Source organism: Acinetobacter brisouii (assembly GCF_008993995.1).
Classification (GTDB): Bacteria; Pseudomonadota; Gammaproteobacteria; order Pseudomonadales; family Moraxellaceae; genus Acinetobacter; species Acinetobacter brisouii_A.
The window spans coordinates 1-40,803 of record NZ_BKNN01000021.1; the positions used below are offsets into that span (position 1 = coordinate 1).

The 40,803-nt window shown below is 41.1% G+C and carries 24 protein-coding genes, 1 tRNA gene and 1 pseudogene; 8 read left to right on the forward strand and 18 right to left on the reverse strand.

Features of this window, described 5'->3' with window-relative positions:
* Positions 1–108, forward strand: a pseudogene (locus GBN19_RS07225) (IS5/IS1182 family transposase); the annotation flags it as partial.
* Positions 109–732: 624 nt separating this feature from the next.
* Here GBN19_RS07225 and GBN19_RS07230 read toward each other — a convergent pair.
* Positions 733–3,363, reverse strand: coding sequence for a PepSY domain-containing protein (locus tag GBN19_RS07230; protein ID WP_151777655.1), 2,631 nt, complete (start codon positions 3,361–3,363; stop codon positions 733–735).
* A 370-nt stretch (positions 3,364–3,733) separates the two neighbouring features.
* Here GBN19_RS07230 and GBN19_RS07235 point away from each other — a divergent pair, with 370 nt between their 5' ends.
* Together GBN19_RS07235 and GBN19_RS07240 are read left to right on the forward strand one after the other, a co-directional pair.
* Positions 3,734–5,041, forward strand: coding sequence for an SIP domain-containing protein (locus GBN19_RS07235; RefSeq protein WP_151777656.1), 1,308 nt, complete (start codon positions 3,734–3,736; stop codon positions 5,039–5,041).
* 81 nt (positions 5,042–5,122) lie between these two features.
* Positions 5,123–6,322: a multidrug effflux MFS transporter gene (locus tag GBN19_RS07240; protein ID WP_151777657.1), complete on the forward strand. Its 1,200-nt coding sequence runs from the start codon at positions 5,123–5,125 to the stop codon at positions 6,320–6,322.
* Between the two features lie 55 nt (positions 6,323–6,377).
* On the opposite strand, the gene GBN19_RS07245 is transcribed toward GBN19_RS07240, so the two are convergent.
* The 11 genes from GBN19_RS07245 to efp form a co-directional block, all read right to left on the reverse strand.
* The gene (locus GBN19_RS07245; RefSeq protein WP_151709089.1) at positions 6,378–7,781 is read right to left on the reverse strand and encodes an efflux transporter outer membrane subunit; all 1,404 of its coding nucleotides are present in this window, start codon (positions 7,779–7,781) and stop codon (positions 6,378–6,380) included.
* Position 7,782: 1 nt separating this feature from the next.
* Positions 7,783–10,899: an efflux RND transporter permease subunit gene (locus GBN19_RS07250; protein ID WP_151777658.1), complete on the reverse strand. Its 3,117-nt coding sequence runs from the start codon at positions 10,897–10,899 to the stop codon at positions 7,783–7,785.
* Positions 10,896–14,051, reverse strand: a complete 3,156-nt coding sequence (locus GBN19_RS07255) for an efflux RND transporter permease subunit (protein WP_151777659.1) — start codon at positions 14,049–14,051, stop codon at positions 10,896–10,898. The genes GBN19_RS07250 and GBN19_RS07255 overlap by 4 nt, the downstream gene beginning before the upstream one ends.
* 3 nt (positions 14,052–14,054) lie before the next feature.
* Positions 14,055–15,239: an efflux RND transporter periplasmic adaptor subunit gene (locus GBN19_RS07260; RefSeq protein ID WP_151777660.1), complete on the reverse strand. Its 1,185-nt coding sequence runs from the start codon at positions 15,237–15,239 to the stop codon at positions 14,055–14,057.
* An 821-nt stretch (positions 15,240–16,060) separates the two neighbouring features.
* Positions 16,061–16,137 (reverse strand) — tRNA-Val (locus GBN19_RS07265).
* 28 nt (positions 16,138–16,165) lie between these two features.
* Positions 16,166–18,175 carry a transglutaminase family protein gene (locus tag GBN19_RS07270; RefSeq protein WP_151777661.1) on the reverse strand — a complete coding sequence of 670 codons (2,010 nt, stop codon included), beginning with the start codon at positions 18,173–18,175 and terminating at the stop codon, positions 16,166–16,168.
* Between the two features lie 2 nt (positions 18,176–18,177).
* Complete coding sequence (locus GBN19_RS07275) at positions 18,178–19,086, reverse strand: DUF58 domain-containing protein (RefSeq protein ID WP_151777662.1); 909 nt, start codon at positions 19,084–19,086, stop codon at positions 18,178–18,180.
* 107 nt (positions 19,087–19,193) lie between these two features.
* Positions 19,194–20,147: an AAA family ATPase gene (locus tag GBN19_RS07280; protein ID WP_151710271.1), complete on the reverse strand. Its 954-nt coding sequence runs from the start codon at positions 20,145–20,147 to the stop codon at positions 19,194–19,196.
* Positions 20,148–20,232: 85 nt separating this feature from the next.
* A complete protein-coding gene (locus GBN19_RS07285) occupies positions 20,233–20,535 on the reverse strand; it encodes a YbdD/YjiX family protein (RefSeq protein WP_151777663.1) in 303 nt (100 codons plus the stop codon).
* 2 nt (positions 20,536–20,537) lie between these two features.
* On the reverse strand, positions 20,538–22,625 hold the full coding sequence (locus GBN19_RS07290) for a carbon starvation CstA family protein (RefSeq protein WP_151777664.1): 2,088 nt from the start codon (positions 22,623–22,625) through the stop codon (positions 20,538–20,540).
* 299 nt (positions 22,626–22,924) lie between these two features.
* A complete protein-coding gene (gene efp, locus GBN19_RS07295; protein ID WP_111892509.1) occupies positions 22,925–23,494 on the reverse strand; it encodes an elongation factor P in 570 nt (189 codons plus the stop codon).
* A 70-nt stretch (positions 23,495–23,564) separates the two neighbouring features.
* Here efp and epmB point away from each other — a divergent pair, with 70 nt between their 5' ends.
* From epmB to GBN19_RS07310, 3 genes are read left to right on the forward strand one after another with little or no spacing between them, the layout of a single operon-like run.
* Positions 23,565–24,581: an EF-P beta-lysylation protein EpmB gene (gene epmB / locus GBN19_RS07300; protein WP_151710268.1), complete on the forward strand. Its 1,017-nt coding sequence runs from the start codon at positions 23,565–23,567 to the stop codon at positions 24,579–24,581.
* 9 nt (positions 24,582–24,590) lie between these two features.
* The gene (locus GBN19_RS07305; protein WP_151777665.1) at positions 24,591–26,348 is read left to right on the forward strand and encodes a GTPase; all 1,758 of its coding nucleotides are present in this window, start codon (positions 24,591–24,593) and stop codon (positions 26,346–26,348) included.
* Positions 26,345–28,447, forward strand: coding sequence for an EAL domain-containing protein (locus GBN19_RS07310; protein ID WP_151777666.1), 2,103 nt, complete (start codon positions 26,345–26,347; stop codon positions 28,445–28,447). The genes GBN19_RS07305 and GBN19_RS07310 overlap by 4 nt, the downstream gene beginning before the upstream one ends.
* Positions 28,448–28,518: 71 nt before the next feature.
* On the opposite strand, the gene rpmE is transcribed toward GBN19_RS07310, so the two are convergent.
* The 3 genes from rpmE to GBN19_RS07325 all read right to left on the reverse strand — a co-directional run bounded on the left by rpmE (position 28,519) and on the right by GBN19_RS07325 (position 31,524).
* A complete protein-coding gene (rpmE, locus tag GBN19_RS07315) occupies positions 28,519–28,746 on the reverse strand; it encodes a 50S ribosomal protein L31 (RefSeq protein WP_151710265.1) in 228 nt (75 codons plus the stop codon).
* 212 nt (positions 28,747–28,958) lie between these two features.
* Complete coding sequence (gene gloA, locus GBN19_RS07320) at positions 28,959–29,360, reverse strand: lactoylglutathione lyase (protein WP_151777667.1); 402 nt, start codon at positions 29,358–29,360, stop codon at positions 28,959–28,961.
* Positions 29,361–29,364: 4 nt separating this feature from the next.
* Positions 29,365–31,524 carry an AmpG family muropeptide MFS transporter gene (locus GBN19_RS07325; protein WP_151777668.1) on the reverse strand — a complete coding sequence of 720 codons (2,160 nt, stop codon included), beginning with the start codon at positions 31,522–31,524 and terminating at the stop codon, positions 29,365–29,367.
* Between the two features lie 181 nt (positions 31,525–31,705).
* Between GBN19_RS07325 and GBN19_RS07330 the strand changes: the two genes are divergently transcribed.
* Positions 31,706–34,333 (forward strand): Lon protease family protein, encoded by a 2,628-nt coding sequence (locus GBN19_RS07330; protein WP_151777669.1) that lies wholly within the window; start codon positions 31,706–31,708, stop codon positions 34,331–34,333.
* A 148-nt stretch (positions 34,334–34,481) separates the two neighbouring features.
* Here GBN19_RS07330 and GBN19_RS07335 read toward each other — a convergent pair whose 3' ends face one another.
* Complete coding sequence (locus tag GBN19_RS07335; protein WP_151777670.1) at positions 34,482–36,101, reverse strand: inorganic phosphate transporter; 1,620 nt, start codon at positions 36,099–36,101, stop codon at positions 34,482–34,484.
* 429 nt (positions 36,102–36,530) lie between these two features.
* On the opposite strand from GBN19_RS07335, the gene metH reads away from it, so the two are divergent.
* Complete coding sequence (gene metH, locus GBN19_RS07340) at positions 36,531–40,217, forward strand: methionine synthase (protein WP_151777671.1); 3,687 nt, start codon at positions 36,531–36,533, stop codon at positions 40,215–40,217.
* 51 nt (positions 40,218–40,268) lie between these two features.
* Here the strand turns inward: metH and GBN19_RS07345 are convergent, their stop codons facing one another.
* Together GBN19_RS07345 and GBN19_RS07350 are read right to left on the reverse strand one after the other, a co-directional pair.
* Positions 40,269–40,532 (reverse strand): hypothetical protein, encoded by a 264-nt coding sequence (locus GBN19_RS07345; RefSeq protein ID WP_215903483.1) that lies wholly within the window; start codon positions 40,530–40,532, stop codon positions 40,269–40,271.
* A 2-nt stretch (positions 40,533–40,534) separates the two neighbouring features.
* Positions 40,535–40,803: transposase (locus tag GBN19_RS07350; RefSeq protein WP_375707863.1), on the reverse strand; the 269-nt coding region annotated here is incomplete at its 5' end.

The window sequence follows — 40,803 nt, forward strand, 5'->3', positions numbered from 1 at the left end:
CTTAAACATTTTCGGATATTAACAGAACGCTATAGAAATAGACGGAAACGCTTTGGTCTAAGAATGAATTTAATTGCTGGAATGATGAATTGGATGCTCTTAAATTAACTTTCGCAAGAGGTCTAATGTTTATTTGTACTTATCCTTGCTTATGCGATTTTTCTAACTAGTAATTTTAGAAAGCAATATTTCAACTAGAGGACACGCCCTAGTAAGTTAAGGATTAGAAATGTGGAGAGGTATTACCGTAGATGGGTTACTTTTAGGATTTGATATTTATATGGAATATTTTTTATTGTCAGTGAGTAAATTTTAAAAGTGTACTTTTTAGTATACTATTTTTATAAATTTTAAAATATTTTATTATAAATCAATAAATAAAAACCAATGCATCATTGGGGTATGGGAGGAAAGATCAGCCATGATTTTACTGTCTGTCATATCAATTCATGCCTTTAAAGTTTCAAAATTAAAATGCGTAAACGTTTGGCTTACCGACCAATCCAAGTGGCGCATTTTAGCAAAAACTGACTCCCTTCCACACCGTCAAGCGAAATAATCTCAACAAATGCCTAAAACCTCAGCTTGGACAGTCTAATTTTTATAGAATATTTATGATAATACAGAAACTTTAAAAGCCATCTATTTTCTGATCTACAAACAAAAAAATTGCCAGAAAGCCGAAACCTTCTGGCAATTTGATGGATGGGTATTTAGTCAGGGGCTTAGTAATTAATACACGTCACGGCGATAACGCCCTGTATCACGCAAATGCTGCAACTGATTAACGCCTAAAATCTCTTGCAAAGCCTGATCGACATCACTTGCCATACCTTGGATACTGCCGCAAACATACAACACAGCACCATCGGCAACCCAACCTTTTAATACCTCAGCTTGTTCACGTAAGCGGTGATGTACATATTGTTTCTCTGCCTGATCACGTGAAAAAGCTAAATCTAGACGCTGCAACATGCCTTCGGCTTGCCACGCTTCTAACTGGTTTTGATAGAAATAATCATACTCACGCTGACGTTCACCAAAAATTAACCAGTTACGACCCTGACTTTGCTGAACACGCTGTTTAAGTAAGCTCAATAAACCTGCAATACCTGTCCCGTTCCCAATACAGATGATTGGTCGATCATCTTCAATCAAATGGAAAGATGGATTACTACGAATCGCAATCGCCATTTCTTCATCAACATGGCTATGTTGTGTTAACCAACCTGAACCTAGTCCTAAATGACCATGTGCATCGGTTTTTTGTCGCACGACCAACTGCAAATACTGCTGCTCAGGAATACTGGCTATCGAGTATTCACGCAATGGCAATTCAGGTAATTGCTCAAGTAGTTCATCTAATGATGCATAAGCAATTATTGCCTGAGTGAGGTTTTTACTTCTTAAAGCATCAACAATTTTTAAACCTTGACTGGTCATACTTTCAATTGAAATACTTTGCTGCTGTAAGAACTGCTCAATACACTCAATAGAATTTTGCGGCTGTATTTCTGCAATATCCCCCGCCTGCCATGTTACATTGTTTGAGGTATTGAATTCTAAATGGAAAGCTGGTGCACCTAAGCTGTTTGGATTGAGCAATTCACGTTTGCTGAGCATCCATGTTGAAAATTGCTTTTGAATCTCAACGTGTTGAACATCACTCGCCGTCACTTCAGCCAATGCTTCATACCACTGCTGAATGTGTTTTGGATTGGCATTATCGACTTCAATCAGTTTGAATAATGGCTTTGCCCCTTGTCGAGTCAGCCACGTATCGACTGCATGACCAAAATGACAGAAACTTTCTGGATATTCTTTTGAGCCTAACGCCAGAACAGCATAATCAAGCTGAGCTAAATCAATAGGCTGCTGCATGAGTTGCTTGCTAAAACCCACCGCTAAGTCTGGTGCTGAAGCTGTACCATAAGTACTGACAATAAACAGGGCTTGCTGTGCCTGTTGCAAATCGTGTGCAGTCAGTTGCTGTACCGACTTCACCACAACGCCAAGTCCTGCTTGTTGTAGGGATTTACCTGTTGCCCAAGCCAGTTGCTCGGCTGTGCCTGTTTGCGTTGCATAGTTAATCAGCCATGTTTGCTCGGTCAATGCTACTTGCTCAGCGCTCAAACCTGCATGCGCTGCCAAAGTCAGGCGTTTTTGCTTACGGCGTTTTAAATACAGCATCCAGCCTGTTACAAAGAACAGCGGCATTGCGAATGCAGAAAGCATCGCAAAAAACTGATACACGGGACCAAAGAAGCTGCCACGGTGTACAGGCAACATGCCTGACATAATTTGCTGATTTAGCTTTTTATTGGCATATAAATCAACTTTTTCTAGTTGATTGTTTTGAGTATTAAATTCAGCACTATTACGCGCACGTTCATTTTGTGGAACGGCATCAACAAACGAAATTTTCACACGACCATCAGCTTGTTGTGGAATATTAAACGTCACCGTTGAATATGCACGGGCAACTTGCGTGGTAAAACCTGTCCAAGCTTGGTTGAGTTCTTGCTGAACCAATGGATTTGGCAATGCAGAATCTTGCTCAGCATCAGATCCATGATCTTGCCCATTCTGTGGACGTTGTCCTTGCGAACCACCACGCTGTTGCCCTTCTTCATGCTGTTGCATACCTTGCGGCGGACGACCTTCAGGTTTCCCCTTGCCACCCATACGGGTATTTTCTACGCCCATGACTTTAAACATGCCTGCACGCCACCAGTCATACGACCAGAACAGTCCTGTACATGCAAACATCAGGTAAAACACCATCACCCATGTCCCCACAACGGCATGTAAGTCCCAAAGAAAATTACGCCCTTTGAGCTGTGGTTTAATGGCTAACCATTGTTTCAGAGAGTGCTTTTTCGGGAAACGTAAGTACAAACCACTGAGCAAAAAGTAAATTAGAATCAGCGTACACGCACCAGTCAATTGCTTGCCCAATTCCCCCATCGTCAGAGTACGGTGGAACTGCTCTATAAACTGAAAAAAAGCTTTGCCTTTAATCTCAGGTAAAACTTGTGCCGTATACGGATTAACCATCATGTCATAACCATGACGCTCGCCCTGTTTGGCAATATTGACCACTGACGATGAGGTTGGAGCTTCTGCAATCGTAATACTGTTAATTTCAATATTCGGCTGCTGTTGCTTAAAATGTTGAAATAATTCACTTGGTGTCAGCTTTGCACGCGCTTCAGCCTGAACAGTATAACTGTCTGGATTAATCAGTTTGGTGATTTGGGGTTGATAAGAAAACAGAGCACCACTTATACCCATAAGTGACAAAATCAAACCCGCAGTAATACCAAAAAACCAGTGAATTTGGAAAAGCGTTTTTTTCAACATTGGAAGACAGGGCTTATTAAAATTGATGCGAATTATACTCAATCTCAATGTAGATAAAATGTATTTAAATTCTCATTTATTTGTTCAATTGGTTTTGTTGCACAAACATTTTGTAACTGACTGATTTTAAAAATTTTAATCCAAAAATAAATACAACAAAATCATATGCTTAATTATTTATGCAACAAAGCCCTTATGAAAAGAAAAATAATCACAATACTTAAGTTCACTACTTAAAAATCTAGCCTTATGCTCAGCTACATCTTGTCACATTTTTATTACCTAATTTATATTCAGATTTGAAAAATAAAAAAGATATATCTATTTTATTGTGTAGAATAGATATATCTTTTTTACTTCTAATCTTCCTATGCGTGGTAAATCCAATCACAAAGGTTTTGGACATGGCGGTTTGCGTTGGGTGGTACTCCATCTGATTGCCCAAAAACCTCGACATGGCTATGAATTAATCAAAGCTGTTCAAGAAATGACCAATGGTAACTACAGCCCAAGCGCGGGCATGATTTATCCCTTGCTGACAGATTTGCAAGAGAAGCAACTGATTCGTAGTCAGGTTTGTGCAGAAGATGCGCGAAAGCAAAGTTATCAAATCACTGAACTTGGCAATGAAGTCATTGATTCATACAAAGAACATATTCATGAAATCTTGAATCGAATCAATATTCGTTCGCAGCAGCCAGCTCTTGTTCTCGATACTTTGCATGAGTTTAAGAAAGAAGTTCGTGAAGTATTGGCAGGTCACCCACTGAATGCCAAAGAAGCTGAGATTTTTATACAGGCACTCAAAAATGCCGCAGCAACATTACAACAACTGAAACAGGGTTCAACAATGACTACAAGCACAGCAACACTCGATAAAAAACCTTACCGCGTCCGTCATCAACTTAAATTCCGTATTGTGACGGTACAAGAAGTTCTCCAAATTAGCCCAAGCCTGATTCGTATTGTGTTTCAGGGCGATGATCTTGCTGACTTTAAAAGCGATAGCTTCGACGACCACGTCAAACTGTTTTTCCCAGATGCGGCAACAGGGCGTTTAATCAAACCTGAAATGACTGAGCACGGTCTAAAATTTGCCGATGACATCAAACCAATTTCACGTGACTATACGCCTCGTTTGTTTGATCTCGATGCAAAAACGCTGGCGATTGATTTTGTGATTCACGATGCTGGCCCTGCCACAGAATGGGCACAACATGCTAAAATTGGTGATCAAATCGCCATTGGTGGCCCTCGTGGTTCAATGGTGATTCCTATGGCCTATCAGCATTATGTCTTGATTGGTGATGAAACTGCATTACCCGCAATTGCTCGTCGTTTAGAAGAGCTTCCTGCATCGGCTCAAGCCACTGTCGTGGTCGAAGTCAATTCATCAAATGATGAAATTACGTTCAAGTCGGCAGCAAAAACTCAAATCACTTGGTTACACCGTGAAGGTCAAGCTAGTGGTCAAGTGACTTTATTTAAACAAGCTTTAGAAAGCCTGACTTTGCCTCAACACGATTATTTCATTTGGGTGGCAACAGAAACTCAGGTCGCACGCCAGTTGCGTAAAACACTGGTTGAACAGTATCAGGTGGCGAAGGATGCCATTAAAGCAGCGGGTTACTGGCAACACGGTACATCCAACGCGCATACGGTCATTGATGACGAATAAGCTTTTCCATCATTAACCCGATTCGATGACTTTAGTTTTTGGCTGTAAAAATTAAAGTCATCTTTTATTTTGGTATCTCCTATGCAACAAAAGCCATACTCCCTGTCGTGGATTGTAGCGCTTGCTGTACTGACAGCATTGGGTCCGTTCTCAATTGACATGTACCTGTCAGCACTCCCGACCATGGCAAAAGATTTATCTGTCAGCACTGCTCAAATCTCCAATACTTTACCCGCTTATTTTATGGGACTGGCATTTGGACAACTGCTCTATGGCCCCATCAGCGATCATTTTGGTCGTCGTAAACCCTTATTTTTCGGTTTAACTCTCTATGTTTTGGCGAGTGCAATCTGTATCTTTGCCATGCATCTTGAAGTTCTACTCATTGCGCGTATTGCCCAAGCCCTCGGTGGTTGTGTCGGTGTCGTGGTTGCACGTTCTGCCATTCGTGACCGCATGAGTGGCCCAGAAGCTGCACATGCCTTTTCCCTACTGATGATTGTGCAAGGGGTTGCCCCGATTATTGCACCGCTCAGTGGTAGCTTGATGCTATGGGCGTTTAACTGGCGCTCGATTTTTGTGGTGCTGTTCCTGTTAGGCATCATGGCGATGGCGGTTTCATATTTCAAATTTCCTGAAACACTGCCTGTTGAACGCCGTCAAAAACATACAGTTGGCTCAGCCCTAAAAAGCTATGTCGATCTGTTCCTAGACCGCAGTTTTATTGTGCCTGCAGTGGCAAGCGGCATTTTAATGGGCATGATGTTTACTTACATCAACAGCGCTTCAGAAATCTTTATTGATCATCTTGGCGTAGGCTCAGGTACATTTGCGCTATTGTTTGGTGTGAACTCATGCGGAATTATTGCGGTATCCAACCTCAACCGTTTTTTGATTAAACGCTATGACTCATTAGATCTGTTGAAGGTTGGTTCAAGCATGCAATTTTTGGGTGCAATTCTTCTCAGCGCTTTTGTATTTAGTCAGCATATTGCCATTTGGAGCATGATGCTCGGTCTATTTATGATTGTTGCCTGTGTCGGTTTTATTGGCCCCAATGCCACTGTTTTAGCATTATCCAAACAAGGGCATCGTGCAGGTCAAGCCAGTGCATTGCTTGGTGCATTACAATTTATCTTCGGTCTGGTTTCAGGCGCGATTTTGTATATCTTGCCAATGAAACTGGAAATGTCGGTGAGTACCGTAATGATTCTATACAGCGTGGTCGGTGGGATATTGGTTCGACTCATTCAACCGATCAAATCACATGGTTTCGCTTAAATCACTCCAATAAAAAAACCTTGCTTATGCAAGGTCTTTTTTTGATCGCATTACTTTACTTTGGTAAATCACTGCTTTGCCAACCACCACCCAATGCGGTAATTAATGCCACACTGTTTTGTAGCTGAGTTGATTGAAGCTGCAATAAACTTTGCTCACTCGATAAACGCGTTGCTTCGGTTGAAGCGACATCAGTATAGTCAATCATACCTTCATTGTACTGGTTACGCATGATGCGTGCGGTTTCCGTTGCCGCCGCCAAAGACTGACTGGTATGTTGTACTTCCTTGCTTAAACTGGTGCCTTCTGCCAAGTAATCTTCAATATTTTGCATGGCTTCTAGTACAGTCTGCTTGTAGTTCGCAACAGACTCATCATAAGCTGCTCGTGCCTGTTTGACTTTGGCTTTGTTGGCACCAAAGTCAAATACGGTTTGGGTTGCAGATGCACCCAAAGACCACAACAGGTTTTGTGCGCTAATCAGGTTTGACAAACCACTTGCAGAGTATCCACCCGAACCTGATAGAGTAATGTCAGGGAAATAACCCGCAATTGCGATGCCAATTTCTTCATTGGCAGCCGCTAAACTCCGCTCAGCAGATGCAATATCTGGACGGCGTTCCAATAAACGGCTTGGTAAAGTCAATGGTACATTTGGAATTTTAGGTAAAGCTGCCTGACTAACAGGCAAATCAAACTGGGCAGGCATTTTCCCAATGAGCATCGCGATCGCATGTTCATATTGGGCACGTTGCCATACCAAATCTTCACGGGAAGATTTGGCACTATATAATGATGACTCTGCTTGAGTTAAATCTGACTTGGCAATCACACCTTCTTTATATTTGGCAGCCAAAACCTTGCGGTAGCGCGTGTAGGTGTCAATGGTTTTGTCATACAGAGCAATGCGTTTGTCCAGTACGCGCAAGGCAAAGTAATCCTGTGCCAGTGTAGTTTGCGCACTTAGAGTTGCATTGGCAAGGTCTGCTGCACTGGCTTGAGCCGAAGCTTTATCTTCATTGACCGTCCGTTTGAGTTTCCCCCACAGATCGAGTTCCCAGCTTACACTTGCTTCAGCACTATAACTATTACTTGGTTTTGCCTGACTTTGTGCGCTGCGTGTGCCACTGCCTGTTGCACTCACAGTTGGAGCGCGTTCTGCTTTGGCTTGTGAAACCAGTGCTGCCGCTTGTTCATACTTCGCGACATACTGCGCAACGTTTTGATTCGACACCACGACTTGTTGCTGCAAGTTATTCAAAATTGGATCTTGATAAATTTCCCACCAAGCACCACGACTTTGCTGATCTTGAGGCTGTGCTACTTTCCAACCCTGTGCCGCTTCTTTATAAGTCACAGGCATTGAAATTTCAGGCTTTTTATAGTTTGGCCCTATAGTACATCCCGAAAAAATCGGCAGTGCACAACACAGGGCTAGGCATAATTTATTTTTCAACATATCAATGCTCATCATTTAGGGGAACATGCGATGAATTTGGACGTTTCCAAAATGACTTCACCCATGAACCAAAACGATCTAAATACACATACACCACAGGCGTTGTATACAAGGTTAATAACTGGCTAAATACCAAACCACCACAAATCGCAATCCCGAGTGGGCGATGGAGTGCAGAGTTTGACCCTGTCTGAATAATTAATGGCAATGCACCAAAGAAAGCCGCCAATGTGGTCATGAGAATTGGGCGAAAACGCTTATCACAAGCTTTGGCAATCGCTTGCTCAGGCGCAAGATTCTGTTGTTTTTCTGCAGTTAATGCAAAATCAATCATCAAAATCGCATTCTTTTTCACAATTCCGATCAACAAGAGAATCCCGATCAGGGCAATCACCGTGAGTTGTGTACCCGTCATCATCATTAAGACCAATGCCCCCACACCTGCCGAAGGTAAAGTCGATAAAATCGTAATGGGATGAATCCAACTTTCGTACAGCATGCCTAGCAAGATATAAATCGTTGCTAAAGCAGCCAAAATCAGCCAAGGCATTTGTTTAACCAAAGTTTCAAATACCTGTGCTGTTCCTGCCATACTGCCATGAACTGTGTCTGGTAAACCAATTTTAACCATAGCCTGATCAATCGCCGTTTTGGCTTGCTCCAAAGACACACCATCTGCCAAGTTAAAGGCAATTGTGGTGGTCGCCATTTGCCCTTGATGCGCCACAGATAATGGCGCAGTGCCATACTCTAAATGCGCAAAAGCTGAAATTGGAATAGATTGATTATCACTGGTTAACACATACAACTGCTTCAAGACTTCAGGGTCTTGGGTATAATTGCTGTTCAATCCAATAATACTGTAATACTGATTCAACATTTGGTACTGCGTTGCAATTTGACGCTGACTAAAGGCGTTATTGAGAAAAGTATCAATCTCATCGACATTTAAGCCATAACGCTGTGCAGCGGCACGATCAATCACCACTTTAACTTCCAGACCACCTGATTGTGCATCGCTATCCACACTGGTGAGTTGCGGCAATTGTTTTAAAGTTGCATAAACCTTTGGACTCCAGTCACGCAAGGTTTCCAAACTATCACTTTGCAAACTGTACTGATAAGTTGCGTTGGCACTACGACCACCCACACGCAAGTCCTGAGCAGGCATCAAAAATAATGACATTCCTGCCAACTTACTGTTTTGCATGGTAATACGGTTAGCGATTTGCATTGCCGATTCTTTACGCTGACTTTCATCCTTTAAGCGAATAAAGAAGTTCGCCGTATTGCGAGAACCAAAGCCACCACCGCCTGTAGAAGCAATGACGTACTGAATGTCTTTGTCTTTTTGCAATTTTTGGCTAATCGCTTTAAGTTGCGGTTCGATAGACTGGAAACTAGTCGCCTGATCCGCCCGTAACTGCCCCATTAACAAACCATTGTCTTGATCGGGAAATAATCCTTTTTCGACCACTTTATACAAGTAGACATTCCCAATGACTGTAATTAGTAGGGTCAGCATGGTCAGACGCTTGTGACGCATAATCACACTAAGGCTTCGCACGTAAGCATGATGTACTCGGTCTAGACACTTGCCCATCCATGCCATAAAACGGTTTTCTTTTTCATCGCCTGTTTCTTTCTTTAACAAACGTGAACATAGCATCGGTGTCAGCGTTAAAGATACAAACATCGACACCAACAATGCCACCGAAAGCGTTACTGCAAACTCACGAAACAGTCGCCCTAAAACACCACTCATTAACAGCAAAGGAATAAAAACGGCAATCAATGAAGCAGTCATCGATAAAACGGTAAAGCCGACTTCTTTACTGCCTTTCAGAGCAGCATCCATCGGGGTCATGCCTTCTTCAATATGCCGACTGATATTCTCCAGAACCACAATTGCATCATCAACCACAAAACCTGTAGCGACAATCAATGCCATCATGGAGAGCGCATCAAGACTATAGCCCAGTACATACATCACCGCAAAAGTACTGACAATCGAAATAGGTAAAGTAATCGCAGGAATCAGTAATGCGTGCCCTTTCCTTAAGAAAATAAACACCACTGAAATGACCAAAAGAATCGCAATAATCAGGGTTTCTTCAGTCTCATGTAGGGCGCTACGAATGGTCAATGAACGGTCAATCGCCAAGGTAATTTGCGTACCTTTGGGTAACATTTCATTCAAAATAGGAATTTGCGTTTTAATCGCATCAATCGTTTCAAGCATGTTTGCACCCGCCTGACGGGTCACTGCGATTGAAACAGATGGCTGATTATTAAAGTAACCTGCGGAATAAATATCCTGAATCGAGTCAGTGACCGAAGCAACATCATGCAAACGAACAGCGGCACCATTACGATAGGCCACAACCAAATCCTGATAATCTTTAGCTTTGGTCAACTGACCATTGGCATCAATCCACCATGTATAGTTTTTGCCACTCAGCAAACCACGTGGTGAGTTGGTGGTGGCATTGTCTACTGCTGCACGAACCGTATCCAAACTAATGCCATAACTGGTGAGCTGTTTCGGATCAAGATTAATCCGTACCGCAGGTAAAGCGCCACCTCTTAAAGAAACTTGACCAACACCCTGTACTTGTGCAATTTTTTGCTGCAACTTACTCGATGCCAAATCATATAATTGCCCACGATTTAGGGTATCGGATGTCAGTGCCAACATTAAAATCGGAGCATCGGACGGATTCGCCTTACGATAAGTCGGCAAAGACTTCATACTGCTTGGTAACAGACTCCGTGCTGCATTAATCGCAGCTTGTACATCTCGTGCTGCACCATCAATATCACGATTGAGGTCAAACTGCACAATCACATTGGTTGAACCCTGACTACTCGACGAGGTTAACTCTGTAATCCCTGCAATTTGCCCCATAGCACGTTCAAGTGGTGTTGCCACTGTAGCAGCCATGGTTTCAGGGCTTGCCCCCGCCAAACTGGCTTGTACCATAATGGTTGGGGTGTCAATTTGTGGTAAAGGTGCGACAGGCAGCAAACGAAATGCCAATGCTCCCAACAAGGTCAGCGCCAAGCTGACCAAAATGGTGGCAATCGGTCTTAAAATAAAGACTTTCGACAGGTTCATGAGACTGCCCCTGATTTTTTCCGATGCGCTAATTTCTCAAAAGCCAGATAAATCACAGGTGTGGTAAATAAAGTCAATAATTGGCTACAAATCAGACCACCAACGATCACTAGACCCAAAGGTTGGCGTAACTCTGCACCAGAACCAGAAGCAAGCATCAACGGTATAGCCCCGAGTAATGCCGCACAGGTGGTCATCAAGATAGGGCGGAAACGTAACAAACATGCCTGATAAATTGCATCGTGAGCATTTTTCCCTTGGCGTTGTTCATCTAAAGCAAAGTCAATCAACATGATGGCATTTTTCTTGACAATCCCGATCAGCAAAATAATCCCGATCAAGGCAATCAAGGTAAACTCAGTGCCTGTCAATTTCAGTGCCAACAGCGCACCAATCGCGGCAGATGGCAAAGTTGACAATACAGTAATCGGGTGAATCCAGCTTTCATACAGAATACCCAACACGATATACATGGTGATGACTGCCGCCAAAATGAGCCATAATGTATTTTGGCTCGATGAGCTAAATGCTTCAAGTGAACCCTGATACTGTAGATTGACAGTATCTGGCATCTGAATTTTTTGTTTAACGTCATCAATCGCCTGACGTGCCTGTTCAATCGAGTAACCATCGGCAAGGTTAAATGAAACGGTTGCCGCAGGCGTTTGGTCACGGCGAGCATAGGTCAGATACCCTGGTTTTTCAGTCACTGTAATCAAGTTACTGAGTGGTACCATACTGCTGCTCGTGGTTGTGGTGGTACTCGTGGTTGAACTGCTTGTCGTTGAAGAAGTCGTTGTAGTTGAGCTGCTGCTCGAATCACTCGATGCTTTCAAATAAATATGAGAGAAAGCTGATGTATCCTGTTTGTACTCAGGTGGTACTTCAAGAACCACGCGATATTGGTTGGCTTGTGTATAAATCGTAGAAATAAGATGTTGACCAAATGCATTATACAAAGCGGTGTCAATATCACTGGCGGTTAAACCATAACGACTGGCTTCATCGCGATTAATTTCAACATAAGCCACTTTTGCCTGATTTTGCAGATTGGTATTCACATCTTTAAATTCTGCACGTTGCTTCAATGCATCAACAAATTGTGGTACCCAATTTTCTAGATCTATTTGTTCGGCAGCATCTAAAGTAAGCTGATATTGACTTGGTGTAACTTGATCATCAACATTCAAATCTTGGCTTTTAATGGCATAAAGCTGAATGCCTGCGATTTTAGCGGCTCGCTCTTTGAGTCGAGCAATCACCACATCGGCTTTATCTCGTTCGCCAAAATCTTTCAGACTGATCTGCAAACGCCCCATATTTAAGGAGGTGTTATTGGTGGCATCGACCCCAACAATTGAGGCAATCGAGTCCACAGCAGGATCTTGCTGCAATGCAACAGTCAACGCTTGCTGACGTTTAACCATTTCACTATAAGAAACATCTTGCGATGCAAGGGTAATCCCTTGAATTTTCCCTGTGTCTTGCGCAGGGAAGAAACCTTTAGGAATCCAAAGATATAATGCTGCCGTGATTACTAAGGAAATAATCGCAACCGCCAAGGTAAAAGGTTGATGATCCAGCACCCAGAGCAAACATTTTTCATAAAAATGCAGCAACTTATCAAAGCCACGACCAAAACCTTGTGCCAGCTTATTGTGCTTTTCCTCAGGAATATGTTTGAGCAAATATGCACTGAGCATTGGGGTCAAGGTCAAAGACACAAACATCGACACCAAAATCGAAACGGCGAGCGTGATCGAAAACTCACGGAACAAACGCCCAATCACATCCCCCATAAACAACAAAGGAATCAGAACGGCAATTAGGGAAATCGTCAGGGAAATAATGGTAAAACCAATTTCTTGCGAGCCTTTCAGGGCAGCAATCATAGGTTTTTCACCTTCCTCAATATGCCGCTGAATGTTTTCCACCACCACAATCGCATCATCAATTACGAAACCTGTGGCAATGGTCAGTGCCATTAAAGTCAGGTTGTTAATCGAGAAGCCTGCCAGATACATCACGCCAAATGTCCCTACGATTGACAAAGGAACCGCCAAACTTGGAATCAGTGTGGTTGCAAAGGTGCGTAAGAACAGGAATGACACCATCACCACCAAAGCAATCGCCAAAACCAATTCAAACTGAACATCGGAAATTGAAGCACGAATGGTATCGGTACGGTCAGATAACGTACTGATTTTTACTGCGCCTGGCAAACTGGCTTGAATTTCAGGTAATTTAGCGTTAATGGTATCGACAATCGAAACAACATTGGTACCCGGTTGACGCTGAATATTGATAATAATGGCAGGTTTACCATTTGCCCAAGCCTGTTGATATTCATCTTGCGGCGCTTGTTCAATGGTTGCAACATCATGCAAATATAACGCCTGACCATTTTCATACTTCAAAATCAGGTTACTGTATTCATCGGCATTTTGTAGCTGGTCATTGGCATCAATTGTCACTGAACGTTCAGGCCCGTCAAAACCACCTTTTGAGCCGTTGACATTGGCATCATTGATCACCGTATCAACATCATCAAGCGTTAAACCATGACTGGCAAGCGCTGCTGGATTGGCACGAATTCGTACCGCCTGCTGCTGACCCCCTGCCAGACTCACCAAACCCACTCCTGAAATTTGTGACAATTTCAAAGCTACGCGGGTGTTGATCAAATCTTGAACTTTGGTCAGCGGTAAGGTATCAGACGTCGCTGCCAAGGTCAGAATCGGGGTATCAGCAGGGTTGACCTTTTTATAGGTTGGAGGATTCGGTAAGTCACTTGGTAGCAAGGAGTTCGCTGCATTAATCGCCGCTTGAACTTCTTGCTCGGCAACATCCAAAGACGTATCGAGATTAAACTTTAAAGTAATCACCGATGCACCACCTGAACTGGTGGAATACATCTGACTCAAACCTGCCATTTGCCCAAGTTGCCGTTCCAGTGGCGCAGTGACACTACTGGTCATCACTTCTGGCCCTGCACCTGGAAACTGTGTTGTCACCTGAATCACAGGATAATCGACTTCAGGCAATGCTGAAATCGACAAGCTGCGATACGCCAATAGACCACTCAGGATCACCGCAATCATCATAAGCATTGTGGCGATCGGTCTTTCAATAAATATGCGAGATGGATTCATAATTTATCTAGGGAAATGTCGGCCTTTGCTTGATGCATTATCTAAAACACTCGTATCAACCTGTTGAGCTGTCACGATATTGACTTTAGAGCCATTACCTAACGAATCCACACCTGTTGTCACAACTTTTTGACCTGCTGTTACCCCAGAAAGAATCGCGGTTTTACCATCTTCAGTTTGTGGGCCAACTTTGACCATCACTTTATGTGCAACTGACTTTTGATCAATCACAAAGACATACTGACCTGCAGTACTGGCTTGTACTGCTGCACTCGGTACCACAATGGCGTTATTTAACTCACCTGTTTGTAATTTGACATTCACAAACTGGTTCGGGAACAATTTATTATCGTCATTATTGAAGGTTGCTTTTAATTTCACTGTGCCTGTGGTCGAGTCGATTTCATTGCTAATCACGCCAACAGACCCTTCAGCCAATACAGTTTTACCTTGCTGGTCATAGGCTTTTACAACAAGCTTGCCACCGTTACGAATCGGCTGAACCACTTCATCTAGTTTTGTCTGAGGAATACTAAACACCACCGCAATTGGTTTAGTTTGAGTAATGGTTGCAATTGCGGTACTTGAATCTGTACTCACCAAGTTGCCGACATCGACACTGCGAATCCCAATATACCCTGAAATTGGCGCTTCAATACGACCATACTCAATATTGAGTTTAGCCGATGCAATTTGCCCAAGATCGGCTTTAATTGCCCCTTCATATTGCGCAGTTGTCGCTGTTTGAGTATCTAAATCTTGTTTAGCAATCGAATCTTGAGCATATAAGCGCTTGTAACGTGCCAAAGTCAGTTTGGCGCTATTCAGCTGTGCTTGGTCTTCTGCCAGTTGCCCCTGATATTGCTGTAAGGTTGCTTCGTAAGAACGCGTATCGACTTTTGCCAACAACTCGCCCTTTTGTACATACTGACCTTCTTTAAAATAAACTTCCTGTAAGTGACCTTCAATTCGGCTCGTCACTGAAACCGTCTGACTAGCCGTCACTGTACCGAGTGCAGATAAAATCACAGGGACATTGCTTTGACTGGCAGTTGCAACTTGTACTGAAGTCGTACTCTCTGGTGGGCCATTTCGTTTCTGAGCATTTTTGTTTTTAATGAAATAGGTAATCCCACCACCTATCAGTATCAACAGACAGACCAATATCAAGAGTTTTTTGCGTTGCATACGACACTCAGCTTAAATTTTAAAAATGAATAACATAATGAGATATTGAATCTAGGAACCCATTGCTTGTCATCGCAGTGTTTTACTCTGATTTTTAAAAAAACCATTTTGATTCGATTAAAATTCAACAAATTTTAAATAAGATCATATCTCATTTGTTTAAATCAAAAAGATATATAACAATTATTTACAGGATGCGACTATGCATCAGAAATATGAACCAAGAATGTAGGAATAGTTGAGCGTTTTCCATCATGTTAATGACTGTATTTTGACCATTTTCCAACACAGTCACCCTATCATTTATTTTTTGCAGGGTATTTTTCAATTTTACCCATTTGGGTTATTCAGTTCACTCATCTGTTATGTTTTATTAAGTATTAAGATAGCAAGATCATATAACTGATTACTGAATTTGGTAACACGACCAAAACCTTATGAAATGGTATTTTACAAAATTTTTTGTGCTACTACCTTTAGAATTTAGCTATGGATTTAACTTTAGCGAGAATAGCTCATGACTGAGTATAGTTTGATTTTTCCATCGGAAGACTACGCTTCGCTACGTCTTGCGAAACAATGCTTCTCATCTTAGAAACATTGAGTTTCCGATAAACTTCACATTCAGTAATTTACGTTTTAGTTTGCACTATCGTCACAGCGTTAGAATTTTGGTTAGTGCAGAATGAATTATAAAAAATCGGTGCAAAATAAGCCGAAACCTTACAAATTTATGCAAGTTTTGCGACAAATAAAAAATTACAGCAATTAAAAAAGGGCTTACAAGCTATTGAAATTACTTGTAAACCCTTACTTTATCTTGGTAGGCATATCCAGACTCGAACTGGAGACCTCTACGATGTCAACGTAGCGCTCTAACCAACTGAGCTATACGCCTAAAGTGCCTGTATAATATTCAGATTTAATTACCGTGACAAGTCATTTCTATGTTTTTTCAAAACAATCGAACACTCTTTAAGCAAAGAAGAAAACTCCAACCAAATTTTAGAATCAACCTGCTGTTTTTGCTGAAAAACGAGCTGCTGCTGAATCAAAACGACACGATGAAAAACTGACCGCTGCTCAATATTTAATTGTTGGCTTAAACGCAACATCCATTTTTGAAATGTTTCCGCAGACTGTTTTTGTAAACTTGAATCAAGTGTCTGATTAAATTTATAAATTATTTGCTCATAGGGTGTACGTTGTACTCGGTTTCTCCATAGAATGATCGCTATATATAGCAGTAATAAACTCAGTATTGTCACAACCAATATCCAAAGTAGTTTGGCTTGTGAGTTGATCCCCCATTGCTTTAACCAGCTACGTTGTTGCTCAACATCATATCCAACCACCTTACTTTGCCATTGATAACTCGCATAATCACTCCAAACACGTAATTTATTCATGAATGACAAACGCTGATTCGTCAAGAAAGTTGTATTGGTCTGTTGACGTATTTGATTTGAATAATTCTGCATACCACCATCAATACGTTGTGGAGCAACTAGAGCTGTTGGATCTATTCTTTGCCAGTGTCGATTTATCCAAACCTCAGTCCATGCATGGGCGTCCAGCTGACGAACTTCCCAACTTTGATGATCAGGCGCGGGTTGTCCCCCCTGATAACCAACAACAACGCGTGCTGGAATACCCGCAGCACGCATAAGTACCACAAAGCTAGATGCAAAATGCTCACAGAAACCGACACGTGTCTGAAATAAAAATTGATCAACACGATCACCCTGTAATCGTCCAGGGCTTAAACTGTAGCTAAATTTATTCTCTCGATACCAACGTAATACAGATTGAATATATTGCTCAGGCTGCTGTCCACTTTCATTATATAATTGTTGCGCTAATGCTTTACTCCGTGGATCTGTTTCAGGTAATCGTAAATTAATCTGTCGGATATAATTTGGTAAATCTGCATTTGGTGAGCTTGCTGAAATCCATGTCAGCGCAATAGGTTGAGTGGTTTGTACAGGACGGCGTGCAATAATACTTCCATCTTGTCGCAACACATAACGCCCACTCATAGGAATAGAATGTTCTAAGCCCATAATCCAACGCTGCTCAGGATCAGCTTGTAAATAGATGTAATTAAAATGCCGTGCATTGGCTATTGGTACAGCCTGATCAAAGAGCCATTGTTGGTTTACTTCACTGCTTCGCCATTTCTGCCCATCAAAATCATCTAACACCATGCCACGCCAATATAATGCTGAACGCGATGGCAAATGAGATACTGGTAAAACAATCCGAAATGCCAGTGCATTAGATTGTGACAACTCAGCAATATCTCCTAATGAAAGTTGGTCTGTTACGCCTGTGACCGCTTTATTTTGGTCAGGTAATGGAATATACCAAAGTGGTGGAAATCTAGGGAAAAATAAAAAAAGCACCATAAAAAATGGCATTGCAAATGCAATCGCTTTAAAAATATGTAATGTATCTGCCCATAATTCTTTTTTATCAGGCAAGGTATGTTCTGTGAAATCTGCCTTTTGAATTGCATACAGCCCAAGTAATGAAATTATCACGCCAATGAAAATCAGAACGGCCATATAAAATGCTTGACTATGTAAGAATAAACTTGCGAATACAAACAAAGCAAAGTTAAAACTCACTAAAGCATCGCGCTTATCTTTACTTTCCAATGCCTTGCCATATAAACATAAGCTTAGAAACGAAACTCCAGCATCTATACCGAAAAATGTTCGATACTGTAAATAAATACACCCCAAGCCTAGAACAACAAAGCCTCCACGCAATACGACAGGCAAAACCAGTGAACGTTTGCCCCAAAACATACGTAGTGCAGCCAGCCAAATCACAGCATATGCAACCAGCAAACTGATAGGCGCAAATGCAATTTGCGCAACCAAGATCACCAGTAAAACCCCCAAGACCAAAAGCTGAATTTGTTTATTCATATTTATGCCTGCGCTAAAAGCTTTTTCGCTTGCTGATACTGACGAACACCTGAGCCAACACCTAATTCCGCATGTGGCAATAACATGCCATAAGCTCGTTTTTCTTGCTCACATTGATCAACCATTGCCATCATCATTGATAAGCGCACTTCATGCATAGCACTTGGCATTTTGGCATATTCAATCATTTGAATTTGGGCGTTCGGCTCTTGTTCAAAACGCTTCACAAACCAACCTTGATCACGTGCAACATGCTTCCATGAAACACGCTGCAAGGTGTCACCCTCTACATAATTACGCAAATCATGAAATTCTTCTAAACTTTGCTGTTGATGCTGGTGACTCAGTTTACTTTCACCTGCAAGCGTCACAGGTTGTGGCGCAATCCAGACCTGATGCTGAAAATACAGATACGTCCAAGCGCGTACAACACCAAAAGGATAGGTCGCTATAATGCGACAGTGAGGTAATGGATAAAGCCCACGATGTTGTGGATGCAAGATGATTTGGACATCTTGGCTCACTTCTTTCATCAGAATACAGAGGATTTGCTCTTCTATCTGGATTCTTAAAAATCTGGGTGTCGCTTTCGTTTGATGTAATCGCAATCTTAAAATAAACGGTTGATTGACCTGCCCAACATCATCATCGCTCAACAATTCGATGTTCAGACCATGCAATTGTTTAAATGCCAAATAAAAACTCATGGCAAGTAAAGCACTCACCAAAAAACATAAGCTCAATACCAAATTATTGGCATAATTGATCCCTGCAATAAAAGTAAGAACAATCAGTACGCCATATAAAATGCCATCACGATGCAAGAAGACTAAAATATCACGCTGCTTAATCCTCTTGGCAGTTTGCATTTGAAAGCGTTGACTCATCCACGCTAAAATTTTCTGACGCACCTATGATCCTTTTTATATTGCTCTTTACTTTTTGCAATTCTGTTTTGAAATTCGTTCTACTTTTTATAGAAAGTCAGCCCATAGAAAAGCACGACTGTTTTTAATACTTAATAGCTCACAGGCACTCTTTGCATGAGCTGTTGTGTTTCAAGTTCACTTAAACCAATCCGATGCGCTGCAACTGCAACAAAAACAGCCTGTACATCATCTGTAGTCGTAAAAGTACGCTGTTGTACCAAAGCATATGCTTGCGTTGCATTTTTCAAAGCAATCACACCCCGAGTGGATAAGCCTTGTAAACCAGCTCTGGTTTTTTCTGCCAAATCTAAAATATAGTCTAAAACGGCGTCACTGACCGTCACATGCTGACGTAGCTGCTGCAAAACCAATAAATCTTGAGAAGAAAACACCTCTGGCAACTTCGACAACAAGCTTTGGCGACTAGGATCAGTTAATAACGCACGTTCTGCTGAACGCGATGGATAGCCCAATGACAAACGCATTAAAAAACGGTCTAACTGAGATTCAGGTAAAGCGTATGTGCCACTTTGGAACAGTGGATTTTGTGTTGCAACCACCCAAAAAGGCTGCGGCAGGCGATAATGTACAGCATCCAAACTAACACCGCCCTCTTCCATCGCTTCAAGCAAAGCACTTTGGGTTTTTGGGCTACTTCGATTAATTTCATCTGCCAGTAAAATCTGAGTAAAAATTGGCCCTTGCTTAAACTCAAATTGCTGGATTTTTTGATTAAATAAATTGATACCAATAACATCGCTAGCCAACATATCATTGGTAAATTGAATGCGGTTAAAACTCAAACCTGTTAATTTTGCTAAAGCATGAGATAAAGTCGTTTTCCCCAAACCGGGTAAATCTTCAAAGAGCACATGCCCACCTGCAAGCAATGCAGTCAGCGCTAACTCAGTTTGTTGAGATTTATCTAAAATAATTTTATTAATTTCCTGCAAAAACTGGGCAATTTGCGGGAAAAATGCAGTGATCTGACTTTGAATTGAGGTTTCATTTTCAGCTTGTTGTTTTTTATTGGTTTCCCACATAAATAAGTGCCTAAAAAATAAAAACGGTGCATGTTCTAACATACACCGTTTTACCGATTCTTCAAAGATCAGTCAGCACACAGCATTAGCATGGGCACTTTTTCAAACCTGCTTTTCCTGATGGATAACGCACATCAACACAATGTCGATAAAACGTTCTGACATCCATAGGCGTTAAATCAGGATGATGCTGGCGCATGTGCTCCAAATAAGTTGCATAATCAGGCACACCCACCATCAGTCGAAAACTCTGCTGCAATCGCTGCCAAAGTGTTGCAATTTTTGACCAGTTTTTTGGAGATAGAATCAGATTTTTCTGTGACAAAATGGTCATCTTAATAATTTTAGCAACAATAGTTGTACCCTGTGCGGCAAATTTAAGTTTCATACTCATTCCCCTGCAACTTTGGCATATTCAGCAGGCGCTTCATTCACCGTAGGTTTCGGGCTTGCCAAAGCACGGCGTACAACTCCAATCGATGCAATAATCATGACCACAAGTACAATCATAAAGAATGCACATAATACCGCATTAATCTGATTCGACAATACAATGGTATGCATTTCTGCAAGTGATTTTGCTGGTTTTAGCACTTCACCACGTGCGATTGCATCAGAAAATTTATTTGCCTGCGCCAAAAATCCAATTTTTGGGTTGGTATGGAAGATTTTCTGCCAGCCTGCAACCATCGACGTCACAACCAAGAAAATCGTTGGTAAAATCGTGACCCAAACATATTTTTCTTTCTTCATCTTAAATAGAATGACTGTACCTAAAGTTAATGCCATCGCAGCTAACATTTGGTTACCAATCCCAAAGAGTGGCCAAAGTGAGTTAATCCCACCTAGAGGATCAACGACGCCTTGGTAGACAAAATAACCCCATCCTGCAACCGCAACCCCTGTTCCAATCAAGTTTCCAACGAAAGAACGTGATTCTTTCACAGCAGGAATCATGATTCCAACTGCATCTTGCACCATAAAACGGCAAGCACGTGTTCCCGCATCGACTGCGGTTAAAATAAATAAGGCTTCAAATAAAATCGCAAAGTGATACCAAAATGCCATCATCGAACGATTATTAAAAATCTCAGACAGAATATGTGCCATACCAATTGCAAATGTTGGCGCACCACCTGCACGAGAAAGAATTGAATGCTCACCCACTTCTTGCGCAAGCAATGTTAAGGACTCAGGGGTCACCACAAATCCTAAGGTACGAATCGCCTCAGATGCACTTTGCGCATCAACCCCAATCAATGCAGCAGGTGAATTAATCGCAAAATACACGCCAGGTTCAAGTACGGTTGCACAAATCAAAGCCATGATTGCAACAAAGGACTCTGTCAACATGCCACCATAACCGATCATGCGGATATGACTTTCATTTTCAACCAGTTTTGGTGTCGTACCGCTTGATACCAAAGCATGAAAACCAGAAATGGCACCACAAGCAATAGTAATAAATAAAAATGGAAATAAACCACCCGCAAACACAGGGCCAGTACCATCTACAAAATGGGTAATTGCAGGCATTTTTAGATCAGGCATTGCAATTACAATACCAACAGCTAAACCAGCAATCACACCGATCTTCAAAAATGTTGATAAATAATCACGCGGCGCGAGTAGCAACCAAACAGGTAAAACCGAAGCAATAAAACCATACGTTACCAAGCACCAAGTCAACTCTGTTCCAGTTAAGGTAAAAATTGGCCCCCAATAAGGATGCTGTGCAACATCTCCCCCATAGACAATTGCCATCATCATCAAAATAAAACCAATCACGGAAACTTCTGCAATTTTTCCTGGGCGGATAAACCGCATGTAAATTCCCATAAACAGTGCAATCGGAATCGTCATTGCAATACTAAATACGCCCCATGGACTATTGGTCAATGCTTTCACAACCACCAATGCCAATACTGCCAAGATAATAATCATCACGCCCAGTGTTCCCAGCATGACAATGATACCCGCAAATGAACCAAGCTCCTGTTTTGCCATTTCACCCAGTGAACGACCATCACGGCGTACTGAAATAAAAAGCACAAGAAAATCTTGGACAGCGCCTGCCAGAACCACCCCCACCAGCAACCAAATTGTGCCTGGCAAATAGCCCATTTGCGCCGCAAGGATTGGCCCAACCAATGGACCTGCCCCTGCGATGGCTGCAAAATGGTGTCCATACAGTACATATTTATTGGTTGGAACATAATCTAGACCATCAGCCAGACGATAAGCGGGTGTTAGGCGTTTAGAATCTAATTCAAAAATATTTTTGGAAATAAATAGACTATAGAAACGATATGCAATGCTATAAACACATAAAGCTGCCAGTACCAACCAGACAGCATTAATATGTTCTCCACGATGAAGTGCAAGCATTGCAAAAGATACTGCGCCAACAATGGCCACAAGTACCCATAAAATTTTAGAAGTAAATGATGTTCGATTTGAATGTTGATAACGATCCATGCTAGTCCTCGCCTGTTTTACGATCAACAGTGCTTATTTTGCATAATTAATCAATACTTCCATAAAAATTTTAAAATTCATTTTAATAGAACCAAGCATATTTCTTTTAAATCAACTGAAATTTATGCGTTTTTCTTATTTTAGAACTTTATTTTATGTGAAATATCCATTAATACCAAGCAAAGTAATTACAATTCCCTATGACTGTACACCCCATATTATTATTTTGATCTACGACTTTGGAATAAAAAAAGGGATGAACATGTTCACCCCTTCAATCATAGCGGATTATCTCGCTATTATGCACGCTCTAAATAATCGCCAGTACGAGTATCTACACGAATGCTTTCTTCTTGCTGAACGAATAATGGAACACGCACAACTGCACCTGTTTCAAGTTTCGCAGGCTTACCACCTGTACCCGCTGTGTCGCCTTTAACACCTGGATCAGTTTCAACAATTTTCAAAACTACGAAGTTTGGTGCGCTGACTGTCAATGGAACACCATTGAACAACATCACTGAACATTTTTCGTTTGAATCGTCTTTTAACCATTTTGCAGCATCGCCCATTGCAGTTTTGTCTGCAGCGATCTGTTCAAAAGATTCTGGATCCATGAAGTGCCACATTTCACCATCGTTGTATAAGTAGTCCATTTCTACTTCTACGATATCAGCAGCTTCTAAAGAGTCACCAGATTTAAAAGTTTTTTCTAATACTTTACCAGTTTTAAGGTTACGTAATTTAACACGGTTAAATGCCTGACCTTTACCTGGTTTTACATATTCATTTTCCATGATTGAACATGGGTTGCTATCAAGCATGACTTTTAAGCCTTGCTTAAACTCATTTGTAGAATAATTGGCCATGACTGGCACACTCCAAACTTACTAACTTAAACTGATTAATGCTAGACTAGCATTATTTTTAACACGTGGCATGATAAACTATTTGTACCGAGAGCAAAACTGGAAAACTCAACTCAGTGATCTAATTACTGATCCAAAAGAATTGCTCGACACTCTACAACTCTCAGCAGATCAATTATTATCAGGGGCAATCCTAGCTTCTGAAAAGTTTAAATTGCGTATTCCCCGTGCGTTCGTCGGAAAAATGAACGTTGGTGACCCATTTGACCCACTTTTGTTACAAGTTCTCCCTCATCATCTCGAATTAGAAGACCACGAAGGTTTTGTTACTGACCCGCTAGGTGAAGAACAAGCCAATCAACTTCCTGGTGTTTTACACAAATATCAATCCCGCTTTTTACTCACTTTAACAGGTGCATGTGCAGTTCATTGTCGTTACTGCTTCCGTCGTCACTTTCCTTATCAAGAAAACTTACCTAAAAATGAAGATTGGATTCAGATCAAACAGTATTTACTAGATCATCCCGATATTAATGAAGTCATTCTCAGTGGTGGTGATCCCCTCACCTTAACCAACAAAAAACTGGCACTTTGGATTGAGCGTTTAGAGAGCTTACCCCAGCTAAAAATGCTCAGAATCCATTCACGAGTTCCTATTGTCATTCCTGATCGCATTGATGAAGAATTTATTTCTTTATTAAAAAACAGTAGGCTACATATTATACTAGTGATACACTCCAACCATGCATCTGAAATTGACGAATATACTGCGAAGCAGTTACAGAGATTAACTGAAAATCGAGTCACAGTTCTCAATCAAGCAGTATTATTAAAAGGAGTGAATGACTCTGTTGAGCAACTTGCTGCTCTCAGTTATCGGCTATTGGATGCAAGAGTAATGCCTTATTATTTACACGTTTTAGACAAGGTCAAAGGGGCTCATCATTTTGATTTGCCAACAACGTCTATTGATCAAATTTACACAGAACTACTTGCAAGACTACCCGGATACTTAGTCCCCAAACTGGTCAGGGAAATTGCAGGGGAAAAAAATAAAACCCCCTTATATGGAACGCCTATTTTTTAGTGGTGACGTATGACAACAATAAACCAAAGTGACTTTTTTACAGCCCCGATCGAACAATATCGGTCTGAATTAAGTTTCTGCACAGCAAGCGTTAAAGGCATGCAAGAATGGCTTTTGCGCTTGCCATCGATTCATTTGGGAGATTCATCGAAATCATTACTGAATGCTGTCATTGAGATTTTAGAGCTTAAATGTGAAGAACAACTCCGCTTTGATTTAATTCAAAGCTTACATTTATCTTTAGAACAAGTTTTGGGCACATTAGAGAAATATTTTCTCAGCGATGTCGCTTCTATCATGAATCACAATGAATCCATTGTAGAACTGGCTCAACAGTTTCGCTGTTATATCGCACGTATTTATATTCATATTGCTTTTGAGGCGCATACTCAACTCAATTCCAAGCAATTCTCACTTTTTGCTTTTCGACAAAAGAAACAACTACAAAAAATCCGTAGCTTAAGTACCTACTATGCCTTACAACAGCTCAGCCTGTTAAAGTTTCAACAATTGGTACTCTATAAAAGCAGTTTAGTAGGTCAATGGCGAATTGGTCATCAGTTATTTATCTTGGCTGAATATAATGATTTTCATCTTGAAGACATTAACCATTTGCATGGTTCAATCAATCAGTTGCCCAATATCTATCAACTCTATACCCAAATTAACTTACTCGATATTTTAAATACACATCAAATTCGACCAATTGAAATTCAAGCATTGTTCCAATGTTCCTACCAATGGGTTCAATTAATTCAAATCATCAATAAAGAATCAGCTAACTCTCGTTATATTATTGATCCAAATAAAGATTTTCCACCTGTTCTCAATAACACTCAGTTAAAGAAAGGTGAAGACTGTTATTTTATTGGAACACAAGCATTACTTGAACATATTAACTTGGCAAATTTGCCACAAAATAAACAAATTTCACCGACTGAAAAGCATTATTTAAGTTCGTCTTTAATTTTCCACGTTCAGAATCTACTCAACAATATTCCTGAACGTCGTTATGAACGTTATGATTATGTTTCTAATATACAATTAGCCTTTGGCTTACAAAGTGCACATTACTATTTATCTCATGCAACACATTTTGAAGATACGCTTCTTCTTGAAAGTAAAGTGCATTTACAGCAGGATCATTCAGCATCAAGATCAAGTTGGAATAGCGATAAACCGACCGTAAAGACCAAATCGCTCTATCATGTTTTAGACCAAGAAACCAAATATATTCATAGTTGTACGATTATGGATATTAGTATTAATGGTTATCGTATTCGTTGGACGGGTCAAGTTCCTAAACAATTACGCACAGGGGAATTTATTCTCGTTCAAGAAAATGCCCATAGCCCTTGGCGTGGTGGGGTAATTCGTTGGATTAAGCAAGTGTCGAACAAACATTTAGAGTTTGGTGTTGAAGTTTTGTCACAAGATCTTACACCCTGCGCAGTACAACTTAGCGCTGATCGCAATACAATCTTTTTCCATCCAGCACTCCTCCTGAGTAATGATGTACTCAATAAAAATATGCTGACTATCATCGTACCTGGGCATCAAACTTTTAAGCCACAACAAGGAATTAATTTACGTCTGTCCAATAAACAGATCAAAATTTATCTGAATGATGCAAAGTTGATTAGTCAAAGCTTTTCACAATTTAACTTTGAGTTATTAAATGATGATGAACAAGGTATACTCGAACAACATGTTCACCAACATGCTGAAACCATCAAAAAACAAGATGTATGGGAAAGTCTAAAATGAGAAATGCTTTTTTATCCCACAAGCTCAAACAAATTAAGACACGTTTGCTCATTATAGATGACAATCAAATTCGCTATAATCAAATCGTCGACCTATTGACCTCAAAAGGGCACCAAGTCGATGCATTTCTACTAGACGATATTAAAAGTTTTGAAAAGCAACTCCACATCCACTGGGATGTTGTTTTATTTGGGCGAGCTTATGATTTAAAGGTTGAACAAGCTCTCGCCCTCATTCACGCATCCAATCAGCCACAACTCCCATTATTACTACTCAATCCTGAAAGTTATCATCCGTCCCAATATCTAAACTATATCAATAAAGGGGTTTATGATTTATTCAATCTAGACTACCCAGATCGTTTCTATATTGGTCTTGTGCGTACCTTATCTTATAGCCGCTCTTTACAGGCTCAGCAGCATTTACTCAAAGAACTAGAAATTGCTGAAACTCATATTCAAACATATGCTCATGATACTCATAAAGCACTTGCTGTAATCCAAGAAGGCATTCATGTCAAAGCCAATCGTGAGTACTTGAACCTATTTGGATTTAACAAAGAAGATGAAATTTTAGGGTTGCCTTTACTCGATATTTTACAACCTGAACAGTTACAAGATTTTAAACAACGTTTTAAGCGTATCTCTCAACGCAACTTCGATCAGGCACGATTTGATTTAAAATCTCTTAATCCAAATATCAAACAACCAAATCATGCTTTACGTATAGAAGTCTTACCTGATACAACGCAATTAGATGCTGTACAGATTTCAATTGAAACTGAAACATCATCACAAATTAAAGCATCATCTACAGGTTCAGAACTCACGAATTCGAGTAACCGTTTTTACGAACAAATCAATCGTAAAATGCTCAATGAACCTGCAAATAAAAATGCCATCGTGATGTTTTTACTTACAGGATTTCATGACCAAGTTGCACATTTAGATCAAGGCAAAACCATCGCTTATATCAAATCTGTACAAGAATTTATTCAAGAACAGATTCATAGCACTGTTATTAAAATTGCCCCTGCCCTATTTGTCGGTCTTTGCCAAGCTGCCAATGAAAACTTGCTTTACTCTAAACTTCAGGGTCTAAGCCCACTTCTAAAACCACAACTACTTGATGTTGATGCAGAAAACTACTCTGTGCAATTTGCTATTGGTTATAGTGAAATTGAGGGAGCAATTCAAAATCAAGAGCAATTTGACTTTCTCATCGTACATGGTCTATCACATCCGATTCAGCATAAAAAAGTTGAATCGCATGACATTCAATTCTCCAACTTTGAATCACATGAGCTACCACCTGCTATGGTGCTTGGTGCCGAATTAGATCGCGAACAACAATTAATTAAAGAGTTACACAGCATTGTTGAACAAAATGCAGTGCATTTAAAATATCAACAACTTTACGACAAGCAAGATACTGAGCTATATACCTACGAAGTGAGTAGTGGTGTTATTTATGAAAAACAGTGGCTTTCTCTTGAAGATCTCGCTGAGCTTCGTAAAGATACTGAGTTAGCTGTTAAATTAGATCGCTGGATTTTGGTTGAAGCTTGTAAACAGCTATATAACTTTATCACTCAGTATCCAAATGCGAAGTTAATCATCAATTTAAATATTTATGTTTTATTGCATGATAAACAAGTTGTAAATTTAATTGAGAAACTCTTTTCAATTATTCGAAACACCAAAAATCATCCACTGATTTTACAGTTTTCAACACACGATCTGCTCCAATATGCGGAACAGGTTACGCCCGTACTCAAACAGTTACGCGCTCAAGGTGCTTTAATTTCTGTACGTCATTTTGGTGTTGATGATACATGTACCAACCTTCTTAGCAATCAAGATATTGATCTTTATCGCCTAGATTCAAAACTGACTCAAAGTTTAAATGATGACAAGGAAATGGCTGAGTTACAGTTACAGGTTCAAAATTATCAAGAAATCCGTGAAGTTGATATGATTTTACCAATGTTAAATAACATGAATACCTTTGCCAATGCGTGGAATATTGATGTTCGTTATTTACAAGGTGATTATTTTCAAAAGAAGCTCGATCACTTAATTGATGGACAAGACCACTAAGGTCTTGTCATATCGACATATACAAGCATAAAAAAAACGGGCAAATTGCCCGTTTTTTACATCCTGTCGGATTAACCACGTTTAACTGAACGTGACATACCCGCAAAACGTTGTTTGAACTTGTCAATACGACCGCCAGTGTCTACATTCTTTTGTTTACCCGTATAGAATGGGTGGCAAGCTGAACATACGTCAAGATAAAGTGTTTCTTTACCAACAGCAGAACGTGTTTCGATCACGTTACCGCAAGAACAAGTTGCAACTAATTTTTCGTATTTTGGGTGAATATCGGCGCGCATGGTCGATTCTCCTAGGTTAAGAAAGGTTATGCTGTCATCGCAATTGACCACTCTCATCACGAGAATCTCGCTATGAGGAATGCAAAAAGCAGGTCAACACCATCACAGACCATTCTTTTGGCTCACCGAAACTCTAAGTTAGGGCTAAGCTCAACAAGTCGGCGTATTATACAGGAAAAAATAGACTGATACGACTGCTTTATCGTGATCTGTTAATTATTGCGCGCGTTCTGATCTTGCTGAATCAACTCAATTTTATAACCATCTGGATCTTCAACAAAAGCAATGACCGTAACACCACCTTTCATTGGACCTGCTTCACGCACCACATTGCCACCACGCGCTTTGATCTGTTCACAGGCTTGGTAAGCATCTTCAACTGCAATCGCAATATGTCCGTAAGCATTACCCAAATCATAGCTTTCAGTATCCCAGTTGTGTGTCAGCTCTAAGACTGTATGATTTTCTTCGTCACCATAGCCAACAAACGCTAAGGTAAAACGCCCTTCTTCATAGTCACGGCGACGTAGTAAAGTCATACCGAGTACCTCAGTATAGAATGCCAATGAGCGCTCTAAATTGCCTACGCGTAACATGGTATGTAACATGCGCATACGATTAATCCTCTCGTGAAGTTTGTATGGATTGATGATCTCTTAATAATTTTGCTACCCAAATGACCAATGCTAAAATCGGGATTCCAATTAAAGTCGTCATTAAGAAAAATTTTGGATAACCAATATGGGTCACAATTGTACCCGAATATCCACCTAAAATTTTAGGGGTCAATGTCATTAATGAACTAAAAATAGCATATTGAACCGCTGTAAAAGATACGCTGGTTAAGCTAGATAAAAATGCAATAAATGCAGCCCCTGCCAAACCTGAAGCCAAGTTATCAATCACAATCGCAAAGTACAACCACAATTGACTATAGGGTTTAATCACTTTACCTTTAATTTCTGTTGTAGCTTGATCTGGCTGCACAACACTTAAAGGCTGTAAATCAACATCAAGCGGCAATGCCGCACTACTCAATGTATAACGCTGTTCAGCCTGAACTGGTGGAATAGAAGTCTGATTAAAGTTTAACTGTGCAATCAGATGTTTAGAAACTGATTTAGACAAAATAGCACCATCTACTGCTGCACTAAACAGACCTTTATCATCCAGTTTTGCTGGATATTTTTGACCATCCAACAAAATTGTAACAGGTGTATCTGTTTGCAACTGGTCAGCTTCCACACCCGAAACTTGTCCTTTCACCACGATACTATCTTGCTGCTCTTTAGGAGAAAGTACGCCATCGCTTGTTACAGGTAAAAATTGAATTTGTGGCTTGGAACTCACTTGTAGGTAAGGCAAGTTCAAGTTAATTTTAGAATTGGCTTGATCTGCAAACTGCGTTTGGATTTGAAGTTGATGCGATTGGGCTAAAACCTGATTAGGTACTTTCACTGACCAGTATCCGACATCGTCAGGTTGAACCTGATAATGTTGCTGCCCTACAGTCAGCTCAACCCGTCCAAGTGGTTGCCCTGATTTGACCAACCCAATAAAAATCAGATTGGTGCTACTCGCAAAAACAGCACCAACAAACATCAGTTTCATGATATTCATGCGCTGTGCCAGCAAGCCACCACAAAACCCACCAAACAATGAGAAAATTACCCCATAGACTTTGACAGCTTCAGCAATCTGCTCTTTGGTAAAATTCAGGTCTTGATAGAATACATTAGAAATTACCCCTGCAATAATGTCAGAAATGCGATAAAAACCAATGAGAAGCAATAAAAACAGCGCAAGTTTTACACCATAGCGCTGAAAGAAATCTTGAATCGGGCTAACCCATGTGTCCATCGCCATTTGACGATTGACCACGCCTGCTTTCACCAGAACAGTCCCAACCAGTAAAGCAACTGCTCCCGAGCCGAGAAAACGGATTGCTTCAAAACAGAACAATAAAAAATTGTCCTGAATTTGCCACCTTTTTTCTAATGCAACCACAAGATCATCTGAGAAAACATAGCTCAAAACAAAGCTAATGACGGCTAAAAAGAAAACGCAGACCAGACGAAAATAATCCTGACGCTGATAATTTTTAGACACCCGCTTTACTTGAGGTTCTCGAATCAACAATGTCGTGATAATGCCAACCAACATCACCGCAGCCATCGTCAAATATGTGTATTTCCAAGCACTATAAATATAGTTGCCTTTGGATGTCCCTAAAGATGCCGCCAAAAATAAAGCACCCGCACCTGCAACAATCATCCCGATGCGGTAGCCTGCATTATAAGTCGAAGCCAAAACGGTTTGCATTTCCGTTTCAGCCAACTCAATCCGATACGCATCAATCACAATATCTTGTGTTGCGGCAGAAAACCCTAGCAGTACAGCACCAACAGCCATTTGAATGAGATAGCTTTGCCCTAAAGAAGGATCTGAAAAAGCCATGATACAAATGGCACAAATAATGAGGCACTGGGCGACCAGCAACCAGCCACGGCGATGCCCCAAGGCTTTGGTTAAGACAGGCACAGGCAACTCATCAATCAAGGGTGCCCACACGAATTTAAAGGAATATCCCAATGCAGCCCAACTAAAAAAAGTCACCGCGCTTTTGTCGATGCCCGCCTCGCCCAACCATAGGGATAAGCTCGAAAAAATCAGAAGAATAGGAATACCCGCAGAAAACCCCAAAAACAGCATGATCAAGGCACGGCGATCTAAAAAAGCACGAAAGGCTTGTGTCCAGTCTTGGCTTTGCGAAGTCATTGTGCTGAGGGTTTCCATACGATTTAAAGCTGCTATTTGAAACCTTTAGCTGTAATGTTGCAACCTGATTCCATAAGAATATTGCTTTTTTCATGTTAATTTTTATATGTCGCTTGATCTTTAATGGCAAAACTGTATACCTTTAAATTGCCAATCAACTGTTGTTGTGGATTTAAAAACCGTGACCCAAAGACTCGATCAAATGAATTCAGTACTCTCTGCAAACTCTCTAACTAAAAAACAACCTCATCAGGACAGCCCTATCTCCGCGTTTGATCAACCTGAAATACAACAAACACTACAAAAGACGGAGTTAAAACCAGAACAACTCACGCATATCCCTGATTTTGAAAAAATCCCTGCATCCACCAAACGTATCAAGCCATTAAATAACTTTTTAGGACAAGACCGTGCACGAGCTTCTGTAGAAGCAGGGATTGCTCTCCCTTATGCGGGCTATAATATTTTTGCGGTCGGTACAGCAGGACTGGGTAAACGCACCATGATTAAGCGTTTGCTACAGCAACATGCCAAATCTATGCCTACGCCAAACGATTGGGTTTATGTCAATAACTTCCAAGTTGCTCGTCAGCCACTGGCGCTTTGCTTCCCTGCTGGTCAAGGTAACAAGTTTCAAAATGCCCTGCATCAAGCATGGCAAACCATTTTAAAACAGCTCGAACGCCGCTTTAGTGCAGAAAGCTATCACAACCGCATTGAGCGCATTCGCCAAGAAACTGGACAGGAACAACAAGAAGCGCTTGTCGAACTCACCAAAGAGGGTGCAGGCTTAGACCTTAAACTGATTTCTCGCAACGAAGAACATTGTTTTGTGCCTGTTCAGTTGAAAGATGATGTTCTACAGGAAATATCGCAAGAAGAGCTAGATGCACTGCCGAATAAACAACGCGCAGAGATTGCATCCAATATCCGTTATATGGACAAAAAGTTAGAACGCCTAGGTTTACATTTGGGTGATCTGGAAGATGATGCCCGTGATCAGGTTTCTGACTTAAACCGTGAAATTGCAAAACAAGTGGTCACGCCACGTATTGATCTGATTCTCAACAAATTCCAAAATATTCAAGGCTTAGAACAATATCTCAAACTCTATGCCAAAGACATTATTGAAAATGTTGAGTTGATTCTCGATCAGGATGAAGAAGACTTCTCACCTGCTCTCTTTAGCCGAGTTCCTGCACGCTATCAAGCCAATGTGATTGTCAGCAATACACCAAACAGTGGTGCGCCTGTAATTTTTGAAGACTTCCCAACCCATTACAATTTGTTGGGTCATGTCGAACAACTCACTCAAAATGGCACAATCACAACCGATTTTACCTTAATTCGTGCGGGTGCATTGCACCGTGCCAATGGTGGCTTCTTGATGCTCGAAGCTGAGCAACTTCTTGAACAACCCTACGCATGGCAAGGGTTGAAACGTGCTTTAAAATCTGGACAACTCAAACTGTCTTCTTTAGAGCATATGCTCACACTCACAGGCAGTATTTCAATCGAACCTGCCTCTATTCCGATTCAACTGAAAGTTGTGCTGATGGCTGAGCCTGAAATTTATTATGAAATTCTAGAACTTGAACCAGAGCTTGGCAGTGTCTTTAAAATTCGTGCCGACTTTACCGATACATTGCAACGTAATGAAAGTAACGAACAGGCGTATATGCACCTTATCGCTGATTATGTGCAAGCGGATAAATTGTTACCCTTCGATCGCAGTGCGCTTGCCGCATTATTGACTGACTCAAGTCGCCAAGCTGAAGATCAAAGCTCGTTATCTTTGCATGCATCAACGTTAGGTGATTTGATTCGTGAATCACACCATCACGCCTTCCAAGCAGGCGATAAAATGGTGACGGATGCCCATATCAATACTGCATTACAACATCGCCAATATCGCTTAGGCTATTTAAGAGAATTGTACTGGCAAGACCTATCTCGCGGTACGCAATTAATTGAAACTCAAGGCTACCGCTTTGGTCAAATCAATGCCCTATCTGTGATTCACTACGCCGATGTTGAGTTTGGTTTACCCTCTCGCCTAACTGCTTCAGTGTATCAAGGTGGCGGTGATATTCTTGATATTGAACGTAGTGTTGAACTCGGTGGCTCCTTGCACGCCAAAGGCGTATTGCTCATGTCGAGCTTCTTAAAAGCGCATTTTGGTCGTGAACAGATTCTTCACTTCTCTGCTGCGCTTGCTTTTGAGCAAAGCTATGGTCAAGTCGATGGCGATAGTGCGACTGTTGCTGAACTCTCTGCGCTTATCTCTGCGATTAGCCAATTACCAATTGATCAGTCTTGGGCGATTACAGGTTCGATGAATCAGTTGGGTCAAGTACAACCGATTGGTGGTGTAAATGCCAAAATCGAAGGCTTCTATGATGCATGTAAACTGCAAGGTTTAACGGGCAAACAAGGGGTGATTATTCCTCGCCAGAACATGCAGCATCTTATGTTGCGTCAAGATGTGATTGATGCCGTTGCTGAAGGTCAGTTCCATATTCATGCGATTAGTACCATTGATCAGGCACTCGAAATTTTGATGGGTCGCCCTGTTGGTCAACTTGATAAAAAAGGCAATTACAGCAAACATTCAATTTATGCAGCCGTCATGGAGCAACTTGAGTATTGGCAAGCCATTGAAGATGGCTCAATTGAAGAAGAGGAAGAAAAAGCCAAGAAAAAGAAAAAAAAGAAAGTGAAAAAAGACGACAAAAAAGCCAAAAAAGATGAGCTAGACATTGTCGTTGAAGAAGCCCAAGAAGTTGAAATGGCATTAAAGAAGAAATAATGCTTCATACAAAAGATTTGATGATCCATGTTTAGTGGTCATCAAATCTTAATACTGTTTTTTAAGAAAAAATGTTACTTTAAATTTATGAAAAAAGCCTTGCCGAGGCAAAGCTTTTTTGATTGCAGTTTAGTCTTATTTGATAAACTTAAACAAAACGCAAGAACAACCAGTATAAGCCAGCAGATAAACAAATTGTTGCAGGTAAAGTCAGTACCCAAGCAGACAAGATATTACGAATCGTTACCCACTGTAGACCTGATTTATTGGCAACCATTGTTCCTGCAACAGCACTATTTAATACGTGAGTTGTTGATACAGGTAGACCGAAGCCATCAGCTGCAGCAATCGTACTCATTGCCACCAATTCAGCAGACATCCCCTGTGCGTAAGTCATATGGTTCTTACCAATACGCTCACCCACGGTCACTACAATACGCTTCCAACCAACCATCGTACCCAAACCTAGTGCCAAAGCAACCGCAACCTTGACCCATGTTGGAATATACTGCAAGAAACCATCTAAGCTTTTTTGGTAGGCTTTTACAGTTTTCTTATCTGCATCACTCCACTTTGGCAAAGCATCTGCTTTATCTAAAGTTTTCATAGTTGTTGTACTTAAGTACATTTCATTACGAATTGCAGTCACTTGTTGCTCAGGAATATCTTTCAGTGAAGAATACTGTGCCAACTCTTGACCCAAGTGATGCGTTGTACTTGCTAAAGCAGGTAGAACTTCAGGCGTCACTTTTTTATTTTGAATATATTGTGTCAAAATCAAACGGGCTTTTTCATCTTCAATATGCGCATAATCTGCGGCAATGACAGGCGCTGCTTTTTGAGACAATGTCGTAAATGCTTGAACCTGATCACTGTCCAGATTTTTGTTGAGTGAATATGCCAACGGAACCAAGCCAACCAAGATCAGCATAATCAGCCCCATACCTTTTTGACCATCGTTTGAACCATGCGCAAAACTTACCCCAGTACAGGTAAAAATGAGCAATGCACGGACAATTGGTGGCGGTGGTGTATGACCATTTGGTGCTTCAAACAAACTTAAATGTCGTTTAAACACAAATTTAACTAAAACGAATACAATCGCCGCAAAGGCAAAGCCAATTAAAGGGGAAAATAATAACGCTTTACCCACTTTCAACAGCTGTGCCATATCAATACCGCTACCACCTGTTGATGAGTTCAACAGATGATTCATCAGCCCCACACCCAAAATCGAACCGATTAAAGTATGTGAGCTTGATGCTGGAATCCCAAAGAACCATGTTCCCAAGTTCCAGATAATCGCTGCGATCAACAAAGCAAAGACCATTGCAAAGCCTGCACCGCTGTTGACATTCATAATCAATTCAACAGGTAACAAGGCAATAATGCCATAGGCAACTGCACCGCTCGCGAGCATAACGCCAAGGAAGTTACAAAAACCTGCCCACATTACTGCAACAGGTGCAGGTAAAGCATTGGTATAAATCACGGTTGCAACCGCATTTGCGGTATCGTGAAAACCATTCACAAACTCAAACCCCAAAGCAATGAGCAATGCGGTTGAAAGTAAAATTACTGAATATAAATTTAACGGTGGAACATGTGCCAAATCAGCACTCACCTGAAAACCAATATAAATTAGAGTCGCGATAATGATCGTTAAAAATACAGGCACAAAGAACTTTGGTGTTGGTGCATGTACATTTTTCGATTTGTTTGAATCAAAGTGTACTGACTCTTGTGCAGAAGGAATATTCGAATTCATGCAGTCATGGAAAGAGGATCAAAAAGTCCTCTTATTCTTCATTTAAATTGTGACAATTATATGACATTCTGTTTCACAGAAAAATCAATTTTTGTGTTTTTGATTTATTTTGAGCCAGTTGTTTGACAACTGCACTATTTTAATTCAAGTTTTTTAGGATTATTAAACATCGACAAAAAATCATTAACATTAGATTGTCAGATAAATATTGCAAATTGATGAAAATTTCAACGCAACATTCACAATCAAGTCAAAAATCAAACTAATTTAGTCAAGTATTGCTTTCTTTTCCGCCTTAATAAAAGCCCAATGAATAAAGCTTATAAGAAACCAACATGATTAAAATGACTATTTTTGCTCAAAAAATATCAATTCTGAGTATAATATCCTGATTTTCTCGCTGTTGCCCTGTGCTATATAAGGCTGTGTATGTCGACACTTAACACTTTAAAACGAATTCTCTCTCAACGTATTATGATGCTCGATGGTGCTATGGGCACGATGATCCAGCAACATAAATTGCAGGAACAAGATTATCGAGGTGAGCGCTTTGCCGACTGGGAACATGACTTAAAAGGCAACAACGACTTACTGGTTCTGACTCAGCCGCAGATTATTCAAGGGATTCATGAAGCTTACCTTGAAGCAGGCGCTGATATTATTGAAACCAACAGTTTCAATGGAACACGAGTTTCCATGTCAGACTACCACATGGAAGATTTGGTTCCTGAAATTAACCGAGAAGCTGCACGCCTTGCAAAACTGGCCTGTGAAAAATACTCAACGCCTGAGAAACCACGTTTTGTGGCTGGAGTACTGGGGCCAACCTCTCGCACCTGTTCTATCTCTCCAGACGTGAACAACCCTGCTTTTCGTAACATTACCTTCGATGCGCTAAAAGATAATTATATTGAAGCAACACTGGCGTTAATTGAAGGCGGTGCGGACATCATCCTCATTGAAACCGTGTTCGATACCCTAAACTGTAAAGCCGCCATTTTTGCGGTTGAAGAAGCGTTCAAGCAGTTAGGTCGTAGTTTACCGATCATGATTTCGGGAACGATTACCGATGCTTCGGGTCGTACCCTGACAGGTCAAACCGCAGAAGCATTTTGGAACTCAATTCGTCATGCCAATGTGATCTCAGTGGGCTTTAACTGTGCGCTTGGTGCGGATGCCATGCGCCCACACGTAAAAACCATTAGTGATGTGGCTGATGTCTACATTTCTGCGCATCCAAACGCAGGCTTACCCAATGCCTTTGGTGGTTATGACGAAACTGCGGCAGAAACAGCAGCATTTATTCGTGAGTTTGCCGAAAGTGGCATCATTAATATTGCAGGGGGTTGCTGTGGTACAACTCCAGCCCATATTCGTGCCATTTATGAAGCAGTAAAAGACTTACCGCCACGCCAAGTGCCTGAAACCATTCCTGCATGTCGTTTAAGTGGTTTAGAACCATTTAACATTTATGATGACTCCCTTTTTGTGAATGTCGGTGAACGTACCAACGTCACAGGGTCTAAAAAGTTCCTACGCCTGATTCGTGAAGAAAAATTTGCCGAAGCCCTCGAAGTTGCGCAGCAACAGGTGGTTGCAGGTGCGCAAATCATCGACATTAACATGGATGAAGGCATGCTCGATTCAGAAAATGCGATGGTGCATTTCCTGAATCTTGTGGCCTCTGAACCTGATATTTCACGTGTGCCGATCATGATTGACTCATCCAAATGGGAAATCATTGAAGCAGGCTTAAAATGCGTTCAGGGTAAACCTGTGGTGAACTCGATTTCCTTAAAAGAAGGTTATGATGAGTTTGTGCATAAGGCTCGCCTATGCCGTCAGTATGGCGCAGCGATTATCGTCATGGCATTTGACGAAGCTGGACAAGCCGATACTGCAGCGCGTAAACGTGAAATCTGTAAACGCTCTTATGACATTTTGGTCAACGAAGTCGGCTATCCATCTGAAGATATTATCTTTGACCCGAACGTGTTTGCTGTCGCAACAGGGATTGAAGAACACAATAACTATGCCGTAGACTTTATTGAAGCCACAGGCTGGATTAAACAAAACCTGCCAAATGCCATGATTTCGGGTGGTGTGTCTAACGTATCGTTCTCATTCCGTGGTAATGAGCCTGTCCGTGAAGCGATTCACTCGGTGTTCTTATACTATGCCATCAAGCAAGGCATGACCATGGGGATCGTCAATGCAGGGCAAATGGCGATTTACGATGACATTCCAAAAGAACTCAAAGATGCTGTTGAAGATGTCATTTTAAACCGTAATCAGGGTGAAAGTGGTAACGAAGCGACTGAAAAACTGCTTGAAGTCGCAGAGAAATTCCGTGGTCAAGGCGGTGCAGCCAAAGAAGCGGAAAACCTTGAATGGCGTAATGAATCCGTTGAAAAGCGTCTTGAATATGCCCTAGTTAAAGGCATCACCACCTATATTGACCAAGACACTGAAGAGGCACGCTTAAAATCCAAACGCCCACTCGATGTGATCGAAGGCCCACTGATGGATGGCATGAACGTCGTTGGCGACCTGTTTGGTTCAGGTAAAATGTTCCTGCCACAGGTGGTCAAATCTGCACGTGTCATGAAACAGGCTGTTGCTTGGCTCAACCCGTATATTGAAGCAGAGAAAGGTGCAGGCGAGTCAAAAGGCAAAGTCCTGATGGCAACCGTAAAAGGTGATGTACACGATATTGGTAAAAATATTGTGGGTGTCGTATTGGGCTGTAACGGTTACGACATTGTTGACCTTGGCGTGATGGTACCATGCGAGAAAATTCTGCAAACGGCAATTGATGAAAAATGTGACATCATCGGGTTGTCTGGCTTGATTACCCCAAGTCTAGATGAAATGGTGTTTGTTGCCAAAGAAATGCAGCGTAAAGGCTTCAAGATTCCACTATTGATTGGCGGTGCGACCACCTCGAAAGCACACACGGCAGTGAAAATTGAACCTCAATATCAAAACGATGCGGTGATTTATGTCGCCGATGCTTCTCGTGCGGTAGGTGTTGCTACAACCTTACTGTCGAAAGAAATGCGGGGAAACTTTATTGCGGAACATCGTGCTGAATATGCCAAAGTCCGTGAGCGTTTAGCCAATAAGCAGCCGAAAGCAGCCAAACTAAGCTATGCAGAATCGGTTAAAAATGGCTTTAAGATTGATGACAACTATGTGCCACCCAAGCCAAATACTTTAGGTACACATGTCCTCACCAATTATCCATTAGCAACGCTAGTTCAGTATTTTGACTGGACACCATTCTTTATTGCTTGGAGCTTGGCGGGTAAATTCCCGAAAATCTTAGAAGATGAAGTGGTCGGTGAAGCAGCAACCGATTTGTACAATCAAGCACAAACCATGCTCAAAGACATTATCGACAACAATCGTTTCGATGCGCGTGCAGTCTTTGGTTTATACCCTGCTCAGCGTACAGGTGCAGATACGGTGAGCGTGTTTGATGAAGCAGGTCAGAGCGTAACGCATACTTTTGAACATTTGCGTCAGCAATCGGACAAAGTCACAGGCAAACCAAACTTGTCATTGGCGGACTATATTAAACCGACAACGACTCAGCAAGATTATTTAGGTGGCTTTACCGTGTCGATTTTCGGTGCGGAAGAATTGGCAAATGAATACAAAGCCAAAGGTGATGATTACTCAGCAATTTTAGTGCAGTCATTGGCAGACCGTTTTGCTGAAGCTTTTGCAGAGCACTTACACGAGCGTATTCGTAAAGAGTTCTGGGGCTATAAAGCCGATGAAACTTTGGGCAATGAAGAACTGATCAAAGAGAAGTATATCGGGATTCGTCCTGCACCTGGCTACCCTGCTTGTCCTGAGCATTCTGAAAAAGCAGCGTTGTTTGACTGGTTAGGTTCTGAAGCGAAGATTGGTACCAAGTTGACTGAACACTTTGCCATGATACCGCCTTCTTCTGTGAGTGGTTTCTATTACTCGCACCCTGAAAGTGAATACTTTAACGTGGGCAAGATTTCTCAAGATCAGCTTGAGGATTATGCGAAACGTAAGGGTTGGTCACTAGATGTAGCGAAGCGTTGGTTAGCACCGAATTTGGATGATTCGATTGTTTAAATCCCCCTCGATCCCCCTTTAGCAAAGGGGGATGTCATGTGTATAAATGAATTACGTGACCGCTCCTCCTTTTTCAAAGGGAGGTTGGGAGGAATTAATTTTATAAAATATATAATCATAAAATGATAAAAGTTTTCTAAAATCTGACGTATTTTTATCTTCAAAATTTAATAAAAAATCTTTTAAATCAGAAAGAGAAATTTTATCTATAAAAGTTAAATATGTAACCGCTTTTAACTTATTACTAGCAACAATCTCCTCAGAACGGCTTTGTTGCACAAAGATTTGAAATACAAAGCCCCCTAATTGAGCCAAATTTAAGGCGTAACTTGGGTAAGTGGTCGACCTAATTCCGTAAATCTGTTGAGGACTGCTACACGTGCATGAATTTCATTGACTTGGCTATCAAATTTTCTTGCACTGAGTTTATCCCCCAATAATTTGATGCAATGCATCTTAGTTTCCACCAAACTGCGGCGATGATAGCCTGACCATTTTTTCCATAGTGTCCTGCCTAAACGTTTAACTGTTCGAAGTAATTCATTTCGCGCTAGCGAGCTACTCTTTGTATCTTTCCATGGTTTCG

What these genes read in the sequence shown, in the direction of transcription:
- GBN19_RS07290 (WP_151777664.1), bottom strand. Translation starts at nt 22,625, where the DNA reads ATGGATCGTTATCAACATTCAAATCGAACATCATTTACTTCTAAAATT.
- GBN19_RS07260 (WP_151777660.1), bottom strand. Translation starts at nt 15,239, where the DNA reads ATGCAACGCAAAAAACTCTTGATATTGGTCTGTCTGTTGATACTGATA.
- gloA (WP_151777667.1), bottom strand. Translation starts at nt 29,360, where the DNA reads ATGCGCATGTTACATACCATGTTACGCGTAGGCAATTTAGAGCGCTCA.
- GBN19_RS07235 (WP_151777656.1), top strand. Translation starts at nt 3,734, where the DNA reads ATGCGTGGTAAATCCAATCACAAAGGTTTTGGACATGGCGGTTTGCGT.
- GBN19_RS07250 (WP_151777658.1), bottom strand. Translation starts at nt 10,899, where the DNA reads ATGAACCTGTCGAAAGTCTTTATTTTAAGACCGATTGCCACCATTTTG.
- GBN19_RS07255 (WP_151777659.1), bottom strand. Translation starts at nt 14,051, where the DNA reads ATGAATCCATCTCGCATATTTATTGAAAGACCGATCGCCACAATGCTT.
- GBN19_RS07280 (WP_151710271.1), bottom strand. Translation starts at nt 20,147, where the DNA reads ATGTGGGAAACCAATAAAAAACAACAAGCTGAAAATGAAACCTCAATT.
- GBN19_RS07245 (WP_151709089.1), bottom strand. Translation starts at nt 7,781, where the DNA reads ATGTTGAAAAATAAATTATGCCTAGCCCTGTGTTGTGCACTGCCGATT.
- efp (WP_111892509.1), bottom strand. Translation starts at nt 23,494, where the DNA reads ATGGCCAATTATTCTACAAATGAGTTTAAGCAAGGCTTAAAAGTCATG.
- GBN19_RS07335 (WP_151777670.1), bottom strand. Translation starts at nt 36,101, where the DNA reads ATGAATTCGAATATTCCTTCTGCACAAGAGTCAGTACACTTTGATTCA.
- GBN19_RS07305 (WP_151777665.1), top strand. Translation starts at nt 24,591, where the DNA reads ATGACAACAATAAACCAAAGTGACTTTTTTACAGCCCCGATCGAACAA.
- GBN19_RS07285 (WP_151777663.1), bottom strand. Translation starts at nt 20,535, where the DNA reads ATGAAACTTAAATTTGCCGCACAGGGTACAACTATTGTTGCTAAAATT.
- GBN19_RS07240 (WP_151777657.1), top strand. Translation starts at nt 5,123, where the DNA reads ATGCAACAAAAGCCATACTCCCTGTCGTGGATTGTAGCGCTTGCTGTA.
- GBN19_RS07270 (WP_151777661.1), bottom strand. Translation starts at nt 18,175, where the DNA reads ATGAATAAACAAATTCAGCTTTTGGTCTTGGGGGTTTTACTGGTGATC.
- GBN19_RS07230 (WP_151777655.1), bottom strand. Translation starts at nt 3,363, where the DNA reads ATGTTGAAAAAAACGCTTTTCCAAATTCACTGGTTTTTTGGTATTACT.
- GBN19_RS07310 (WP_151777666.1), top strand. Translation starts at nt 26,345, where the DNA reads ATGAGAAATGCTTTTTTATCCCACAAGCTCAAACAAATTAAGACACGT.
- rpmE (WP_151710265.1), bottom strand. Translation starts at nt 28,746, where the DNA reads ATGCGCGCCGATATTCACCCAAAATACGAAAAATTAGTTGCAACTTGT.
- epmB (WP_151710268.1), top strand. Translation starts at nt 23,565, where the DNA reads ATGATAAACTATTTGTACCGAGAGCAAAACTGGAAAACTCAACTCAGT.
- GBN19_RS07325 (WP_151777668.1), bottom strand. Translation starts at nt 31,524, where the DNA reads ATGACTTCGCAAAGCCAAGACTGGACACAAGCCTTTCGTGCTTTTTTA.
- metH (WP_151777671.1), top strand. Translation starts at nt 36,531, where the DNA reads ATGTCGACACTTAACACTTTAAAACGAATTCTCTCTCAACGTATTATG.